Annotated in this window: 51 protein-coding genes (1 of these 51 only partly in view); 31 read left to right on the forward strand and 20 right to left on the reverse strand. The window is 64.6% G+C overall.

Annotated features, from left to right (window positions below):
- Nucleotides 1–256 precede the first annotated feature (256 nt).
- The 4 genes from guaB (at nt 257) to HMPREF3114_RS05530 (ending at nt 6,238) form a co-directional block, all read left to right on the forward strand.
- Nucleotides 257–1,714 (forward strand): IMP dehydrogenase, encoded by a 1,458-nt coding sequence (gene guaB, locus HMPREF3114_RS05520; RefSeq protein ID WP_005409308.1) that lies wholly within the window; start codon nt 257–259, stop codon nt 1,712–1,714.
- A gap of 103 nt (nt 1,715–1,817) precedes the next feature.
- Nucleotides 1,818–3,383, forward strand: coding sequence for a glutamine-hydrolyzing GMP synthase (gene guaA, locus HMPREF3114_RS05525; protein ID WP_053498427.1), 1,566 nt, complete (start codon nt 1,818–1,820; stop codon nt 3,381–3,383).
- Between the two features lie 1,168 nt (nt 3,384–4,551).
- Nucleotides 4,552–4,818, forward strand: a complete 267-nt coding sequence (locus HMPREF3114_RS20895) for a hypothetical protein (protein ID WP_141750782.1) — start codon at nt 4,552–4,554, stop codon at nt 4,816–4,818.
- Nucleotides 4,819–5,200: 382 nt separating this feature from the next.
- Nucleotides 5,201–6,238: a DUF4238 domain-containing protein gene (locus HMPREF3114_RS05530; RefSeq protein WP_080375081.1), complete on the forward strand. Its 1,038-nt coding sequence runs from the start codon at nt 5,201–5,203 to the stop codon at nt 6,236–6,238.
- Nucleotides 6,239–6,372: 134 nt separating this feature from the next.
- On the opposite strand, the gene HMPREF3114_RS05535 is transcribed toward HMPREF3114_RS05530, so the two are convergent.
- Nucleotides 6,373–6,729 (reverse strand): hypothetical protein, encoded by a 357-nt coding sequence (locus HMPREF3114_RS05535; protein WP_053498424.1) that lies wholly within the window; start codon nt 6,727–6,729, stop codon nt 6,373–6,375.
- Nucleotides 6,730–7,277: 548 nt separating this feature from the next.
- Nucleotides 7,278–8,195 (reverse strand): LysR family transcriptional regulator, encoded by a 918-nt coding sequence (locus HMPREF3114_RS05540; protein ID WP_053498421.1) that lies wholly within the window; start codon nt 8,193–8,195, stop codon nt 7,278–7,280.
- 97 nt (nt 8,196–8,292) lie between these two features.
- Between HMPREF3114_RS05540 and HMPREF3114_RS05545 the strand changes: the two genes are divergently transcribed.
- Complete coding sequence (locus tag HMPREF3114_RS05545) at nt 8,293–9,132, forward strand: type 1 glutamine amidotransferase domain-containing protein (RefSeq protein ID WP_053498419.1); 840 nt, start codon at nt 8,293–8,295, stop codon at nt 9,130–9,132.
- A gap of 93 nt (nt 9,133–9,225) precedes the next feature.
- Here the strand turns inward: HMPREF3114_RS05545 and HMPREF3114_RS05550 are convergent, their stop codons facing one another.
- Nucleotides 9,226–9,801: a 5' nucleotidase, NT5C type gene (locus tag HMPREF3114_RS05550; RefSeq protein ID WP_070489316.1), complete on the reverse strand. Its 576-nt coding sequence runs from the start codon at nt 9,799–9,801 to the stop codon at nt 9,226–9,228.
- Nucleotides 9,802–10,199: 398 nt separating this feature from the next.
- On the opposite strand from HMPREF3114_RS05550, the gene HMPREF3114_RS05555 reads away from it, so the two are divergent.
- The 8 genes from HMPREF3114_RS05555 (at nt 10,200) to HMPREF3114_RS05595 (ending at nt 18,874) form a co-directional block, all read left to right on the forward strand.
- Entirely contained in the window at nt 10,200–11,552 is a 1,353-nt protein-coding gene (locus HMPREF3114_RS05555) for a DUF1963 domain-containing protein (RefSeq protein WP_053498415.1), read from the forward strand.
- A gap of 91 nt (nt 11,553–11,643) precedes the next feature.
- Nucleotides 11,644–12,375 (forward strand): hypothetical protein, encoded by a 732-nt coding sequence (locus HMPREF3114_RS05560; protein WP_053498413.1) that lies wholly within the window; start codon nt 11,644–11,646, stop codon nt 12,373–12,375.
- A gap of 79 nt (nt 12,376–12,454) precedes the next feature.
- Nucleotides 12,455–12,934, forward strand: a complete 480-nt coding sequence (locus HMPREF3114_RS05565) for a hypothetical protein (RefSeq protein WP_229766021.1) — start codon at nt 12,455–12,457, stop codon at nt 12,932–12,934.
- 564 nt (nt 12,935–13,498) lie between these two features.
- Nucleotides 13,499–14,785, forward strand: a complete 1,287-nt coding sequence (locus tag HMPREF3114_RS05570; RefSeq protein WP_229766020.1) for an alpha/beta hydrolase — start codon at nt 13,499–13,501, stop codon at nt 14,783–14,785.
- 174 nt (nt 14,786–14,959) lie between these two features.
- Nucleotides 14,960–15,994 carry a radical SAM protein gene (locus tag HMPREF3114_RS05575; RefSeq protein ID WP_032129299.1) on the forward strand — a complete coding sequence of 345 codons (1,035 nt, stop codon included), beginning with the start codon at nt 14,960–14,962 and terminating at the stop codon, nt 15,992–15,994.
- Nucleotides 15,991–17,037, forward strand: a complete 1,047-nt coding sequence (locus HMPREF3114_RS05580) for a hypothetical protein (protein ID WP_053498411.1) — start codon at nt 15,991–15,993, stop codon at nt 17,035–17,037. Before HMPREF3114_RS05575 ends, HMPREF3114_RS05580 begins: the two co-directional genes overlap by 4 nt.
- 3 nt (nt 17,038–17,040) lie before the next feature.
- Entirely contained in the window at nt 17,041–17,586 is a 546-nt protein-coding gene (locus HMPREF3114_RS21170; RefSeq protein WP_154582241.1) for a hypothetical protein, read from the forward strand.
- Between the two features lie 505 nt (nt 17,587–18,091).
- Nucleotides 18,092–18,874, forward strand: coding sequence for a 3-hydroxybutyrate dehydrogenase (locus tag HMPREF3114_RS05595; RefSeq protein WP_053498407.1), 783 nt, complete (start codon nt 18,092–18,094; stop codon nt 18,872–18,874).
- Here HMPREF3114_RS05595 and HMPREF3114_RS05600 read toward each other — a convergent pair.
- The gene (locus tag HMPREF3114_RS05600) at nt 18,871–19,626 is read right to left on the reverse strand and encodes a COG4705 family protein (RefSeq protein WP_053498405.1); all 756 of its coding nucleotides are present in this window, start codon (nt 19,624–19,626) and stop codon (nt 18,871–18,873) included. The genes HMPREF3114_RS05595 and HMPREF3114_RS05600 overlap by 4 nt on opposite strands.
- 157 nt (nt 19,627–19,783) lie before the next feature.
- Nucleotides 19,784–21,625: a hypothetical protein gene (locus tag HMPREF3114_RS05605; RefSeq protein WP_141750784.1), complete on the reverse strand. Its 1,842-nt coding sequence runs from the start codon at nt 21,623–21,625 to the stop codon at nt 19,784–19,786.
- A gap of 166 nt (nt 21,626–21,791) precedes the next feature.
- Between HMPREF3114_RS05605 and HMPREF3114_RS05610 the strand changes: the two genes are divergently transcribed.
- Nucleotides 21,792–23,069: an alpha/beta hydrolase family protein gene (locus HMPREF3114_RS05610; protein WP_053498401.1), complete on the forward strand. Its 1,278-nt coding sequence runs from the start codon at nt 21,792–21,794 to the stop codon at nt 23,067–23,069.
- Nucleotides 23,070–23,123: 54 nt separating this feature from the next.
- Here HMPREF3114_RS05610 and HMPREF3114_RS05615 read toward each other — a convergent pair whose 3' ends face one another.
- From HMPREF3114_RS05615 to HMPREF3114_RS05625, 3 genes are read right to left on the reverse strand one after another with little or no spacing between them, the layout of a single operon-like run.
- A complete protein-coding gene (locus HMPREF3114_RS05615) occupies nt 23,124–23,582 on the reverse strand; it encodes an SRPBCC family protein (protein ID WP_053498399.1) in 459 nt (152 codons plus the stop codon).
- Between the two features lie 2 nt (nt 23,583–23,584).
- The gene (locus HMPREF3114_RS05620; RefSeq protein WP_053498398.1) at nt 23,585–23,917 is read right to left on the reverse strand and encodes an ArsR/SmtB family transcription factor; all 333 of its coding nucleotides are present in this window, start codon (nt 23,915–23,917) and stop codon (nt 23,585–23,587) included.
- A 10-nt stretch (nt 23,918–23,927) separates the two neighbouring features.
- The gene (locus HMPREF3114_RS05625) at nt 23,928–24,383 is read right to left on the reverse strand and encodes an SRPBCC family protein (protein WP_053498396.1); all 456 of its coding nucleotides are present in this window, start codon (nt 24,381–24,383) and stop codon (nt 23,928–23,930) included.
- A gap of 233 nt (nt 24,384–24,616) precedes the next feature.
- On the opposite strand from HMPREF3114_RS05625, the gene HMPREF3114_RS05630 reads away from it, so the two are divergent.
- Nucleotides 24,617–25,204, forward strand: coding sequence for a TetR/AcrR family transcriptional regulator (locus tag HMPREF3114_RS05630; protein WP_053498394.1), 588 nt, complete (start codon nt 24,617–24,619; stop codon nt 25,202–25,204).
- A gap of 93 nt (nt 25,205–25,297) precedes the next feature.
- Nucleotides 25,298–25,801 (forward strand): hypothetical protein, encoded by a 504-nt coding sequence (locus HMPREF3114_RS05635; protein ID WP_053498392.1) that lies wholly within the window; start codon nt 25,298–25,300, stop codon nt 25,799–25,801.
- An 11-nt stretch (nt 25,802–25,812) separates the two neighbouring features.
- Here the strand turns inward: HMPREF3114_RS05635 and HMPREF3114_RS05640 are convergent, their stop codons facing one another.
- The 3 genes from HMPREF3114_RS05640 to ftrA form a co-directional block, all read right to left on the reverse strand.
- Complete coding sequence (locus HMPREF3114_RS05640; RefSeq protein WP_053498391.1) at nt 25,813–26,280, reverse strand: chemotaxis protein CheW; 468 nt, start codon at nt 26,278–26,280, stop codon at nt 25,813–25,815.
- Nucleotides 26,281–26,377: 97 nt separating this feature from the next.
- Complete coding sequence (locus HMPREF3114_RS05645) at nt 26,378–26,821, reverse strand: BLUF domain-containing protein (protein WP_053498388.1); 444 nt, start codon at nt 26,819–26,821, stop codon at nt 26,378–26,380.
- Between the two features lie 94 nt (nt 26,822–26,915).
- Complete coding sequence (gene ftrA, locus HMPREF3114_RS05650; RefSeq protein ID WP_053498386.1) at nt 26,916–27,917, reverse strand: transcriptional regulator FtrA; 1,002 nt, start codon at nt 27,915–27,917, stop codon at nt 26,916–26,918.
- A 338-nt stretch (nt 27,918–28,255) separates the two neighbouring features.
- On the opposite strand from ftrA, the gene HMPREF3114_RS05655 reads away from it, so the two are divergent.
- The 9 genes from HMPREF3114_RS05655 to HMPREF3114_RS05695 all read left to right on the forward strand — a co-directional run bounded on the left by HMPREF3114_RS05655 (nt 28,256) and on the right by HMPREF3114_RS05695 (nt 38,910).
- Nucleotides 28,256–30,832 carry a TonB-dependent receptor plug domain-containing protein gene (locus tag HMPREF3114_RS05655; protein WP_070489320.1) on the forward strand — a complete coding sequence of 859 codons (2,577 nt, stop codon included), beginning with the start codon at nt 28,256–28,258 and terminating at the stop codon, nt 30,830–30,832.
- Between the two features lie 116 nt (nt 30,833–30,948).
- The gene (gene msuE / locus HMPREF3114_RS05660; RefSeq protein WP_070489321.1) at nt 30,949–31,530 is read left to right on the forward strand and encodes an FMN reductase; all 582 of its coding nucleotides are present in this window, start codon (nt 30,949–30,951) and stop codon (nt 31,528–31,530) included.
- A 156-nt stretch (nt 31,531–31,686) separates the two neighbouring features.
- Nucleotides 31,687–32,049: a DUF3088 family protein gene (locus HMPREF3114_RS05665; protein ID WP_065197036.1), complete on the forward strand. Its 363-nt coding sequence runs from the start codon at nt 31,687–31,689 to the stop codon at nt 32,047–32,049.
- A 14-nt stretch (nt 32,050–32,063) separates the two neighbouring features.
- Nucleotides 32,064–33,041 carry an MsnO8 family LLM class oxidoreductase gene (locus tag HMPREF3114_RS05670; RefSeq protein WP_005416278.1) on the forward strand — a complete coding sequence of 326 codons (978 nt, stop codon included), beginning with the start codon at nt 32,064–32,066 and terminating at the stop codon, nt 33,039–33,041.
- A gap of 19 nt (nt 33,042–33,060) precedes the next feature.
- Nucleotides 33,061–34,404: an LLM class flavin-dependent oxidoreductase gene (locus tag HMPREF3114_RS05675; RefSeq protein WP_070489322.1), complete on the forward strand. Its 1,344-nt coding sequence runs from the start codon at nt 33,061–33,063 to the stop codon at nt 34,402–34,404.
- A gap of 4 nt (nt 34,405–34,408) precedes the next feature.
- Entirely contained in the window at nt 34,409–35,629 is a 1,221-nt protein-coding gene (locus HMPREF3114_RS05680) for a M20 aminoacylase family protein (protein ID WP_083297571.1), read from the forward strand.
- A complete protein-coding gene (locus HMPREF3114_RS05685) occupies nt 35,626–36,177 on the forward strand; it encodes a GNAT family N-acetyltransferase (RefSeq protein ID WP_070489324.1) in 552 nt (183 codons plus the stop codon). The genes HMPREF3114_RS05680 and HMPREF3114_RS05685 overlap by 4 nt, the downstream gene beginning before the upstream one ends.
- Nucleotides 36,174–37,916, forward strand: a complete 1,743-nt coding sequence (locus HMPREF3114_RS21560; RefSeq protein ID WP_083297572.1) for an amino acid ABC transporter permease/ATP-binding protein — start codon at nt 36,174–36,176, stop codon at nt 37,914–37,916. Before HMPREF3114_RS05685 ends, HMPREF3114_RS21560 begins: the two co-directional genes overlap by 4 nt.
- A gap of 16 nt (nt 37,917–37,932) precedes the next feature.
- Nucleotides 37,933–38,910 carry an ABC transporter substrate-binding protein gene (locus tag HMPREF3114_RS05695; RefSeq protein WP_053498372.1) on the forward strand — a complete coding sequence of 326 codons (978 nt, stop codon included), beginning with the start codon at nt 37,933–37,935 and terminating at the stop codon, nt 38,908–38,910.
- Between the two features lie 174 nt (nt 38,911–39,084).
- Here HMPREF3114_RS05695 and HMPREF3114_RS05700 read toward each other — a convergent pair whose 3' ends face one another.
- Nucleotides 39,085–42,204, reverse strand: a complete 3,120-nt coding sequence (locus tag HMPREF3114_RS05700) for a discoidin domain-containing protein (protein WP_070489326.1) — start codon at nt 42,202–42,204, stop codon at nt 39,085–39,087.
- Between the two features lie 222 nt (nt 42,205–42,426).
- Between HMPREF3114_RS05700 and HMPREF3114_RS20900 the strand changes: the two genes are divergently transcribed.
- Nucleotides 42,427–42,726 carry a hypothetical protein gene (locus HMPREF3114_RS20900; protein WP_138953623.1) on the forward strand — a complete coding sequence of 100 codons (300 nt, stop codon included), beginning with the start codon at nt 42,427–42,429 and terminating at the stop codon, nt 42,724–42,726.
- Nucleotides 42,727–42,806: 80 nt separating this feature from the next.
- On the opposite strand, the gene HMPREF3114_RS05705 is transcribed toward HMPREF3114_RS20900, so the two are convergent.
- Nucleotides 42,807–43,883 carry an MBL fold metallo-hydrolase gene (locus tag HMPREF3114_RS05705; RefSeq protein ID WP_053500038.1) on the reverse strand — a complete coding sequence of 359 codons (1,077 nt, stop codon included), beginning with the start codon at nt 43,881–43,883 and terminating at the stop codon, nt 42,807–42,809.
- Between the two features lie 104 nt (nt 43,884–43,987).
- On the opposite strand from HMPREF3114_RS05705, the gene HMPREF3114_RS05710 reads away from it, so the two are divergent.
- Entirely contained in the window at nt 43,988–44,599 is a 612-nt protein-coding gene (locus tag HMPREF3114_RS05710; RefSeq protein WP_053500036.1) for a TetR/AcrR family transcriptional regulator, read from the forward strand.
- Here the strand turns inward: HMPREF3114_RS05710 and HMPREF3114_RS05715 are convergent.
- Nucleotides 44,596–46,542 carry an EAL domain-containing protein gene (locus HMPREF3114_RS05715; RefSeq protein ID WP_053500034.1) on the reverse strand — a complete coding sequence of 649 codons (1,947 nt, stop codon included), beginning with the start codon at nt 46,540–46,542 and terminating at the stop codon, nt 44,596–44,598. The two genes, HMPREF3114_RS05710 and HMPREF3114_RS05715, sit on opposite strands and share 4 nt — an antisense overlap.
- Before the next feature lie 96 nt (nt 46,543–46,638).
- Complete coding sequence (locus HMPREF3114_RS05720; RefSeq protein WP_070489328.1) at nt 46,639–47,355, reverse strand: SDR family NAD(P)-dependent oxidoreductase; 717 nt, start codon at nt 47,353–47,355, stop codon at nt 46,639–46,641.
- 278 nt (nt 47,356–47,633) lie between these two features.
- Here HMPREF3114_RS05720 and HMPREF3114_RS05725 point away from each other — a divergent pair, with 278 nt between their 5' ends.
- Nucleotides 47,634–48,437 carry an APH(3')-II family aminoglycoside O-phosphotransferase gene (locus HMPREF3114_RS05725; RefSeq protein WP_053500030.1) on the forward strand — a complete coding sequence of 268 codons (804 nt, stop codon included), beginning with the start codon at nt 47,634–47,636 and terminating at the stop codon, nt 48,435–48,437.
- Here the strand turns inward: HMPREF3114_RS05725 and HMPREF3114_RS05730 are convergent.
- On the reverse strand, nt 48,410–48,835 hold the full coding sequence (locus HMPREF3114_RS05730) for a DoxX family protein (protein ID WP_070489331.1): 426 nt from the start codon (nt 48,833–48,835) through the stop codon (nt 48,410–48,412). The genes HMPREF3114_RS05725 and HMPREF3114_RS05730 overlap by 28 nt on opposite strands.
- Nucleotides 48,836–48,980: 145 nt before the next feature.
- Between HMPREF3114_RS05730 and HMPREF3114_RS05735 the strand changes: the two genes are divergently transcribed.
- From HMPREF3114_RS05735 to HMPREF3114_RS05745, 3 genes are all read left to right on the forward strand, one after another.
- Nucleotides 48,981–49,571 (forward strand): TetR/AcrR family transcriptional regulator, encoded by a 591-nt coding sequence (locus HMPREF3114_RS05735; protein ID WP_053500042.1) that lies wholly within the window; start codon nt 48,981–48,983, stop codon nt 49,569–49,571.
- Nucleotides 49,568–50,602 carry a heparan-alpha-glucosaminide N-acetyltransferase domain-containing protein gene (locus tag HMPREF3114_RS05740; RefSeq protein ID WP_070489333.1) on the forward strand — a complete coding sequence of 345 codons (1,035 nt, stop codon included), beginning with the start codon at nt 49,568–49,570 and terminating at the stop codon, nt 50,600–50,602. The genes HMPREF3114_RS05735 and HMPREF3114_RS05740 overlap by 4 nt, the downstream gene beginning before the upstream one ends.
- A gap of 99 nt (nt 50,603–50,701) precedes the next feature.
- Nucleotides 50,702–51,706 (forward strand): aminoglycoside phosphotransferase family protein, encoded by a 1,005-nt coding sequence (locus HMPREF3114_RS05745; protein ID WP_005416294.1) that lies wholly within the window; start codon nt 50,702–50,704, stop codon nt 51,704–51,706.
- 118 nt (nt 51,707–51,824) lie between these two features.
- Here HMPREF3114_RS05745 and HMPREF3114_RS05750 read toward each other — a convergent pair whose 3' ends face one another.
- The 4 genes in view from HMPREF3114_RS05750 to HMPREF3114_RS05765 are tightly spaced (at most 29 nt apart) and all read right to left on the reverse strand, a layout consistent with a single transcriptional unit that may run on beyond the window.
- On the reverse strand, nt 51,825–52,712 hold the full coding sequence (locus tag HMPREF3114_RS05750; protein WP_070489335.1) for a DMT family transporter: 888 nt from the start codon (nt 52,710–52,712) through the stop codon (nt 51,825–51,827).
- A 29-nt stretch (nt 52,713–52,741) separates the two neighbouring features.
- Nucleotides 52,742–53,803 carry a UDP-N-acetylmuramate dehydrogenase gene (gene murB / locus HMPREF3114_RS05755; RefSeq protein ID WP_005416296.1) on the reverse strand — a complete coding sequence of 354 codons (1,062 nt, stop codon included), beginning with the start codon at nt 53,801–53,803 and terminating at the stop codon, nt 52,742–52,744.
- An 8-nt stretch (nt 53,804–53,811) separates the two neighbouring features.
- Complete coding sequence (locus HMPREF3114_RS05760) at nt 53,812–54,867, reverse strand: quinone-dependent dihydroorotate dehydrogenase (RefSeq protein ID WP_053500023.1); 1,056 nt, start codon at nt 54,865–54,867, stop codon at nt 53,812–53,814.
- Between the two features lie 8 nt (nt 54,868–54,875).
- Nucleotides 54,876–55,572, reverse strand: the 3' portion of a protein-coding gene (locus tag HMPREF3114_RS05765) for a class I SAM-dependent methyltransferase (protein ID WP_070489337.1). It continues 74 nt past the right edge of the window; the window shows 697 of its 771 coding nt (coding positions 75–771); the start codon falls outside the window, past its right edge; it ends in the stop codon at nt 54,876–54,878.

The following is a 55,572-nucleotide window of genomic DNA, read 5'->3' on the forward strand; positions in this document are numbered from 1 at the left end:
CGGGGTTGCATTGATGCCCCGCGATTCCCGCCGACCCGCTCCTGGTAGGTGCCACCCTTGGTTGGCACACATCCATCGGGGCCATTGGCCCATCTGGGGTCCAGGTGCCGGACGGATCGTACCAACCAAGGTTGGCACCCACCCAAGCCCTCCTGAACCGATCGCCGCCCGCGCGACACTGCGTCGCATCTACCCCCTGCCACGCGACGCGAAAACAGGGTAAAATGTCGCGCTTCCCCACATCTCGGGTATGCCGATGCTGCGCATCCAGGCTGAAGCACTCACTTACGACGACGTCTCGCTCGTCCCCGCCCACTCGACCATCCTGCCCAAGGACGTCAACCTCGAAACGCGGTTGACCCGAGACCTGAAGCTGAAGCTTCCGATCCTGTCCGCCGCGATGGATACCGTCACCGAAGCCCGACTGGCCATCGCCATGGCCCAGCTCGGCGGCATGGGCATCATCCACAAGAATCTCAGCCTGGAACAGCAGGCCGCGGAAGTGGCCAAGGTCAAGAAGTTCGAGGCCGGTGTCATCCGCGACCCGATCACCGTCGGCCCGGAAACCACCATCCGCGACGTGCTGGCCCTGACCCAGGCGCACAACATCTCCGGCGTGCCGGTGGTGGGCAGCGACGGCCTGCTGGCCGGCATCGTGACCCACCGCGACATGCGCTTCGAGACCGAGCTGGATGATCCGGTCCGCCACATCATGACCAAGAAGGATCGCCTGATCACGGTCAAGGAAGGCGCCGCCAGCGACGAAGTGCTGCAGCTGCTGCACCGCAACCGCATCGAAAAGGTGCTGGTGGTCAATGATTCGTTCGAACTGCGTGGCCTGATCACCGTCAAGGACATCCAGAAGAACACCGACTTCCCGAACGCTGCCAAGGATCTGTCGACCCGCCTGCTGGTCGGCGCTGCCGTCGGCGTGGGTGGCGATACCGATCGCCGCGTGGAAGCGCTGGTCGCCGCCGGCGTGGACGTGATCGTGGTCGATACCGCGCACGGCCACTCGCAGGGCGTGCTGGACCGCGTCAGCTGGGTGAAGAAGAACTTCCCGAACGTGCAGGTCATCGGTGGCAACATCTGCACCGGCGAAGCCGCACTGGCGCTGCTGGACAGCGGCGCGGACGCAGTGAAGGTCGGCATCGGCCCGGGCTCGATCTGCACCACCCGCGTCGTCGCCGGCGTCGGCGTGCCGCAGGTCACCGCGATCGACCTGGTGGCCGAAGCCCTGCAGGACCGCATCCCGCTGATCGCCGACGGTGGCATCCGCTACTCGGGCGACATCGGCAAGGCGCTGGCCGCCGGTGCCTCGACCATCATGGTCGGTGGCCTGCTGGCCGGTACCGAGGAATCGCCGGGCGAGACCGAGCTGTACCAGGGCCGTTCGTACAAGAGCTACCGCGGCATGGGTTCGCTGGCTGCCATGGAGAAGGGGTCGAAGGACCGCTACTTCCAGGACGCCGCCACCGCCGACAAGCTGGTGCCGGAAGGCATCGAAGGCCGCGTGCCGTACCGCGGCCCGGTGGGCGGCATCATCCACCAGCTGATGGGCGGCCTGCGCGCCACCATGGGCTACGTGGGCTGCGCCACCATCGAAGACATGCGCAGCAAGCCCAAGTTCGTGAAGATCAGCGGCGCCGGCCAGCGTGAGAGCCACGTCCACGACGTGACGATCACCAAAGAGCCGCCGAACTACCGCGCCTGACGCGGGCCGAGCAAAGAGGAACGGGGAAGCACTTCCCGTTCCTCTTTCTCCATCTGCCGCCGTAAATCTGATTTCGTTTTCCCTACTGCATTGCCGGGGCGCCATGACCAACATCCATAACGACAAGATCCTCATCCTCGATTTCGGCGCGCAGTACACGCAGCTGATCGCCCGCCGCATCCGCGAGCTGGGCGTCTACTGCGAAATCTGGGCGTGGGACCACAACCCGGCCGAGATCGCCGCGTTCGGCGCCAAGGGCATCATCCTGTCCGGTGGCCCGGAATCGACCACGCTGCCGGGTGCGCCGGCCGCGCCGCAGGAAGTGTTCGACAGCGGCCTGCCGATCTTCGGCATCTGCTACGGCATGCAGACCCTGGCTGCTCAGCTGGGCGGTGCCACCGAAGCCGCTGACCAGCGCGAATTCGGCCATGCCGAAGTGAACGTGATCAACCCCGATGCGCTGTTCAAGGGCCTGAGCGACCACGGCGGCGAGCCGAAGCTGAATGTCTGGATGAGCCACGGCGACCACGTCTCCGTTGCGCCGCCGGGCTTCACCATCACCGCCACCACCGACCGCATTCCGGTGGCCGCCATGGCCAACGAAGAAAAGCGCTGGTACGGCGTGCAGTTCCACCCGGAAGTGACCCACACCCTGCAGGGCCAGACGCTGCTGCGCCGCTTCGTGGTGGACGTGTGCGGCTGCCAGACCCTGTGGACCGCCGCCAACATCATCGACGACCAGATCGCCCGCGTGCGCGAACAGGTGGGCGATGACGAAGTGATCCTGGGCCTGTCCGGCGGCGTCGATTCGTCCGTTGTGGCTGCGCTGCTGCACAAGGCCATCGGCGAGAAGCTGACCTGCGTGTTCGTGGATACCGGCCTGCTGCGCTGGCAGGAAGGCGACCAGGTGATGGCGATGTTCGCCGAGCACATGGGCGTAAAGGTGGTGCGCGTGAATGCCGCCGACCGTTACTTCGCCGCGCTGGAAGGCGTGAGCGACCCGGAAGCCAAGCGCAAGATCATCGGCAACCTGTTCGTTGAGATCTTCGACGAAGAGTCGAACAAGCTGAAGAACGCCAAGTGGCTGGCGCAGGGCACCATCTACCCGGACGTGATCGAGTCGGCCGGCAGCAAGACCGGCAAGGCGCATGTGATCAAGAGCCACCACAACGTGGGCGGCCTGCCGGAGCACATGAAGCTGGGCCTGGTGGAGCCGCTGCGCGAGCTGTTCAAGGACGAAGTGCGCCGCCTGGGCGTTGAGCTGGGCCTGCCGCGCACCATGGTCTACCGCCATCCGTTCCCGGGCCCGGGCCTGGGCGTGCGTATCCTGGGCGAAGTGAAGCGCGAATACGCCGAGCTGCTGGCCAAGGCCGATGCCATCTTCATTGATGAGTTGCGCAAGGCCGATCTGTACGACAAGACCAGCCAGGCGTTTGCCGTGTTCCTGCCGGTGAAGTCGGTGGGCGTGGTGGGCGATGCGCGGGCTTATGAGTGGGTGATTGCGCTGAGGGCGGTGGAGACGATCGACTTCATGACCGCGCATTGGGCGCATCTGCCGTATGAGTTCCTGGGTACGGTGAGCAACCGGATCATCAATGAGTTGCGGGGGGTTTCAAGGGTTGTCTATGACATCTCGGGGAAGCCGCCGGCTACTATTGAGTGGGAGTGATTTGAAAGAATGAGGGCGCCGAAAGGCGCCCTTGTTTTTTGTGCGGTTCGCTGTTCATCAGGCGCACCAGCGGGCAATGGAGTACCTGCTCTGCCAAAAGGTTGCATTGCCCGTGACGTGGGTTTGGAATGCGACTGTCGAGAGCGCATCGCCTGTCTGCCGCTCTAGGACGTCACCCACCTCAGAGAGTACGTTCATAGCACCGCGTTCTATCAAATCCAGATTGACGGCTTTCAGGCTGAAAAAAACGAAGCCCCGCTTCGACGTACTAGGTGACTTGGCACTACCTTGAGAGCTCCGTAAGGTTCTAGGGGGGGGGCGCAAGGTGAGTGAATCCTTGGTAGTCGAGGCCTTGTAACGAACTGCCAAGACGCTGATTGTGCCAGGCATATCGGTTTGCGGTCATGCTGGTCGGCAATCACATTGCTGCTGTCGCCCGCCAATGGGATCAAGCACCTGCGTGCTTTGAATGCGCTCCGGAATCCCGGCTTGGTGGTCTCGGTATCGATACAGATATTGGTGGTAGAGCCCTTCAGGCAGGAGGCTCCAAGCCAGTCGCTGCGCCTGTAGGTCCTTCTCCGCGGTCTAGAACCGCGATAGCGCGCCGGGTAGGCACTAAGGCTGTGGCTCACAGGTACGGGCAGTGGGTCGCCCACTAGGTGGGGGGCAATCTGGCGACGTGTTTGATCAGGGTCTGGACAAATCGGCCGCATATGGCTCGCACAGCTTTCGTTGAACTGCGCTTCGCACAAGCGTTATCTGGTGCCATAAGAATCAAGTCTCTGGAAGCTCTTGATCTAGCAATTTTTACATTCCAGCGTGTTTCTCGCGCGGATCTGGCTGCGCTAACGGTACGTCAAGTGGCAACACTGAAAGGCTGAGGTGCCGTAATGACCGCTTTTGCGCGCAGCGCGTGATGGGACCCTGCGCGTAATTTGCGCTTCTGCTTACAGTAGTCGGCGTGTCCGCCGCTGGACTCGGTTACGCGATGGCTTGTTAGTTGGATCCAGTCCCTCTAAGATCGAGCTGCACCAAAGGGAAAATCCACTTGGCGGTGCTTTATAGATAGTTCGCGTAACCGGACCCAGAGGCCAGCTATTCGCTAGTTGGGCGGCAGTACAATCGGGCCCCATGGCCCATAATTTCGATTCAATAACAGGGGGAACTCGTGGCAACGAAGAAGAGCACAGGTGGCCGCAGGCCAGGTAGCAAGAACCACTCTCCTCGAGAGGATCGACTCTTGGCCCAGGTGGCGGCACTTAAGGCGGGTCTTGCTGCAGAGAAGGCAAAGGGAAAAGTGAAGGATGCAGAGAAGAAGGAACTTCGTGTTGCGCTAAGCGAGGCCAAGAAGAAGGCCGCTTCTAAGACAGCAGCCACTAAGAAGACCGCTTCCAAGACAGCAGCTACGAAGAAGACTCCACCTAAGAAGAAGTAGTTCGGTGAAACGAGGCTTCCTGCCTGAGAATTGATTCAAGCCGATGCCGCTTCGCGGCACGGCTCAATTCAGATGTTTGGCCTCATGACACATAACTCCAGGCCCATCGAACCGCCATATTATTCTCGGGATTTGGAATAGAGCCGCTTGCAGCGCTAGCTCGACGTGGAGGGCCTGCGTTGGATGGCTGGTACATTCACCACGCTGACTCGGGGTCCGATGGTTTTCGTGAAGGATGTGGGTGGATTCTGTTCCGAGAGAATTCGGCCTCGCACGAAGCAAGCCTCAAGGCTATCGCTAGCAGTGGCAATGATTACTGGCAATTCATCCAAGCCGAATCCGCTTCACGGCTCGGCTTGATTCAGGCACTAAGGCGCACCACATGAGCGGTCGCAAGCAACATTACTTACCTCAGTTCTTGCAGCGCCCCTTTAGTCATCGCGTTGTCAGAAACAACTACTACGTACATGTTCACGAGCAGCGATCGAGGTACAGCCCAAGCACTACGGGAGTTGGCGCGATTCGTGACTTTTATTCAACGATCGAAGACACCCGCGCTGACGACAACATCACAGCAAACGAGTCGATTCTTGGAGGAATTCTGGATCGGGTGTTGCGCACCAAAGAATTGCCTGAGAGTGGTGATATTTCCATGCTTTTCGGCGCGTTATCGATTCGCACGCTCAAGATGCGAAACGCGATGGAAGAGCTTGCGCCAGCCATGATTAGCACTTTAAGAAAGAAGGCCGCTGAGCAGGCTTGGGCTCTAGAGGCGCTGGATGAACAAATAAATGACGCGGCCTGGATTGACACGCAGATAGATAAGCAGTTGCAAGAGTTCGGTATGGTTGACAGAAATAGACGCGCAGCCATGAGGGCCATCATCAGGCCGCAGATAAAGAGAGAGCTTGAAAGTAGTAAGCCCCGAATTCTCGAAGATTTCAATGCACTATCACACCAACTGTTCGACTATCTGGAATCGAAGGCAGCAACGATTGCGAATGGGGCTTTGTCTCGCGTCTTTACTGATACGAGCGCATTGGACAAGAGGAGCTCGTTTTTTGATGATTTTTCATACACCTTGGTTGAGACAACCGAGGAGTCGTTTGTACTCGGTGATTGCGCGGTCGCCGCCTTAGACAGTCAGTCACGGCCCCGCGTGGCCTTGGGTAACGTTGATAAGCGTGTCCTCCTTGATCAGATCTTCTTGCCTATCAGCCCAGACCTGCTTATACACGGGGCTCGAACCCCAGAGGCGGAGTTCCCTGGTAGTGCGCAGGTCAATCGACTATCTGCGATGCTATCCAACCACTTCTTCATAAGTCTCGAAGAGTCAACGATCCACATTGAGGAGCTAAAGAAGTTAATTGGCGCTGCAGCAACCCCGATCGTTAGCTTAGAAGAACTCGCGAGCTTCTGAAGCATGTCTCGTCCTTGCACTTCATTTAGGCTGACGCCGAATCGTGGCACGGCTTAACAAGGGCGTTAAACGTCCTCTATTAAGCGGAGGCGGGCGCTAGATTCGTCAGCAGGCATCGATGTGACCAAGGATGATCACTCCGGCCTAACCTCATGGCACGCCCACTCAACCAACCCTCGGCAGGCCAGAAATAGCCCATCCACAACCCCCTCATCCAAATGCCGTTCCGGATCCGCTGCCACCCGGCAGCGGTCCGCTGCATGCAGAACCTCCAGCACCGTCAGCGCGCCCACCATCGCGCGCTCGCTCCTCGCCAGGCTCACGCGGCGGCCGGGTGACACATCGGTCTCTGGCCACGGGTGCCCATCGGCTCCCTCGCAGCCGCGCATGCGCTTGAGGATGCCGAGCAGGGAGTTCAGGTCGGGCAGGGGAGTGTCGTCGTTGATGGGCTCAACAACGGTGTACGAGGAGAAAGTGTCGGATTCGTTCATGGCGTCGGCTTCCGTGGCTGTGCTTAACAGCGCCACCGTGAAGAGGTGGCGGACGATGCGTGGCTGCAAACCGGAAGAAGCGATGTCATAAACCGGTGGGCCCGAAAGCCCCCACGCACCGCCCGCCAGAAAGGCCGACGGATTGCCCGCCGGCACCGGTTAAGGACGGTGCCGACGGGCAAGCGCAAACTACAGACATCGCTTTCTTCGGGTTTGCAGACCCGAGCCACCCGTTGTCGGTGGCGCGCCATGGTGTTTACGCCGCCGCTCCGAATGCCAATAGAAATTCGCGAAGGAATCGCTGAATCCGAGAGCGAAGAACTATTGTTGCACGCACCATTCGTGCAGCACGCGACGCCAGCAGACGCATTCGCGCAGCTGCTGTGCTGATGGCGAATCAAAGTGGCGCAATCGCCCATGCCACAAGCGAATAGCGCGACAGCCTTCTTTGCAACAGTTCTTAGTCCGCCTCGCCAAGCAGCGGCACGCGATCAGCCGCACATCCCGAAAAGCGGTTCAAACCCGACACTGTTAACAAGCTCGCAGCTTCAAACAGCGCCAGCCTCCGCCGCATTCCCCACCAGCAACTCAATCATCGCCCGCGCCGCCGCCGACTGCCGCCGATGGGGCGCATAGATCACCGAGAACGGCCTAGACCGCCCGCGCAGCTGCGGCAGCACTTCCACCAGCTGCCCACGCTGCATCCGCTCGCGCACGATGAACTCATAGCTCTGGCAGATGCCGATGCCCTGTTCGGCCAGCGACACCACGCCCAGCACATCGTCGGAGGTCTCGATGGACGAACGCGGCAGCCAGTCCACGTCGCGCCCGCCGTCGCGGAAGATCCACGGTGCCAGCCGCCCGGTGCGCGGCATCACGAACGGCAGGCACAGGTGCTGCTGCAGGTCGTCCAGCGTCTGCGGCGTACCCTGGCGCTGCAGGTAGTCCGGCGAAGCCACCAGCACCAAAGGCGCATCCTCCAGCTTCCGCCCCACCAGCCCACTGTCCGGCAGCTGGCCCAGGCGGATGGCCAGGTCGAAGCCTTCGGCCACCAGGTCCACGTTGCGGTTGGTGATGTTCAGTTCCACCTGCACCTGCGGGTACTGCTGCGCAAAGCGCGCCAGCACGGGCGGCAGCCGGTAGTGGCCATAGGTGGTGGGCACGCTCAGCCGCACGCGGCCGGCCAGCGCACCGTCCTGGGCCAGTACGTCGCGCTCGGCGTCGTCCAGCAGGCCGAAGGCGGTGCGCACCTGTTCCAGATAGAGCCGCCCGGCGTCGGTCAGGCCCACGCGGCGGGTGGTGCGCTGCAGCAGCTGCCGGCCCAGCCGCGCTTCCAGGCGGGTGACCGCGCGGCTCAGCACCGAGGGCGTGGTGGACAGCGCCACGGCGCCGGCCGTGAACGAGCCGTGCTCGACCACCGCCAGGAACACCTCCACATCGCCCAGGTAGTCGAACTTGCGGCTCATTTGGCTCTCCGGGGAACAGATGTTTTGCGATGGGGCCAATTTATCGCCGCTGGGGCGATGAATAAAGTGGCCGCCATTCCCCAATAGGAGCTACCCCATGACCCTGAAGACCCGGCTGGCCGCAGCGCTGGCCCTGTCCCTGGCCGCCAGCGGCGCGCAGGCTGCCAACGTGCTGGTGGTGCTGTCCGACGAAAACCACCTGGACCTGAAGGATGGCAAGGTGCTGTCCACCGGCTTCTATCTCAACGAGCTGATGCAGCCGGTCAAGCTGCTGCTGGACGCAGGCCACCAGGTGACCTTCGCCACGCCGCAGGGGCGGGCACCGACGGTGGATGCGTCTTCGGTGACGCCGGCGTACTTCGGCAACGATGCCGCGCAGCTGACGCTGCACAAGGAGCTGCTGGAGAAGCTGGCGCTGACCTCACCGACCGCTTCGCCGGTGGTCAGCCTGGCGCGCGTGGAGCAGCAGGGCTACGCGCGCTTCGATGCGGTCTACATCCCCGGTGGCCACGCGCCCATGCAGGACCTGCTGAAGAGCCCGGCGCTGGGCCGGTTGCTGGCCGACTTCCACCAGCGCAACAAGACTACCGCGCTGGTCTGCCACGGGCCGATCGCGCTGCTGTCCACGCTACCGGATGCTGCGGGTTTCGTGGCGACGCTGGAAGCGGGTGCGACGCCGGCCACGCCGAAGTGGATCTACAGCGGCTACCAGATGACGGTGATCAGCAACCAGGAAGAGGAGCAGGCCAAGCCGCTGCTGGGCGGCGGTGAGATGAAGTTCTACCCGCAGACCGCGCTGCAGCGGGCGGGTGCGACGTTCAGCAGCAACACCACGCCGTGGACCGGGCATGTGGTGGTGGACCGCGAGCTGATTACCGGGCAGAACCCTGCTTCGGCGCTGGAGGTGGGGCAGCGCTTGGTGGAGCGGTTGAAGTAAGGGGGCTACGAAGCAGGGTGCCGGCCTTGTGGGCCGAGGGGCCAACGCCTCGGCCTGTCTATGGAAGTGCCAACGTGGTCGGCAGAGAGGGCATCAGCCCTTCGCCAGCGCTGCCCCTGACAGATCTTCAATCTGGGAAAGCGCGTGACGCGTCGCAGTCCAATCGCCGGCGTGCCTGATCGCCACGCCTCCGGCCGCTGTCCAGGCATCACAGTTCGCTTCGAAATCGTCGATCAGAACATCGCCTGGCTGGTGCATGAAAAGAGGCTTGTGCCTGCCGCCGAGCACAGGCAACACCAGGCAGGTTGCTGACAGGTGCTCGCGGACCCACTGCCGCTTCTGCATGGCAGCGAGTGGATAGTTCGATTTCGGGCAGGCCGTGAGAATCACCGGGTTCAAGTGGTGGATGCTGTGGAAGAACTCCACTGCACCGTGCATCGGCGGAAGGTCGCGGAAGAATGACGGGTGGCTGTTGATATGCCCCCACATTTCATCGTCGGCAAGCACGCGGTGGTCCAGGCCAAACAGGGCGGGAAATGCCGCGTCGAAGTCGGCCATTACGCCATCAAGATCTACGTAGATGGTGCGTCTGGATGCACTCGATCCACCGGTGTGCTGGTTCGCGAGCGGGTCCATCATCGGTACTGACTTCACATCATCAGCGTTCATTTACGCGCTCTCCTTTCAAGAGTGGGCTTTCTTCTTCATCGGTTCCCCAGTAGCGGGGCAAAGTGTTTGGCGATTGCGACAGACGTGGCGGCAATCGCGATGCCGACTGCGCCGGCACGGCTGAAGGGGGCGGCGACCCACGGATGCCGCAATCGGCATACTGGAAATGCGGCTTATGTCGCGGCGCTTCTTCAAAGCCCTGCCGGGTGGCTGACCTGGCCCTTGGGCAAGACGCACGGCCCGCAACCGCTGGCTCATTTCGCTAACCAAGGAGCAATCTGGCGCGCTGGTGATTGGATCATCGCCGGGCGCTACAGGCAGGCCGGGTGGTGATATACCTGTGGCGCTCGATCCAGACTCAAAAGGACGTCACCGAAATGGATGCTCAGGCAGATTCAATGTACCACGCTGACCAGCGCGACCACCATGCCGAAGCCGTGCTTGAGGCCTTCTTCGCCAAGCACCGAACCCCGGCCCTGGTGCTGCAGCGTTTCTACCCGCCGGCGGCATTCCCCAGGGTTCGCAGCCGTCTAGGCGGTCTGCCGCAATTGCCCGATGGGATGGATTGGCCGGTTGGCGAGAGTTACGGCGAAGCGGCGCCGATGCACTTCCTGGCGCAGATCGATTGCGCCGAGCTGCCACGCGTGGATCCCGATATGCCCTCGCAAGGCATGCTGTTCTTCTTCGCCATGAACGACGAAGAGCAGATATGGGACACGGACGAACCACAGCAACGCGTGCGTGTGCTGTACGCGCCCGAGGTCGCGGCCGATCGGCACGTGCGTGCGCTGCCGGACGGCATGCGGCCGATTCTGGATGAAGGCCCTTCGGACCATGCGCACCGCAATCCTGCCTGGCTGCTGCCTGAGGAAGACGGGCCGTGCGTGCATGTTCAATGGCCCTTGGTGGCGCGGCACATGGATACCTGGCCGGATGAGCTGGAGCTGCCGCCGGGTGAGGAGGATCGGCCGTATTACGAGATCTACCCCTCGCGCCTGGACGAAATGCGGCTGGGTGCGGTGGTGGCGGCCACGGGCCTGTTTCCGCGCGCGGACGCCGCCACGGAATGGGAGCGCCCGCAGTCACCTGCGTGGACGTTCCCGGTGCAATGGCTGCGTTACCAGACCGATTTTCCCCAGGTAGGCATCATCATTGACCGCCTTTCGCGGGTGATCGGTAATGAACGGCGTGCAGGCAAGCGCGGGGGTATTGATTACGCCGATGTACACGCATGGGTGAAGCGCGCCGCCGCCATTGGTCTGGATGAAGCCCCGGATGATGCAACGCGGGAGGCATTCCGTGAGTGGGTTATCGGACAGATCAGCGACGACTTCGAGCGTATGACGCTGACCGACCTGGGCATGGGCCGGGCGTTCACCAAGGGACTGCTGGCGGCAGTTGCCTACGCGGCGGGCTCGCCGGCTGCGGCCGCGCGCATACCCGCACTGATGTACCGCCACCTGCAGGACGAACATCTGCCGTTTGATGAAAGCCTGGGCACGTTGCCTGATGGCCGCAAGCGCTGCGCCGAGACGCGGGTGCACCAGATGCTGGGGCACGTACCGCGCTTGCACGGCATCGTGCCCGACGTGGAAGGCGAGGGCGACGCGGTCTGCCTGCTGCAGTTGGCGTGTGACCCGGTGATTGACCTGGTCTTTGGTGATTGTGGCCAGGCCACGTTCTGGTTGAGTCGTGAGGACCTGCGCAACGGCAGGTTTGACCGCGTCGTGGGTGTGGTGGAGTCGCACTGATTGGGCATGGCAAGGCCGACATGGCACCATGACGGGCTTGCCTCGTCCCTTCGGGCGGGGCCATTTTCCCAGGGAAGCCCTCGAACACGACATGCGAACGTCCTTCTTCATTCTCTCCGCCCTGTGCCTTGGCTTGCTGTCCGGCTGTGCCAGTGGCCCGGAGGAGCACGCTTCTAGCCGCGAGATCACCAGTGCGTTCGTGGCCAACGACGGCCAGCTGTACTTGCTGCCGCGCTATGACGAGCCGATGCGCTTCAATGCCGCACCGTTCCGCGAGTACCGCGCGCTGATGGACAGTCCGCTGCGCGAGGCGGTGGCCTGCGCGCAGATGTACTTCCATGAAGACTGGCGCGACCCGGCCAACAAGGCCAAGGTGCACGGCAGCTATGCGCTGCTGCTGCGGCCGGAGCAGGTGACGGCGCAACAGGCCGCGCAGTTCAAGCTGGAGCGGATTGAGGTCACCCCGCGTGAGGCCAAGGCCGTGGAGGAGCGGGCGCGCTACTACCTGCCGATGGACCGGACCCGTTACGCGCTGGCGTTTGACCGGGCCTGCAATCTTTCAAGAAAGGGCGGCGGCTATTACAGCGCGCTGTTCGAGGGCGACGGCGAGCGGGTGAAGTTGCCGGATGCTGCGGCGCTGGCAGAGAAGGGGAAGCTGGCACAGCCGATCAATGCGCGGGCGCAGCGGATCCTGCCGGAGAGGGAGGACAAGCCGGGTGTGGGTTCGGCGGCGGGCAAGGTGCTGGGGGCCGCGTTGATCCCTGTGGCGGTTCCGGTGTTTGTGTTGAGCCTGCCGTTCCTGGGGCCGGATCACTGGAAGTGAAAAGGCGTTGAGGGAGAGTCATCCACGCATGGCGTGGATCTACTTGGGCATCGCTTGAACGTTCATCCTGGAGATCTGTGTGTCCAGCACGCTGGAAACTGTTTTGAAGACCGTGGGTTTCATTGTGCTCGCGGCGCTTCCGTTGGTGATTCTCTGGTTCACCCTTCGGCGAATGGCAGCAAGTGCTCGCTCGTCCGTGAACTCGGGGCTGCGTTTGCACGCTCCGCGCCGGATTTCCGGTAGGTCCATGACCTTGGTGATGGTGGATGGCAAAGAGGATCGCGAGCACTACTTCTTTGATGCGGCGTCCTTTTACCTGCGGCGTGGGCCAGTGCCCACGGCGGTTCCGCTCTCGCAGATCACCTCAGTCACACGAACGTCCGACAGGATCTACGGGCGCTATGTCTGGCAGGTGTGCTTCAGCAAAGCTTCGGGCAGAAAGTGCGTGACGTTCACCAACAACCTGACGCTGTTCAACCGCGATTTCCTGCTGTTCCTGGAGGCGGTGCGGAAGGCTAATCCGCTCGCGACCGTTGATCGAGCGAGCGTTCTCTTCTAGAGCGTGTTTGAAGTTCGGTATGAACAGTGTCACTGCAATGGCATCACAGCGCGCAGCCCATGTTCGACCGATGTGATCGATGAGAAATGGGCGTTTGTTGCGCAATCGACGTGCGGGGGTGGCCCGCGCGCAGGCTATGACGACAATAAACGCAAGAATGGAAGCAAGTTTCACATTGCCGTGGACACGCTCGGCCATATATTGCCCGTGCTGGCGAATGAGCAGGAGCGCGCGCAGGTTGGCACTCTGGCTCGGAAGGTCCAGCATGTGACCGGTCAGGCTGTGAAGCCGGCCTGTGTCAGCGAGGGGTATATCTGCTTCAAAGTTCGTAGCGCGCTCTAGACGAATATCCCCGCTTGCTTGCGACCCATCTCCAACCAAGAATCGCAGCCACCTCTAGCAAACGTTGACCTCCGTACCCGCATGCATCCATGATGGCGTCATTCAGGATGAACTGCGTATGCGCTGCCTCGACTCAACGAATCCGCCAGAACTGGGTTGGTGAGCGCTATCACGTCGACGCTGACTACCTCTGTTGGGCAGCGTCAAGATGGAGCTATAACATTGAAGAAGCGCATTGGGATGTTGATCTTGTCGCTAACGATGCTTGTTCATTCAGCGGTCGCAGCAGAGCCTGAGCAAGTCGTAGCCCGCTTGCTCGATCACCTGGAGGCTGGGCGCATCGCTGAAGCCGAAGCAATGTTCACTCCACAAATGGCCGAAGCGGTACCGGCGGAATCTCTCAGCACCCTGTGGAACTCATTGGGGACTTTGAAGAGTCGTGGCCTGGCAGCGATCAGCACTCATGAAGGCATGCAGCTGGTGTTGGTGCCATTGCAGTTCAGCAACGGTCGATTTGTTGCACAAGTGGTGGTCGACAAACAGGAGAAAGTCGCCGGGTTAATGTTGCGGCCCGCCGCGCCCGAACAAGCGGCGCCGGCCCCGGCCAATGCCAGCTACCATGAGATCGATTTCATCGTTCCACAGGCACGCGGTGCGCTTCCAGGCACGCTATCGCTTCCCAAAGGAGAAGGCCCATTTCCCGCCGTTGTGCTGGTGCATGGCTCAGGACCGCAGGATCGTGACGAAACCGTTGGACCCAATCGGCCCTTCTTGGACGTCGCGCGCGGTCTCGCCGCGCAGGGTATCGCAGTACTTCGATACGACAAGCGAAGCCGTGCGCGCCCCCAGGATCTTAATGGCGACTTCAGCATTGATGATGAAACAACCGACGATGCGGTTGCCGCGCTCACGGCGTTGGGCGCTGATCGAAGCATAGATGGCAAGCGTCTATTTGTGCTGGGCCATAGCCAAGGCGCGATGCTGGCGCCGCGCATCGCCCAGCGATCACCTGAAGTGAGAGGGGTAGTCCTATGGGCCGCACCCGCGCGAAGCCTGTTGCAGATTATTCCAGAGCAGACCCGCCGCCTCCTTTCGGTAGACGGGCAGCTTGGGCCAAAAGCGGAAGAGCAGCTGGCCATGCTGGATACACAAATCGCGGCTGCTTTGGGTGATCAGGAAGTTGAGGCCAGCAAGCTCCCGCTGGGTGCACCCCAATCCTTCTGGAAGAGCATCGAAGCAGTTGACGCGCGCGGCGACGCCAGGTCACTCCGGAAACCATTGCTTCTATTGCATGGTGGCCGCGATTTTCAGGTAACAGCGATTGACTGGCGCATGTGGAACGAATCGCTGGAGGGGCAGCAGGAAGTGCAACTGAGAGAGTATTCCGCACTCAACCACCTCGGCATTGCAGGTGATGGCCCGGCTTCCCCCCAGGAATACATGCAGCCCGGAAACGTGGACCCGGTAATGATCAGCGATCTCGCACGTTGGCTTAAAGCCCAGAAGTAATGAGGCTGTCGGGCCATGAGCGCCCGTAGGCGTTCTCACGTCAAATATGCAATCGAAGATCTGCGGGGTTTCAATCTTCCGAAATATCCCTTATGGTGGATTTGCTGTTTGGACCCGTCGTAGTGTCCACAGGCGGCCCGGATTGGCCCTTGCCAGTAACATGGAGAAGCAAAAATGGATTTATGCGCTACCCAGGTGCTATCGCCCAGGACGCTGACGTTTATCACAACCTATCGCTGCACTGCGGCATGCGTTCAGTGCTGTTTCGAGTCGAGCCCGACGGTCAAAGGAAGGCTCAGTCGCGATGAGATGATCACAGCGCTTCATGATGCCAAAGGCTCCTTCCCCTCGCTGTCTGTCATCGTCTTCACCGGCGGCGAGGCGACACTTCTCAAAGACGATTTGATCAGTGTGATAGCCGAAGCGACATCGCTAGGGCTCGGCACGCGGATGGTATCGAATGGCTCCTGGGCGAAGACCCGATCCACCGCGAAGCGTTGGGCTGAAAAGCTTTCAACCGCAGGATTGAAAGAGCTCAATATCAGCTCCGGCAAAGATCATCAGGAGTGGGTACCTCATTCTTCCGTGGTCAATGCTGCCGAGGCCGGCCTCACTGCGGGGCTGCACGTTCTCGTGACGGTGGAGGCAGACACGGAAGACGGTCGAACAATGGCGACCTTCGCCGAGGATTCGACAATACGGATGCTTCTGAAGAAGGGCTTGCAACTGCAGTCAAACAGCTGGATGGAGTTCAAAAGCGATCAGGTCAAGCGCGAGAATACGGTTCCACAGCACCTGCGAATAGCCCCGTGCCACCAGATTCATGACAACATCGTTGTCACGCCCTACAAGGAAGTCGCTGCCTGTTGCGGACTGACACTTGAGCACATCCCAGAGATGAAAGTTGGGCGTCTCGAGGATGGCGTCAGCAACGCCTATCTCTCTCAAACGGACGATTTCCTCAAGTTCTGGATCAGAGTGGACGGCCCTGCGGAGATCATCAGGCGCGTGATGGGCGAAGAGAAAGCCGATGAACTACTGAATGGATCGGTGCACATGTGCCACGACTGCGCAGTGCTTCACAAGAACAGTGAAGTGCGCGCAAGACTTGAATCGGATTACCAGAAGTTCATTCCAGAGGTAATGAGTCGCCACGCACTCGGTAAGGCAGTAGACACCCTTTCCCGGCAACAAGGAGCGTTCAAATGAAGCGGCGGAAGTTCATCCAGTCCACACTCGCGGCCAGTGCTGCTGCATCAATTTCCGGGGCGGCGGCTGCCGCGGGCGACAAGAGGGTGTTCGGCACACCTGCGAGCCTTACCGGCGGCACGGATGTCAACGCAACACGAATGCTTCTTCCACTCTCGCGTAGCGGCATGCCTGCAGCCGGCTGGGATCACTGGTCAAAGTTGAGTGCCGCTGCTGTCGATATGTTTTCTGACGAGAAGAAGCGTTCGCTCTTCAACACCAATCCTGGTCGATATCTTTCCACGCTTGGGTTCGACACCAGCAAAGAGACACTGAACGCACCATCTCTGGCTCTGCTGGTTGCTCTGTCGGATAGGGATGTACAAGACGCGGCCAAACGCCGTGACTATACGCAAATGTTGAACTATCTCCAGGCATCTGGTGCGTTGGCGCGTCCAAAGGAAGACGTGCTCACCATGAAGATGCAGCACGCACTCCAGAGCAATATAGACATGATCCGCGGCGTGATGGAGCTTTCTGGGGACGAGTCTCCCGATGCCGAATCGGTACTCGCTTTCATCAAAGCTACTGACAAGCCTCCTACAACGGCAGACCTCGCGGCCCTCGCCAGTGTGGCGGAGCTTCTGCGGACAGCCCCTGGTCAAGCGGTTGTTGGCGCGGCTGTGATTGTGGTTGCGGCTGTTGACGCCATTGTTGGTGTGACCGTAGCCGTGGCTGCATTCACCATGGTTGCCGTTGTGAACCAGGTAGTGGTTGCCGGAAACGAGACCCAGATACCGTCATACAATCATGTGTTCAACGGCCAGCTGAGTCGGCTGGACGGTGACATCTGCGACAGTTGCGACGTTGCACATCGTGCAGCTTCCATCCTGGGAGCCCCCGGCCTTTACGACGAACACGCAAAACTCGTAATAAAGAACGAGGTTCGCTCGTTCCTGCGCGCGATGCGAAACGTCGGCCTTGTCACCTATGAAGAAGATGCATTTGAGACGATTGTCGAAGCGACTTACGTTTACGGCATGCGGTCAATCTCTGCGGAGTAGTTCATGATGATGTGCCGATCCACGCTGGACGTCTCCCTGATTCATGCCTATGCGCTTCCTCTCGGCATATGCGTGGCAGCAGCCGTGGTTCTGATCGCAGTATGGCTGGCCCCCCGCTCTGGCGGGGTGCCAGCCAGGAATATTGCGCTCGGCTCGGCGCTGGCCGTTGTTGTCGTAGTTGCCTTTGGCCTCGTATATCAAGCGCGAACAGCGTACATCGCCGTTACAGATGGCCAGCTGATTGGGTCAGCAGCGTTTGTCCGACTGCAGCTCCCGCTTTCCAGTGTCTCGTGGCAGGACGCTTCCGATGCTTCAAGGATCACGCTGCCTCACCGGCAACTTGGGACCAGCACAGGGGGCGTTGAACTTGGCAAGTTCCGCATGCAGAACGGTCGCAACGTCTTCGTGCTGCGCACGGACCGTAGCTCTGTTCTCGTCACAACCAGAGGGGATACTGACTTGATTCTGGACCGACGTCTTCATGAACAGCTCAATGCATGCTTGGATCAGGTACGTGAGACCGGCGGCCATCGAGGAAGATTGCAATGATCAGCAGGAAGTACTGGTTTACCAGGAAAAAGTACGGATGGGGTTGGGGGATGCCGTGCGCGTGGCAGGGCTGGCTGGTGTACGCAGTCGCATTCGGCCTGCTGCTGGCGGGTCCGTTTCTGTTCTCTCCATTTCGCGAGCCCATCGCGTTTCAGCTCTACACGTGGGCCGTAGTGTTGGTCCTTGTCCTCATCTGCTGGATGAAAGGCGCCCCCCCCGGTTGGCGGTGGGGGGAGTAGAACGGCTGCAGAAGCTATTTTCGGACCTGTTCGATTTCGATCCGCCGGACAAAGCATGGATGCATTGCCCTATGTGGGAGTCGGACAGTATCGCTAGCGGGCCACGACTGCGCCCCCTCTGAGGTGTACCGTTTTGAATGAACGCTGGACACTTCCCTCCGCGGGTACCCAACGCGTTCTAACCGTTGATTGACCAAGGTAGCGTCGCTTAAAGGGGCGCGCCGGTGAAGCTACACTGGCCACCTACGCCCAATGGAAGCTCACCCATGTTCAGTGGAAAGGTTGCGGTGGTCACCGGCTCCACCAGCGGTATCGGTCTTGGCATCGCCACGGCGCTGGCGCGGCAAGGTGCCGATATCGTGCTGAATGGCTTCGGCGATGCGGCGGAGATCGAACGCATCCGTACCCGCCTGGAAGCTGAGTTCGGCGTGCGGGTGGTGCACGATGGCGCGGACCTTTCCCGGGGCGAGGCGGTGCGCGCGATGATCGACCGCGTCGTGACGACGATGGGCCGCATCGACATCCTGGTGAACAACGCGGGCATCCAGCACACCGCGTCGATCGAGGAATTCCCGGTCGACAAGTGGGATGCGATCCTGGCGCTGAACCTGTCGGCGGTGTTCCATGCAACGGCGGCGGCGCTGCCGCACATGAAGCAGCAGGGCGCCGGCCGCATCATCAACATCGCGTCGGTGCACGGGCTGGTCGGCTCGGTGAACAAGTCCGCCTATGTAGCGGCCAAGCATGGCGTGGTGGGGTTCACCAAGGTGACCGCGCTGGAGAATGCGGGCACCGGCATCACCGCAAACGCGATCTGCCCAGGCTGGGTGCGAACGGCGCTGGTCGAGCAGCAGATCACTGCGTTGGCCGAGCGCGAGAGCCTGAATCAGGAGGACGCCGCGCGTGCGCTGCTGGCCGAGAAGCAGCCGTCGTTGCAGTTTGTGACGCCCGAGCAGCTGGGCGAGATGGTGGTGTTCCTGGCCTCGGATGCCGCTGCCCAGATCACCGGCACGGCGCTGCCGGTGGATGGGGCCTGGACCGCGCGTTAGCTGGCCGGTTGGGTGCGCCGCTGCAGCGTCACCAGCGTTAACAGGATGGTGAACAGCACCAGCGACGAGCCGACCGTACCGAAGCCCAGCCCGCCCTTTTCCAGCGGCTTGGTGAGCAGGTCGCCGAAGGTGGCGCCGAACGGGCGGGTGAGCACGAAGGCGATCCAGAACAGGATGACCCGGTTGATGCCCTTGATGCGGCTGGCCAGTGCGGTGAGCGCGATGAGGCTGCCGATCAGCAGTGCGCCGCCGGTGAAGCCCAGCCCGGAATCGTCGGCGAGGAAATCCCCCAGCGCGGTGCCCAGCGTGTTGGAGAACAGCACGGCGGTCCAGTAGAAGCCTTCGGCGCGGCGCGATGCGATATTGCTGACCGAGATCGACTTCTCCGACATGCGCCAGGCCAGCAACACCAGCGCCAGGCAACCGGCCAGCAGGCTGGCGCCGGTGGCGTAGCCCAGGCCGAGCGTGCGGTCGATCAGGTCCGACAGGGTGGTGCCGGCGGTGCTGGTCGCCAGCACCACCGACCAGAACAGCACCGGGTGGAAGCGCCGCGCCGACAACTGCATGCCCAGCAGGCCGGCAAAGATCGCCAGCAGGATGGCCGAGCTGGCCACGTAGCCCAGGCTGAGCGTCATCGACAGCAGATCGCCCGCAGTCTCGCCGAGGGTGGTGGCGGCGATCTTCATCACCCAGAAGCCGAGGGTGACCGCCGCCACTTTGCTGTGCAGGGAATCTGCGTCTGAAGCACTCATCGAACGTCGCCTGGGGAGCCTGTGGGCGATGCTGTGGCGGGCGGCGTCGGAGCGCGGTCGGAACCGGGTTCACGCGTCGTTCCTGCTCATCTGGCGTATGCAGCGGTGCGCCGGCCTTGGAGGCTGCCGCCCGGGCGAACCCGGGCGGCAGGGGTACTTACAGCAGGTCGGAGAATCCTGCGACCAGTTCGGCGCGTTCGTTCATCCTGTCCACATAGCCTTCCTGCCCAGGGTTGAACATGCGGTAGCCGTCGGGCAGCACTCTGTTCGGGGTCGGGTAGTACGGCAATTCATTGCCGTAGCCAATGACGGGTACCGGCTGGCGCGGCTGCGCCTTGGGCATGCCCAGGCCGTAGGCGACCTGCTGGCGCAGCGTGGTGGTGGGGCACAGCAGCGATGTGGCAATCGAGTAGATGCCCTGAGAGGGGGCTGCGTATGCGTTGCCGCACGGCAGCCGCTTGTTGGTGTTGAGCGTGCCGCCGTAGTAGACGCCGTCGGCCCTGATCAGCTTGCGGATGGCCGTCACGTCGGGGTCGTGCGCCAGGCGGTAGGCGATATCGAATGACTCCACGCCCGGGAAGGTGAAATCGTCCGCCAACGTGTAGGCCTGGCGATAGCGGAAGGTGGCGCCCGAGTTTTCAAGGGCCTCATTGGTCAGCTTGAGGTTCTCCTCCATGAGCTTCAATGCGCCGCCCATCCCACCAACGGCTTCCACCTGCTGGTCGACAATGAACAGTAGATCGATGGTGGTTGTTTCACGCTCCCAAACGCCCTTGTCATTGACCCGGAACGCAACCTGTTCGCGTGGCCGTACCGTTTCGCGCAGCGTGCCGTGGGCGACATCGATCTGCCACAGCGCCGTGTTCTCCACAAGCACGCGCCGTTCGGTCTCCGGCTTGGGCAGGGTCAGCGTCCGGTAAGACGTATTGGGAGAGCCGACCACCACGCGGACAAACGAGGTCTTCTCCTCGAGCTTTCCATTGCGCAGCTCATGGAACTTCACCTCCTTCCCACTCCGGCGAACAAGCTGCCAATGTCCCAGTTCGGCGAGGAAGACGAACTCGAGTTCGTCACCCTTGCGCAGGATCACCTGGGGTGCACCGTAGTCAAGGCGGATGACGGAGTCGATGGAGGCGCTTGAACGATAGATCATCCTGTCGCGATCAGAACGTGTACGGGGCAGCGTGATGAGTCCCGCCCACTTGCCATCGCTGAATTCCACGATAGTGCGGGAAGAAACGCGGTGCTCCCAGGTCCGAGGGTCGTTGTTGTGGTAGTACGGTGCGTGCACCCACGTCCACACCTTCCTGGCGGGATCATACTCCGCACGCGCCAGCTGCTTGCGGTGGACGGTGATTCGCTGGTCGAGGAAGTCCGTACCCCCACCCAGTACCTCTGTCGGCGTGGTCGCTAGGTTGTCGATCACGATGGTTTGATAGGCCGTGCCCTGGTTGGGCAGTAGCAGCTCGCGAGCATGTTGCCCATCGCGCAGTACGACAAAGGAGACCAGGTGCTTGCTGGTCGGGATCTGCCAGCGTTGCTGGTTGGGCACGCTCAGCTCGAGGCTGGATTGCCATTCAAGCCATGCGCCCTCGCTACCAGTAGCGTTGGCGTGGAACTCGATGGATTCGCCGCTGGGCAGCTTCAATGGCCCGCCCGGAACGTTGTAGATCGGGCCTTGGATCTCCACCACGCTTGACGGGTAGACGGACATGTTCTTGATCCTGAGGTTCCGGAAGCGATCGGGAAGCTCGACCCGGTCCATCCAGTACCAATCCGTGATGGAAAGCTCCGTGTTCCTGCAGGTGTTGTCGCCCGGAGCGTGCGTGTTGGGTAGTTTTTCCTTGTACTTGAGGGAAGGCGGAGACCAGAACTGGTAGGGGCAGTTTGGAAGCGCGGCGAACGCAGGCGCTGCGGTGAGAGAGGCCAGAAGGCCCAGGGTGATTCGGGAGGGGATCATGCGCGTCCGGGGAGTTGCGGCATCGATGATGCGGTTCAAGGGGGCATCAGCCTCGCCGCAGGGCCGGGAGGCTTCCATCGGACGCCTACGAAATATGCAACGCGCCCGGACTGTAGGACGATGACGCCAACCACCGGACGCGCTACGCTGCATCTCGCTGCTGCTGGCGCTGGGCAGCACACTTCGACCGAGGTCCGAGGCACTGATGGGAACAAACCTGTTGCTGACGGCGGTACTTCTGTCTGCGGCGCTGCCCGCTGCAGCCACTGCATTGTGCACGGCCAGCGCCTACGGTGACGGGCAGGGCAACATCGTGGTGCTGGGCGCACCCGCTGCGGCACCGGCCACGGGCCAGCGTTATCTGATGCTGGACGGGCGACGTGGTGCCACAGGCGATGCCAACACACCGGTGAGCTGCAGCGGCGATGTGGTCAGCTTCAGGTCGTCTGCGGGAGCCGCGCAGCGCTGGCAGCGACTGCAGACCCGCGATACCGATGCGACCTTCATCAGTGCGGGAACCAGGCTGGTCGGGCAGTTGATCGAGCCGGCTGGCCCGGCCGACCCGACGCGGCCGCTGGTGGTGCTGGTGCACGGCTCGGAACGCACGATGGCGGTGGCGGCGATCTACCAACGCATGCTGGTGGCGCAGGGGATCTCGGTGTTTGCCTACCAGAAGCGTGGCACCGGCGATTCGGAAGGCGAGTACACGCAGAACTTCGAGCTGCTGGCTGACGATGCGGCAGCGGCCTTGGCGAAGGCACGTGAGCTGGCGGCGGGGCGTTTCGGTCGGGCCGGGTACTTCGGTGGTAGCCAGGGCGGTTGGATCGCGCCGCTGGCGGCGACGCGCTCGCAGGCGGATTTCGTGGCGATCGGTTTCGGGCTGGTGGTGTCACCGATCGAGGAGGACCGCGAGCAGTTGTTCGACGAGGCGCGCCGCATGCAGCTGGATGCAGCGGCGATGAAGCAGGTCGGCCAGCTGTCAGAGGCCACCGCGCAGCTGATGCGCACGCATTTCAGTGAAGGTTTCGAGGCGCTGGCGAAGGTGCGTGCGCAGGTGGGTGCCGCGCCGTGGTCAAAGACCATCAGTGGCGAATACAGCGGTGACATGCTGCGCATGAGCGACGCCGACCTGCGCCGGATCGGTCGCGCGCGCTTCGACAACCTGGAGCTGATCTGGGACTACGATGCCGAGGCTGCGCTGCGCCGTTTGAAGGTGCCGCTGCTATGGGTGCTGGCCGAGCAGGACCGCGCCGCGCCGATTGCCGCCACGCGTTCGGTCCTGTCGCGCCTGCGCGCGTCAGGACAGCCGATCGAGACCTACCTGTTCCCCGACACCGACCATGGCATGGTCGAGTTCCGCGCCGATGCCGAGGGCAACCGCGTGTCGACGCGGATCACCGACGGCTATCTGCGCCTGCTCGCTGATTGGATCAAGCAGGATGTGCATGGCAGTTATGGGCGTTCACTCAGAGTGAGTGATTGACCGGGTGGGGAGCGCTGGCGGCGGATGGCGCTCCGCCGCCGAGTGCGGCACGACTCAGTTCGGCTTCGCAAACACATCCAGCCCCTTGCCGGTCTCCAGCAGCGACTTCAGGCTCGACAGCACGATCGGCCAGCCCTGGCGGATGCCGGTATCCATGCCGCTGCCGGGTTCCAACTCGTCGTGGGTAACGGTCAGCCGCACCATGTCCTGGTAGGGCACGATCTCGAAGGTCACCCGGCTGTAGGCGCCCGGGTTGTCGGCCTGCGAGGCGGCGGCCCAGGTGATGACCAGCCGCGAGGGCGGGTTGCTTTCCACCACTTCGCCGACCAGTTCGACCGAGCGCGTTTCGTTGGCGCGCACGTGCTGCCAGCGCGAGCCGGGTTTCCAGTCCGAGACGTTTTCATGGCCCCAGTAGCGGCGGGCGATCTCGGGCCGGGTGATGGCCTCGAACACCTTCTGTGGCGTGGAGGCGATATAGATCACGTGGATGAAGCGGGTCGATTCAACGGACATCGTCATTCTCCTTCCAGCTCTCGTTTCAGGTCATGCAGCAGGCTCAGGCGCTGCTGCTCGAACTTGCGTACCCAGCGTTCGTAGACTTCATGCAGCGGCACCGGGTTGATGAAGTGCAGCTTCTCGCGGCCACGGCGCACGGTGCTGATCAGGTTGGCGTCTTCCAGCAGGCCAAGGTGCTGGGTGACCGATTGCCGGGCCATGTCCAGGTGCTCGCACAACTGGCCCAGCGTCTGGCCGTTGTCTTCGCAGAGCAGGTCCAGCAGCGTCCGGCGCGTGGGGTCGGCCAGCGCCCTGAACACCCTGTCTGCGTCGCGCACGTGGTCTACCGCCATGGGGAAGTCTTCAGTTCCAGTTGTCGATCCTGACGTCGTGGGGGTTGGGTTGGCCTTTGCCGGTTTCCAGCAGTGCTTTCAGGCTCATCAGGAACACCGCCCACTTGGTACTGCAGTGGGAGGTGAATTCGACGCGCTCTTTCCAGCCTTCATGGGTGAACAGGACGATGCAGTAGTCGCCCTCCTGCTTCAGCGCGAAGCGCACGTGGGTACCTATCCATTCAGCAGGACCGGCGAGGAACTGCCAGAGCACCAGCTCGCCGGGAATGAGCTGTTCCAGCTTCATTTCCATCGCACCGATCTCCTGGCCGTTGTTCGTGAAGCGCGCCTTGACCGTGCCGCCGACATCGCGGTCGCCGTGGGTTTCTTCAGCCCACCAGGCCGCCACGCCTTCGGGGGTGGCCAGTGCTTGATACACCTGGCTTGCGGGGGCCTTGATGCCGACCCGGTGTGCGATATCCACCATTGCAGGTTCCTCGCATGGGCCGGCAGGCGCCGCCCTTGAGTGGACTATATGCAGGTAAATACCTGCATGTCAAAACCCGCCACGAATGCCCGGGTTTGGTAGTGCCGGCCGCTGGCCGGCATCCCGGTGGAGTTGGGTGCGTGCAGTTGCCGGCCAGCGGCCGGCACTACCAGATGCTGCCCACCCGGCCGCGGCTAGTTGACAGGCAGCCAACCTACTAGTAGGTTGACGGCATGAAAGAGCCGCTCTCGCCCAAGGCCCAGGAGATCCTGGCCCACGCCCGTTCGCTGCTGGAGGCCGGTGGCTACAACGGCTTCAGCTACGCCGACGTGTCGGCGCGGGTGAACATCAGCAAGGCCAGTATCCATCACCACTTCCCTAGCAAGGCAGACCTGGTGCGCACGGTGGTTGAGCTGTACCGGGCCGAGGCGCGCGAAGGCCTGGCGCTGCTGGACCGGCAGCTGGGCGACCCGCTGCAGGAGCTCAACGCTTATGTGGACTACTGGTCGAGCTGTATCGCCGGTGGCACGTCCTCGTTCTGCATCTGCGCGATGCTGGCGGCCGAGGCACCGATGATCCCAGCGGAGATTGCCGATGAAGTACGCGGGCATTTCGAGGACTTGAGCGGCTGGTTGGCGCTCACGCTGGAAAAGGGCGCTGCCATGGGCCAACTGCAATTGCAGGGCTCGGCGGCCGATGAGGCCAGGGCGTTCATGTCATCGGTGCATGGCGCGATGCTTGCGGCGCGCGGCTTCGGTGACGCGGCGACGTTTGCTGCGCTGGCACGGCTGGCCATCGCGCGGGTGAGCGCGGCTGCCTGATGGATGTGTGGTGGGCCTGCGGCAACGTAGGCCTTCTTTTTTGAATCAATAACCTACCTACTAGTAGGTTCACTCAGTCCCTGGAGATGTTCCATGTCGCACTCTCTGTCCACGTTGGGCTTGATCCACACGGCTGTCAGCCTGGTACCGGTTATCACCGGCCTGTATGCCTTCATTTGCCATCGTGCCATCGACCCCGCCATACGCTCGGGCAAGCTGTATCTTTTGGGATTGGTGCTGTCGGTCGCTACGTCATTGACCGTCTCCAGCACGGGTGGGCTCAATCCAGGCCATGCGTTCGGCGTGATCGTGCTGCTGGTGGCGTTCGGCGGCGTGCTGGCCGCCCGGCTGCGCTGGCTGGGTCGAGCAGCGCGCTACGTGTCGACATTTGCGCTGTCTTTCAGCTTCCTGCTGTCGCTGGTGCCAGGCGTGAATGAAACGCTGACACGGTTGCCGGTGAACCATCCCATTGCGGCTGCGCCGATGGCACCGGTGGTGCTGCACACGTTGCTGGGATTGGCGGTGGTGTTTGTGATCGGCTTTGCCGCGCAGTGCTGGCGCATGCGGTTTCAAACGGTTCGCAGCAGGCGCCCTTGAGCAGAGGCGCCTCAGTCCCGCACCGCGAGCGCAGCCAGCAGCGACTGCGGTTCGATCAGCGCAGCCGAACGTGTGGCATCCAGCCGAACGTGCCGGCTGCAGAAGTTGAACGGTCGACCCTGGTCCGGCGAGGCTGCGTCTGGAGATGCGTCCGGTGTTTCGATCTCCAGCACTTCATCTACCGCCAGCGCCAGGGTTGCAGTGCCGGCGGTGATCAGCAGCATGGCTGGGCTGCTGCCATCGAATGCCGGTTGCCCGCTGAGCCTGCGCAGGTCGGCCACCGGCAATGGCTGCCCTCTTACCTCCAGGTTCCGCCTGCCATGCGGGTCTGCAGGGCCGAAGGTCTCGGGGCCGCGTATTTCCACGGCTACCTGTACGTCGATCGCGAACAGGGCCGTGCCTGCACGCAGGACGACGACCTCGAACAACTCGGCGGGCGAGGCACGTGTTTCCGTTGAAGGTTGAGCGGGTACAGGCATGCTGTGGATCTGGCAGGAACGATGGGTAACGCGGCTTGAATGATGACGTGTGCAGGGAGCACGCGGCCGCGTGGGAGTACGCGCGCAAGGCGGCGGTTCAGCTGGATCCGACGGACGCATGATGGGCACTGAGCGGGCAGATGCGTGGAAAGTGCGGACGCAGCAGGCCGACGAGCTGGTCCATGCCCGGAACGGCATGGCCAAATTCGTCCCATCGCGCATTGACCAGGCCGGACACCATGATCTGCCCGGTGTCGATGCGGGTCATGGCCCAATAGGGAACCGCACGCGCGCTGATGGCCATGTCCAGTACCGGCACGACGGCAGCATGCGAGCGACTGTCATGGATGCGGCGCTTGACCGCCTCCAGGCCGTCGGGCGGACCTTCGACGTACTGGAAAAACCGATGCCCGTCGACGAGCAGCGCTCCGGTAACGTCCACGCGACGGTTGAACGTGGCAGAGCGGGAGACGATCTGCCGGAGCATTTCATCGGAAAGCCCAGCCGACATGTGGCTGGAGTAGGCAAATGCGTGGAGCATGGAAGGGGCTTCTTGTGACGCCCGTCACTATACGTGGGGCGCCATAGCCTGCCGTGAGCCTTTCCTCACGCATCATCGGGAGTGATGCGTTGGATCAGCAGCCCACCAACCGATCCGCGCCAATTCCGCCGCGATGCTGGCTGCGGTATTGGGTAGGACTGGCGTCCACCTGGCCGCGGAAGTGCCGGCGGAACGACTCCTGCGAACCAAAGCCGGCCTGCTCGGCAATCCACTGCAGCGGCCGGTCGGTGGTTTCCAGCAGCTCGCGGGCGAATGCCACGCGCTCGCGGATCAGCCAGTCGATGGGTGACAGGCCGGTGGCTTCCAGGAACTGCCGCTGCAGCGTGCGCTGGCTGAGCGCGGCCTGCTCGGCAAGACTGCCCAGCGAGTGCGGCTCGCGCAGGTTGCGGCGCATCCATTCCATCAGTTTTGCCAGACGCGAGGGCTCGCCATTGGGAATGGCCCGGCTGACACGCTGGCTGCGTTCGGCATCACGCCATGGCGCCAGCACCAGCCGTTCGGCCACCAGATTGGCCACGCGCGCGCCGTAATCCTTGCGCACCATGTGCAGCATCATGTCCATGCCGGTGGCCGAGCCGGCCGAGGTGATGACGTTGCCGGTATCGACGTACAGCACGTCTTCGCGCACATCGATGCGCGGAAAGTCGCGTGCCAGCGCTTCGGTGAGGCGCCAGTGGGTGGTGGCCGGGCGGCCATCGAGCAGCCCGGCCCAGGCCAGCACGAAGGCGCCAGAGCAGATCGAGGCGATGCGTGCGCCACGGGCGTGGGCGCGGATGAGTGCATCGAGCAGTGCCTGCGGCGGGCGTTCGCTGGGTTCGCGCCATCCGGGAATGACGATGATGTCGGCGTCATCAACAGTGCTGAGATCGTAGGGCAGCTGCACCTGTACATTGCCGAGCATGCGCAGTGCACCGGGTTCACCCGCGCACAGCTGGGTGCGGTACCAGGCCACGCCGAGCTCGGGCCTTATCGGCGCGAACAGGCCCACCGCACAGCCGAATTCGAACAGCCCCTGGCCGTGGCAGGCGACGATGGTGACGAGCGGCGCGGTGGGATCGGCGGGTGGGCTGGGCATGGCTTGATGCTACGGGTGGAGATGCGTGGCGCTGCGTGGTGCGCGGGCATGAGGTGATGCCTGCCAGACATATGGAGCGGTCGCTCCCCTCTTGTAGAGCCGAGCCCACGCTCGGCTCAATACCGGCAGGGGGGATGCATCTGACGCCGTCGCGTAGAGCAGCCGAGCGTGGGCTCGGCTCTACAGACAGCAGTGCACCGGCAATGCCGCCTAACCTCATTACCAGCGGTCATGTGGGTGGCCGGATGTTACGGCTGGGTGACGCGATCGCGCCTGTCGCGGTGGGTGAACAGGCCCTTGAATGGAAGCGTGTTTCCGGCCCACTCCCACGAGTCCCCATGCCTGCCGCCCATGCCCCTGTGCTGAACACTCTCGCCGTCCTGATCGCCAGCGTTCTGGCTGCATCGCCTGGCCATGCGGCTGACGCCGATGCAGATCCTGCTGCCACCGCCGCGACGGCCAACGTGGCAGCGTCCACGCTGGATGCGGTGGTGGTGACCGGCTCGCGCACCAGCACGCGTACGGTGAAGAACAGCTCCACGCCGATCGATGTGATCTCGGCCGAAGACCTCACCGCCACCGGCCAGGCCAACCTGCTGGAAGCACTGCAACGCGCGCTGCCGTCGCTCAGCCAGATCGGTGGCTACCAGAGCGACCAGGAGAGCCTGATCCGTGGCTACCAGCTGCGCAATCTCTCGCCGGGCTACACGCTGGTGCTGGTGAACGGCAAGCGCCGCAATGCCAGTGCCTATGTGAGCGGGGCCAACGGCGGCGGTTTCCCCGGCCATGCCTGGGCAGACCTGGCGTTGATTCCAGTCTCGGCGATCGACCACGTGGAAGTGCTGCGTGATGGCGCGTCGGCCATCTATGGTTCGGACGCGATCACCGGCGTGGTCAACGTGATCCTGAAATCGCAGGCGCACGGTGGCGAGCTCGCCGTGGAAAGCGGGCAGAGCATTGATGGCGATGGCTCGCGCACCAGCGTGCGTGCCAACGTGGGCCTGCCGTGGGGCGCCGATGGCTTCGTCAACCTGTCCGGTGAGACCACGCGGCAGCACCACGCGATCCGTACCCGCCGTTACATCGATGGCTATCTGAGCTATCCGGCGGTGGATGCCAACGGCAATCTGGTCGCGCTGCGACCGAACAACCGGTTGCCGACCGGCGCATCGCCGAACCCGGCCGAGGCCAACCGCGATGCCGAGGCCAACACCATCCTCAGTTCGCCATCGTATGCGCTGAAGGCGTTTGCGGTGAACGTGGGCCATGGCCTGGGCGAGAGCGCCCAGTTCTACGCCAATGCCACCGCCAGTGATCGAACCGCGCAGGCGATCCAGAATTTCCGCCTGCCGGCGACCATCTTCACCACCTACAAGGCGCCGGGTGTGCTGAGCGTGTTTCCCGATGGCTTCCTGCCGGTGCTGGAAACCAAGGAGAAGCAGTACACCGGCACCGCGGGTGTCAAAGGCCAGATCGCGGGCTGGGATTACGACGCCAGCCTGACCGGCAATCGCAGCACGGTACGCACCTATACCCGCAACTCGGTGAACTACTCGCTGCCGTACCCCGGTTCGCCCACTGATTTCTATGATGGCAAGCTGGACTACCAGCAGGGCATCGCCAACCTCGACCTGCGCCGTGGCTTCGAGGTGGCGGCATTCGCTTCGCCGCTGGAAGTGAGCGCAGGTGCCGAGTACCAGCATGAACAGTACGAGCGTGGGGCGGGGCAGTGGGAGTCGTACACCGGCTTTGGTGCTGCAGCGTTCGTCGGCTATTCCACTGCGGACGCGGTGAAGGCCACCCGCAACAGCAAGGCGGTGTACGTGGGTGCGGCCGCCAACATCACCTCACGCTGGTATCTGGATGCGGCCGCGCGCTGGGAAGACCATTCCGACTTCGGCAGTGTCTCGACCGGCCGCCTGACCACCCGCTTCGATTTCACCGATGCGCTGGGTGTGCGCGCTACGGTCAGCAACGGCTTCCATGCGCCCAGCCTGGGCGCGCAGTTCTACCAGGCCACCGGCAGCTGCCCGTGCGGTACCACGCTGGTGGCGCAGGTGTCTTCGCCGGCGGCGGTCGCACTGGGTGCCACACCGCTGAAGCCGGAGAAGGCGACCAACTACAGCCTCGGCGTGACCTGGGATCCGAGCCCGGCCTTCCACCTGGCCGTGGATGCGTACCAGATCGATATCCGTGGCCAGCTCGGGCAGTCCAGCCAGATCGGCTACAACGCACAGGATCCGACGCGCATCACCGACAACAGCGGCACGGTGCTGAGCGCAGCGCAGAAGAACACCATCGATGCACTGCTGGGGTCGGCCGGCATCAGCATCCTGCCGGGTGATGCGTTCTATGCCAGCTACTTCACCAACGTGGGCAATACCCGTACCCGTGGCGTCGAGCTGACCCTGGAAGCGAACCAGGAAACCGCGTGGGGCAAGCTACGCTGGAGCTACGCGGCCAACGTCGGCCGCACCACGATCCGGAAGATCAGTGATACTCCGCCGGCGCTGCAGGGGCTGCCCAACATCAACCTGTTGACCAAGTCCAGCGAGTACGCGCTGCGCTTCCGCACGCCCAGCTACACCCAGGTGGCGGGCTTGGGCTGGCAGAACGGGCGCTGGCGCTCGAATGTCGACTTCACCTACTACGGCCCGATCAAGCGCCTGAACAACGGCGTGGAGTACAAGCAGCCGCCGGTGCTGGTGACCAATCTCTCCGGTGCGGTGGAACTGGGTGCGGGCTGGAGCGCGGCGCTGGGCATCAACAACGTGTTCGACAAGCGCACGCGCAAGGTGCCGGCGTACGCGCGCAGTGCCACCGATGTGGCGAGCATCGAGACGACGTGGGATTCGGGCGACGTGCTGAGCCGGATCGGGGCGTTCTGGTACGGGCGGATCAGTTACCGGTTCTGATGTGGAGCAGCCGAGCATGGCTCGGCTCTACAAAGGCGAATGCAGCCGAGCATGGCTCGGCTCTTCAGAACGCGAAAGGCGGCCGGACGGGGTTCGGCATCATCGAGGAGCAGTTCATGTCTTCTGCATTGAGGGTGGTTGCAGTGGTGGGGTCACCGAGCAGCTCGGCGACGTCGCGTACGTTGCTACTGGTGCGGCATCTGTTGGCGTCGTTGCAGCAGCGGGTGCACGCCAGCGTGGAGCTGGTGGAGCTGGCGCCGATCGCGCGCTCAGTGGGGCAGTCGCTGTCGCGCGATGAAGTGGAGCCGGCGGTGGAACAGGCGCTGCAGGCCATCGAGACCGCTGAACTGCTGGTGGTGGCCGCGCCGGTGCATCGCGGTTCGTATCCGGGGCTGTTCAAGCACCTGGTCGACTTCATCGGGCTGGAGGCGCTGGTGGATACACCGGTGCTACTGGCGGCGACCGGTGGCAGCGAGCGCCATGCACTGGTGATCGACCATCAGCTGCGGCCGTTGTTCAGTTTCCTGCAGGCGCACACGCTGCCGATCGGGGTGTATGCCACGCCGGCCGACTTTGATGGCGAGCACCTCAACAGTGCAGCGTTGCAGGCCCGCATCGCGCTGGCGACCGAGCGGGCGGCCGGGCATCTGGCTACGCAGGCGCTGGCGGTAGCGGCGCCGCTGCGACGCATCGCCTGATGCCATAACCGGCGGCGCTTTGCATATGGCCAAGGCGCATCTGCGTGGCCGGATCCGACCGCCGATTGTCGCCTGGCATCGCCACCGCAAGCACCGGCATCCCTAGCATCGAAATCGAAGCGGCATCGCATTGCCGGCCCTGATGAGGACACTCCCGTGGCGTTGGACGCAGCAAGCAAACCCATCCTGTTCCTGCTCGACCGCGAGTTCGAGGACGGACAGATTCCCGGCCAGCGCTTCTTCTGCCGGCACAGCCTGTTGCTGGAAGGGGCGCTGTCGAGCATCGACGGCCTCGACGCGCAGCTGGACGTACGTCGCATCGGTTTCGCGCGGCCACGCCGCGAGGTGATCGCCGAGATCGGCGAGCAGGACCAGTCGTTGCCCAAGCTGGTGCTGCCGCAGGGCGTGCGCAGCGAGCTGGCCAGTGGCGCGCATCAGGACCGCCAGTACATCTCCGGTGCCGAGCCGATCCTGGCTGCGCTGAACGGATTGCTTGGCATTCCCGTGGCCCACCCCTGAGCGAGGACACGACCTTGAGCTATCTGATCAGCGTCTTGGACAAGAGCCCGGTGGCTGAAGGCGCCTCGCCAGAGCAGGCGCTGCGCAACAGCCTGCAGTTGGCGCAGCGTGCCGAGCAGCTGGGCTATCACCGGTACTGGTTTGCCGAGCATCATGCCGCGCCGGCGCTTGCCAGCCCGGCGCCGGAAGTGCTGGCCGCCTGGGTGCTGGCACAGACCCGTCGCATCCGCATCGGCAGTGGCGGGGTGATGCTGCGCCACTATGCGCCGTACAAGGTGGCCGAGAGCTTCAACCTGCTGGCGGCGTTGGCACCGGGGCGCGTGGATCTGGGCGTGGGCAAGGCGCCCGGTGGCCTGCCAGCATCGACCGCCGCGCTGGCGGCGGGACGCCCGGCATTCGCCGATTTCGACCAGCAGCTGCGCGACCTGGAGGGCTATCTGTCCGGTGCCGCAACCGAGGCGCTGGCGCGTCCGATTCCACAGCAGGCGCCGGAGCGCTTCCTGCTCGGTGCCAGCCCGCAGAGTGCGCAGCAGGCGGCCGAGCTCGGCTGGCGCTTCGTGTATGCCGCGCACTTTGATGGCGACCCGAAACACATCGAGGCCGCGTTCGACGCCTACCGCGGTGTCTCCACGCAACCGCCGTTGCTGGCCACGGTGGCCTTCGCCGCGCCGACTGCCGAAGCAGCCGCACGCCATATCGGCGCGCTGCGCGTCTACAAGCTGCATCTTGGCCCGGGGCAGACGGTGAACCTGCCCAGCCCCGAGGCGGCTGCCGAGTATGCACGCCAGGTAGGTGTGGCGGACTTCCGCATCGAGGAAACACGGCCAAGCGTGCTGTCCGGCGATGCGCAACAGGTACGCGGCGAACTGGATGCGCTGCACCGACGCTTCGGCGTGGGTGAATTCATCCTCGACGCGCCGGTGGCCGATCTCGACGCACGCCTGACATCCCTCGAACTGCTGTCGCCCGCGCCGCGCGCGGCGGTGGCCTGACCTGCAGGAGCGTTCCCCAATGAGCACGACCCCGCGCCACATTCCGTTCGGCATCATGCTGCAGGGCCCCGGCAGCCACATGCATGCCTGGAAGCATCCGTCCAATCCGGCTGATGCCAGCGTCAACCTGCAGTTCTACATCGACATCGCGCGCACGGCCGAGGACAACGGCATCGCCTTCGGCTTCGTGGCCGACGGCCTGTACATCAACGAGAAGTCGATCCCGCACTTCCTCAACCGCTTCGAGCCGATCTCGCTGCTGTCGGCGCTGGCCACGGCAACGAAGAAGATCGGCCTGGCCGGGACGCTGTCGACCTCCTACAGCGATCCGTTCACCGTGGCCCGCCAGTTCGCCTCGCTGGATCTGCTCAGCGGCGGCCGCGCCGGCTGGAACGTGGTGACCTCGCCGTTGGAGGGTTCGGGCCGCAACTATGGCCGGCCGCATCCGGAGCACGCGCTGCGCTACCAGATCGCCGATGAGTACCTGGACGTCGTGCAGGGGCTGTGGGATTCGTGGGACGACGACGCCTTCGTGCGCGAGCGCGACAGCGGTACGTTCTTCGCGCCGGAAAAGTTCCGCCGCCTCGACCACAAGGGCCGCTTCTTCCAGGTGGAAGGGCCGCTCAACATCCAGCGTTCGCCACAGGGCCAGCCGGTGATCTTCCAGGCCGGTTCGTCCGACGACGGCATCGCGCTGGCCGGCAAGTATGCCGACGCGGTGTTCACTCATTCGCCGTCGCTGGAAGGAACCCGCGCGTTCACCCAGAAGGTGAAGAACTCGGCGATCGCGCATGGCCGCAGCGGCAATGACGTGAAGATCTTCCCGGGTATCGGCCCCATCGTCGGCCGTACTGCCGAGGAGGCTGAAGCCAAGTACCAGGCGATCGCTGCACTGGCCACGCTGGAGGATGCGCTGGCGTACCTGGGGCGCTTCTTCGATCACCATGATTTCAGCCAGTACGATCCGGACGCGCCCTTCCCGGAGTTGGGTGACATCGGCAGCAACTCGTTCCGTTCCACCACCGATCGCATCAAGCAGGATGCGCGAGAAAAGGGGCTGAGCCTGCGCCAGGTGGCACTGGAAGCAGTGAGCCCACGGCCGAACTTCATCGGCACACCGGAGCACGTGGCCGATGAGCTGATCCGCTGGTTCGATGCCGGTGCCAGCGATGGCTTCATTCTCGGCTTCGCCGCGCAGCGCGAGGGCCTGGACGATTTCGTGACCCAGGTGCTGCCGATCCTGCAGGCGCGCGGCTACCACCAGCGCGAGCTGGAAGGACAGACCCTGCGCGAGCATCTGGGTCTGCCGTACAAGGCCAGCCGCCATGCGACCGACGCCGAACCGGCGCGGAAGGTGGGGTAGGGCGATGAGCGGAGAAACTGCGGTAGCGCCGGGCCACGCCCGGCGGAATTCCCCAACCAGCGGCATAGTGCCGGAGATCGCGGCACGCGCCGAGGCGGCCATCGCGATTCGTCATGATCTGCACCGGCACCCGGAGCTGGCCTTCGAGGAGCATCGCACCAGTGCCCGCGTGGCCGAGCTGTTGCAGCAATGGGGCTATGAGGTCACCACCGGCCTCGGCGGCACCGGCGTAGTCGGCACGCTGCAGCGCGGGCAGGGAAGCCGTCGCCTGGGCCTGCGTGCCGACATCGATGCGCTGCCGATCCGCGAGGACTCCGGCCTGGCCTACGCCAGCCAGACCGAGGGCCTGATGCATGCCTGCGGCCACGACGGGCATACCGCGATCCTGCTGTCCGCTGCGCACTATCTGGCCCATCACGGCAATATCGACGGCACCCTGCAGCTGGTGTTCCAGCCTGCGGAAGAAACCGGTTCGGGTGCATCGAAGATGCTTGCCGAGGGCCTGTTCGAGCGCTTCCCGGTGGATGCGATCTATGGGCTGCACAACTGGCCCGGCGTACCCGTCGGCCACTTCGGCTTCGTCGATGGCCCGGCGATGGCGTCGGTGGACTGGGCGCGGCTGAAAGTGATCGGCAAGGGCGGCCACGGTGCCGAGCCGCAGGGCAGCGTGGATCCGATCCTGGCGGCAGCGCACATCGTCACCGCGCTGCAGAGCGTGGTGTCGCGCAATGTCGATCCGCGGCAGATGGGCGTGGTCACCGTCGGTTCGATCCACGGCGGGCAGGCCGCCAATGTGATTCCAGACGTGGTTGAGCTGAAGCTGACCGTGCGCGCATACCTGCCGGAAGTGCGCGACACCCTGCGGCGCCGGGTCACCGAGATTGCCGAACAGACCGCCGCCGCGTTCGGCGCGCGCGCCGAGATCGAATTCCCACGCGGCTTCCCGAGCGTGATCAACCACCCGCAGCAGACCGCTTACATCCGCGAGGTGGCTGTGCAGGGCTTCGGTGCCGGACAGGTCGTACCGGAATTCGCGCCGCGCACCGCAAGCGAGGATTTCGCGTTCCTGCTGCAGGCACGACCGGGCAGCTTCGTGTTCGTCGGCAACGGCGACAGCGCGCCGCTGCACAGCCCGCGCTATGTGTTCAACGACGCCGCCATTGCACCCGCTGCCAGCCTGTGGGCGCGGCTGGCCGAAGACTACCTGGTGAAGGATGCGACATGAGCAGCGACGAACGCTTCCTCTATACCTCGGTGGATGATCCGCTGGCGCGGCCCCTGTTCGACGGCCTGGAACAAGAGTACGACCGCCGCTACGCCGACGTGCGCCGACGCATCGGTGGCAGCGCTCGCGAGGAGCTGCAGCGCTACCCGGCGCAGGCCTTTGCTGCCCCGGTAGGTGCCTTCGTGCTGCTGCTGCGCGACGGTGTGGCGATCTCTGGCGGCGCCTTCATGCCGCACCGCGATCCAGACACCGCCGAATTCAAGCGCATCTGGACGCTGCCGGGGTTGCGACGCCAGGGCATCGCGCGGCGCGTGCTGCAGGAACTGGAAGAACAGGCGGCACGCCAAGGTTATCGGCGTGTGTTCCTGACCACCGGCTTCCGCCAGCCCGAAGCTGTCGGCCTGTACCTCAGCCATGGCTACACCGCGCTGTTCGATCTGGATGCAGATCCGGAAACCGTCGCGCACCTGCCCTTCGAGAAGCACCTGCGGGCGACGACGCCTGTCGTTACCCCTGCACAGGCACTGCTGAACGGAGCCCACGCATGAGCACACCGTCGACCGCGCTGGAGGGCATCGCCGCTCGTCCGGCGCCCGGACAGGCACTGAAGATCGTGCCGGCCCGGCATCCGCTGCAGGTCTTCGGCACGGTGCTGGCACTGGCGCTGATCCTGATCGGGCTGCAGTCCGTGCTGGGCAATCCGCGCTGGGGTTGGGGCACCTTCGCCGAGTGGTTCTTCGCGCGCCCGGTGCTTGAGGGCCTGGGCCGCACGCTGCTGCTGACCGCGCTCGGTACTGGCCTCGGTTTCGCGCTGGGCACCTTGCTGGCGTTGGCCCGCGTCTCCGGTTCGCCGCTGCTGTCGGCGGTGTCGTGGGGCTACGTGTGGCTGTTCCGCTCGATCCCGCTGCTGGTGCTGTTGCTGCTGCTGAACAATCTGGGCTACCTGTACAGCACCATCGAGCTGGGCGTGCCGTTCACCGGCATCAACCTGTTCTCGTACCCGACCACGCAGCTGATCGGTGTGTTCACTGCCGCGGTGCTGGGCCTGACCCTGAACCAGGCCGCGTTCTCGGCCGAAGTGATCCGGGGCGGCATCCTGTCGGTTGACCACGGCCAGTACGAGGCCGCGGCCGCGCTGGGCCTGCCACGTGGCCGCCAGGTCCGCCGCATCATCCTGCCGCAGGCGATGCGCTCGATCCTGCCGGCCGCGTTCAACGATGTGATCGGCCTGGCCAAGAGCACTTCGGTGGTCTACGTGCTGGCGCTGCCGGAGCTGTTCTACACCGTGCAGGTGATCTACCGCCGTAACCTGGAAGTGGTGCCGCTGCTGATGGTGGCCACGGTCTGGTACCTGGTGATCCTGACCGTACTTTCACTGCTGCAACGGCGCGTGGAGCAGCGCTTCGCGCGCGGCCAACTGCAGCGCGAGCGCTCGGCATCGCGCGTGTCATCGCCGCGCGTGCAGAGTGATGCCGCACCGCGCGTGGTCAACCGCCCGCGCATCGCCGCGCAGGTGGATGCCGGCGAGGGCGCGGCGGTGTCGCTGCACGGCGTGGGCAAGGTGTTTGGCGACCAGCCGGTGCTGGAGGATGTGAACCTGGACCTGCGCGCCGGCAGCGTGACGGTGCTGATCGGCCCATCGGGCGCCGGCAAGTCCACGCTGCTGCGGCTGATCAACCACCTGGAGCGTGCCGACAGCGGCTACGTGACCGTCGGCGGCCAGTTGATCGGCTACCGCCGTGACGGTGAAACCCTGTACGAACTGCCCGAGCGTGAGATCCGCCGTCGGCGTGCCGAGGTGGGCATGGTGTTCCAGGGCTTCAATCTGTTCCCGCACCTGACCGCACTGGAGAACATCATCGAGGCACCGATCGCGGTGCGTGGCGTGCCACGTGCGCAGGCCGAACAACAGGCGCGCACGCTGCTGGAGCGGGTCGGCCTGGCCGACAAGGCCGATGCCTTCCCGCGCCAGCTGTCCGGTGGCCAGCAGCAGCGCATCGCGATTGCCCGCGCGCTGGCGCTGCAACCGAAGGTGCTGCTGTTCGACGAACCCACCTCTGCGCTGGACCCTGAACTGGTGGCCGAAGTGCTCAGTGTGATCGAGGAGCTGGCCCGCTCCGGCACCACGCTGGTGATCGTCACCCACGAGCTGAGCTTCGCCCGCCGCGTGGCCGACCACGTGGTGATGATGGACCAGGGCCGGGTGATCGAGCAGGGCACGCCCGACGCCGTGTTCGAGCAGCCGCGCCAGCAACGCACGGCCGATTTCCTGGCCAAGACCCTGTAACCCCGGAAGGAGCACCATGAGTCGTGCAGCATCGCGTCGTCCCTCGCGCAGCACCCTGTTGATCGTGGCGGTGCTGGTCATCGGCATTGCCGGTATCGTCTACTCGCGCGTGCGCCAGGCACCGGATGCAGGCACCGTGGCCGCGACCAGCCTGGCCGGCGCGAACACGGCCGTCCTGAAGGGCACCTTCGACCCGAAGGCGAAGGCATTGATCCCCGCCGGTTATCAGTTCGTCACCCCGGGTGCGTTTACCGTGGCCACCCATCCGGGGCAGCTGCCGCTGGCCGACTACGGCGCCGACAGCAAGGACGTGGTCGGCATCGAGCCGGACATCGCGCGGCTGATCGCCGATGCGTTGGGCCTGAAGCTGGTGATCGTGCCGGTTGCGTGGGCGGACTGGCCGCTGGGGCTGGAATCGGGCAAGTACGATGCGGTGCTGTCGAACGTTACGGTGACCGAAGAGCGCAAGAAGAAGTTCGACTTCTCCAGCTACCGCTACGATCTTCTGGGCATCTACACGCGCAGCGACGGGCCCATCCAGAAGATCGAAAAGCCCGCTGATGTGGCCGGGCTGAAGGTGGTGGTGGGTGCCAGCACCAACCAGGACCAGATCCTGCGGCAGTGGGACCGGCAGAACATTGCGGCCGGGCTGAAGCCGGTGCAGTACCAGTACTTCGACGACGCCGTGGTCGGCCGCTTGGCGGTGATCACTGGCCGCGCCGATGTCTCGTTCGAGCCCAATGCCACCGGCGCCTACTCGGCACGCGATGGCAAGGTGCGGCGCGTGGGCCTGTTCCCCGGTGGCTGGCCGAACGCTGCGGCGATCTCGGTGACCACGCGCAAGGGCAGCGGCCTGGCCGATGCGGTGACGCAGGCGTTGAACACCCAGATCGGCAGCGGCACCTATGCGCAGGCATTGGCGCGCTGGAACGTGGCCGAGGAGGCGGTGCCGCAATCGCAGACCAATCCGCCGGGGTTGCCGACGCTGCAATGACACCGGGCGTGGCCCGGCGCTACCGCTGCTTCTGTAGAGCCGAGCCATGCTCGGCTGCAGTTCGCGCGGTGCGCGATGAGTCGAGCATGGCTCGACTCTGCAGGAGCATCCACCCATGGCGTGGATCTACTGGTGGAGTCTGCTTTCCGTAGAGCCGAGCCATGCTCGGCTGCTCTACCAACGCGCCTCCAGCGTTCTGAATGGTCTTGCCAGGCGCACGCCCTCCGCATCGAACGCGGTAACGTTGCGCCCATCCACACGCACGGTCTTCGGCATCGTCCGCGCCGGCCACCAGACCTTCACCGCCGTCCCACTGCGCAGGCCCTTGCCCAGCGTGATCGATAGCGTGCCGTCGCGTTGCCGTGCCTGCATCTGCAACGTGCCGTACGCGGTGGGCAGGCGTTCCACCGCCAATCCATCGCCCGCCACCCACGAGGGGGGCGTGCCCGGCAGCAGCGAGAGCGCATCATCGTCTTCGCGCATCAGCATGCCGAACAGCGTGCGGCCGTATTCGGCACCGATCCAGGTGTGCGGCATGTCGCCCAGGTAGCGAGGAAAGCGCAGGCGTGAGTGCACGACCTCGGCCAGCACCTGCCACTGAAGCGGGCGCCGGTCATGCAGCAGCCCCTGCAGCAGCTCATCGGCGACGTGCGGCTGGCCCAGGTGTACGTAACTCAGCACGTTGCGGATCTCGTACGGTGTGTACGCATACAGCGCACCGGGGTGGCTGCGTTTGCGCACGTCCTCCAGATAGCGGGCGAAGGTGGTCCGCAACGCATCTGCAGGCAACACGCTCTGCGCACCGGTCGGGTCCAGTGCGATCGAAACGCCGGTGGGATCGCCATCGCCCAGGTCGGCCGAGGAGGGAATGAAGTCGATGCCCTTCCACGCCATCGTCGCCCGGATCGAGGCATGCAGTGCGTCGTAGAGCAGCTTGTATTGTTCGCGCGCCCAGGCTGCGGTCTCGTGGTCGCCCAGCGATTCGGCCAGCCAGGCACCGTCGTGCCAGCCCTTCAGGCCCCAATAGTCATCCCAATAGCTGTGGGTGGGCGACGGGTAGCCCTCATGGCTGATCGACGGCGCAAGAATGCCCGCGAACCGTTCCGGCGAAGGCTGGTCAGCCTTGTAACCGGGCACCAGCGTGCGTTCGCGCAGTTCCTGCAGGAAGCGCAGCGCCGCTTTCACCTTCGGCAGATAGCCACGCACAGACTCGGGGCCGCCGTCCAGGCGCGCGACATCGGCCACCAGCGCGACGTACTGGCCCTGACTGTCGTACTCGATGTCTGATCCAAAGCCGGTGTTGACGCTGCCATCGTCGTTGAGGATCGGTGAGACCAGGCCGTTGGGATGCACGCCGTGCTCGCTGTACCAGGCCAAGTAGTCGCGCGCCACGCGGGCTTCCCCCATGCGCAGCAGCACCGCCGAGGTGGCCATGCCGTCGCGGATGAAGGAACGGTTGTAGTTGCGCGGGCCGGGCTGCATGGCTGGACCGGTCTGGTTGATCAGCATGTAGGCGGCCTGCGCGCGCAGCATGTCCACCAGCGACGGATCGGGCAGGCGCAGGCCGACCTGGCCCAGCCGTGCCTGCCAGTCTGCAGACGCCTGCGTGGCCAGTGAATCAAACGCCGCATTGGCATCGTGGGGCAGCGTGGTCAGATCCAGCGCAGGCGCTTCGGGCAGCACGCCATTGGCATCGGCGGCGGCGGTGCCCAACGGGAACGCGACCACGACGGCATCACTGGTTCCCGGCGCCAACGAGACGCGGTAGTTCAATGCAGCCGAGGCAAGCCCCTGATCATCACGCACCTGTTGCGTGGAAGGCAGCTGGCCGGCAGCGAGGGTCGCGGTGATCTCCGTTGCGCCTTCCTTGCCGAATGGCGCCGCACCCGACGCAGCCACCGGCGTGAGCGACTGCAGCAGCGTGCGGCCATTGACGCGCACGGATTGCCTATCGATGGCCACCTCGCGGATCGGGGACAGCCCGCCGTTCTGCCACGGCGGATTCATCTGCATCGGGCGCACCACCAGGCTGAGCGTGCCATCGATCCGGGTGCTGCCGGTGTTGTGCAGGCGATGCCGCAGGAAGGTCACCGGCTGGCCATCGCGCTCGATGGCGAATACTTCACTGTGCAGCTGCAGGCCGGGTTGCGGTGACCAGGTGGCGGAGGGCATCGGCTTCCAGCCGTCGCGCAGGGCATGCTGCATGGCCTGCCCGGCGGCGCCGGCGGTTTGGCCATCGGCATTGCGCCAGATGGGCTGTACCAGCGGCGCACCCTTGAACGCTTCCAGATTGCCGTACTCGTCGAAGATCGATTTCTGTCGTCCTGCATGCACACCCACGGCCGTCCAGTAGGTCTGCTGCATCTGCAGCGAGGCCGGGAACAACGCGCGCTGGGCGCCGCTGGCGACGATCTGATACTGCTTCATCGGCGTCATCACGGCTTTCGGGCCGAGCAGGCGCAGGCGTGCGATCCGTGGCGCAGCGCCGTCCACGCTCAGGCGGAAAGCACGCAATGGTTGTGCTGCAGTGGCGGCCAGCCAGCTTTGCCGGTGACTGGCCGCCTGTGCATCGTGTGCGAGGTCCTGCCAACGGCCCTGTGCATCCTGCGCCTGTAGTCGGGCGGCGCCTCGTGCGCCATCGCCCCAGTCGACCACCAGGCCAGCCGTTGATTGGGCCTGCGGCAGCGTGATCTCGAACGTATGCGATCCATTTGCCCCGGCCGGCATCGCGACGGCGCCGCCGCCTTGCCAGAGCGCCGCTGCCTGCGTTGCATCGATACCGCTGATGCGTGCGCTGAGCGTGCTGTCCAGCGGCTCCATCTCGAAGATCGACACGCCCCAATCGGAAGTGCGCTGCGGGCTGGCCAGCCGCAGGTAGCGCGCCTGGCGCGGCGCGAAGTACAGCGTTTCCACATCGCCCAGCGAATCGGCCATCGTGTACGCGGTCTGCCACTGCCTGCCATCCATTGAGGTCTGCAGTGAATAGCCTTCCGGGTTGGAGACATCCCAGGTGAGGCGTGCGCCGGCCAGCAGGGTGGGCGCGCCCAGGTCGATCTGGAACCAGTGGCCGGGGCTGAAGGCGCCGCCGGTAACGGTCTTCGGGTTGCCGTCGATCAGGTGGCTGATCGCCATCGCCGGCACCTGCTGCGAGGAACTGCTGGCCTGCCATTGGCTGCGCGGTGGAAGGGTCTGTGCCTGTGCGCTGGAGGCCAGGGCGGCCAACAGCAGGGCCGCGGCAGGGCGCAATGGGAAGAACGGTGTGGAAACCTTGGAGCGTGCGGCGCGCAACGTCATTACGGACAGCCTCGCAGGTTCGGCCGGAATCGGGCGAGCGCTACGCTAGCAAGGGATGTAAACGGTTACATGACGCACTGCAATAGGTTGCGGATGATGGCCGGTCGCCTCGATCGCCGGTTTGAGTCACGATCATCATCAATGGGGTTGACGGATGTGGCTCTGGACGGCTGTCGGCCAGGCCATACGCTATTGGAAGCCACCTCGGATCTGGAATGGTTGATGATGGAATTCAGTTTCACGTTGATGTACCGAGTGCCCGATACCGGAGAAGATCCCAGTGCATTTGAGCGATGTCTTGCAGAGTCGGGATGTGATGATGCGCTGCTGGGCAGTGGTTTACCGGGCATCTTGGCATTGCGATTCCAACGAGAGGGAAAGGTCGCAAACGATGTCGTGCGTGACACATGCATGCAGGTCCAAAATTCGCTCCCGGCAGCCGAGTTGATAACCGTGCATTTCAATGTCAGCAATGTTGCCAGTAATTCTACTTGCGGTGCCTCCAGAGCTGGGCTTGTTTGACTTCCACGGAACACTTTTGAGAAGCAGCCGAGCATGGCTCGGCTCTACATAATTTCTGGCAGGTCAAGTGCCCCCACCTGTTACAGCTCCACCGTCTCCCACCAGCGCGTACCTGCCTGCGGCGCCTGCATGTCCAGTGCTTCGCCCATCATCGGCGTAGCCACTGCAACATTGTTTGCAGCGGCCAGCGCGGTGATGCGTTCGAATGGCTGCTGCCATGCGTGCAGGGCCAGGTCGAAGGTGCCGTTGTGGATCGGCAGCAGCCACTTGCCGCGCAGGTCCAGGTGCGCCTGCAGCGTCTGTTCCGGCTGCATGTGCACAAATGCCCAGCGTGGATCATAGGCGCCGGTCTCGATCATGGTCAGGTCGAACGGACCGTATTTCTCGCCGATGGCCTTGAAGCCGTCGAAGTAGCCGGTGTCGCCGCTGAAGAAAATGCGGAAGTCACCGTCCTGGATCACCCATGAAGCCCACAGGCTGCGGTCGCTGTCACCCAGCCCGCGGCCGGAGAAGTGCTGGCCCGGGGTCGCGGTCAGGCGCAGGCCGTTGGCTTCGGTGGATTGCCACCAGTCCAGCTGCTCGACCTTGCGCGCATCCACCCCCCACGCGATCAGCTGGTCGCCGACGCCGAGCGGTGCAATGAAGCGCGCGGTCTTGCCGGCCAGCTGCATGACCGCGGCATGGTCCAGGTGGTCATAGTGGTTGTGCGAGAGGATCACACCGGCGATCGGCGGCAGCGCGTCGATGCTGATCGGCGGTGCATGGAAGCGTGCGGGCCCCATCCACTGCACCGGCGAGGCGCGCTCGGAGAACACCGGATCGGTCAGCCAGTACTGGCCACGCAGCTTCAGCAGGATCGTGGAGTGCCCCAGCCGGAACAGGCTGCGATCCGGTGCGGCGTCCAGCGTGGCGCGGTCCAGCGGCTTCACCGGAATCGGGTGCGCGGGCACGGTGCCCTTGGGCTTGTTGAACAGGAACGTCCACCAGATCTCCGCGCCGTCGCGCAGGCCCATCGCCGGACGGGGCAGGGCATTGCGGAACTTGCCATCACGGTACTGCGGCGAATCGGGGAAGTCGGGAAGGGACCAGGATTTGCAGAAGGTGTAGGCGGTCACGGCGAGGATTCCGAGCAGGAGGACAAGGAGCAGGCGCTTCATGGGTGACGTCCGCTGGGTACACTGCACAGTGTAGTTTCGTGTTTTTCAAAAGTACACTGTCGAGTGTAAAATGGAGGCATCCGTTCAGTTATCCGGTTCCCGCCATGTCCCGCCCCCCGCAACGCCTGACCGACCGCAAACGTGACGCCATCGTGCGCGCGGCGGTGGAGGAGTTCCGTGCATCGGGCTACGAGGCGACCAGCATGGACCGCATCGCCGAGGCGGCGGGGGTCTCCAAGCGCACCGTCTACAACCATTTCCCGAGCAAGGAAGCGCTGTTCTCGATGATCCTGGAGGAGCTGTGGGAACGCAGCGTGGCCAGCGACGCACTGCCATACCGCGCCGACCAGCCGCTGCAGACGCAATTGCTGCAGTTGCTGGGCCAGAAGCTGGACCTGCTCAGCGATGGGAATTTCATCGATCTGGCGCGGGTCGCGATGGCCGAGATCATCCATTCACCGGAGCGCGCGCAGGCCATCGTCTGCCGCATGGGCGAGAAGGAAAGTGGCGAGAGTGCCTGGATCCGCGCAGCAATTGCCGATGGCCGTCTGCGCGAGGTGGATCCGGACTTTGCCGGCCACCAGTTGCATGGGCTGGTGAAGAGCTTCGCGTTCTGGCCGCAGGTCACGATGGGGCAGCCACCGTTGACCGCGCAGGAACGTGCGCGCGTGTCCGAATCGGCGGTGGCGATGTTCCTGGGGTTCTACGCGGTCTAGCTGGCTGCGAAGCGACGGAACTCGTCGGCCGGCAGTGCCGCCGAGTACAGGTAGCCCTGGCCGACATCCACCCCGAGTGCGCGCAGCTTCTGTTCCTGGGCGAGGGTCTCGGTACCCTCGGCCACCACGATCGCGCCGCAGCGGTGCGCGACCTCGACGATGAAGCGAACGATCGACTGTGACTTGGCGTCGGACAGCGTGGCGATCAGTGCCTGCTCGATCTTGACCTCGGCGATGGCCAGCTGCGAAAGCAGGATCAGGGTTGAATAGCCGGCGCCGAAATCATCCAGCGACAGGGTGACCCCGGCTGCCAGAAGCTGTGCGATGTTGGCATCGACCACGTCGCGCTCGACGATTTCGGTCCATTCGACGATCTCCAGGCGCAGCATCGCACCGGGGATGTCATGCAGCTGCAGCAGCTCCTGCAGGCGCAGGCCGAAGTCGGGCAGTCGCAGCGATTCGGCTGAAACATTGACTGCAATGGTCAGCGCCGCGCCGTCCCGCCGGCAGTGCTGCAGGAAGTGCACCGCCGACCGCAGCGTGGCCCATTCCAGGTCTGCCAGCCGCCCCTGCCGGCGCAGCAGCGAGATCACCCGCATCGGGGCAATCGGCCGGCCTTCCCCGTCGCGCATGCGCAGCAGTGCTTCGGCGCCGACCAGTTGGCGGTCCTGCAGACGATGCTTGGGCTGGTAGCACAGCGGCGCATTGCCCTGCTGCAGCCAGTGCTCAAGCGCAGCCTCGATCAGGGCGTCGATCTCGCTGTCGCGCTGGATCGGGTCATCGAAGAACACCACGCCCGACTCGATCGCGCTCAGTGCCACGGTGATGGCGCGGAACGGAAGATGTCCTTCGTCGGCATCAGCAGGGGGCTTCAATTCAACCACTGCACAGCGGAACAGCGGCCGGAAGCCCGGCCAATCGCGGCCGACCCGATCGGCCAGGTTGCTGGCCAGCTCGGTGATCTGCGGTTGCGTGCGCAGTGTGGACAAGGTCAGGCCGCGCACCAGGATCGCCAGCGCGGCATCACCGAACTGGTAGATCTCCAGCTGCGCAGCCGACAGCGAGGGCAGCAACCGATGCACCTCCTCGGTGCTGTCGCGCTGCCACAGGCCGTTGTCCTGCAACGGCCCGTAGCGCAGGCGCAGATCGCGTAGGTTGCCCATCTCGGCCACGATCAAGCAGGCCTTGCCGGTGCCGTCGTTATCCCGCCAGTACTGTTGCAGGCGTTCACCGAGCGCACGCATGTTGGGCAGCCCGCTGATCGGATCGATGCGGAGCCAGGCCTGTTCGCGCTGGCGTTGCGCATCGATCTGGGCATCGTTGTAGACCAGCGCGAACACAGCGCCGAGCACGAGCAGCGAGACCGGCAGTGCCAGCACGCGCTGGATCGCCAGCTCGGCCACCGGCAGTTGATCGGTGCCAATGATCGCCACACCCAGCGCCAAACCCAGAGCGGTTACCCCGATACGCACGCCCCAGGCCTGCAGGATCATGCGCGGCGAGAGCTCGTTGAGCATGCGCGGGTACAGGTGCCTGCGCAGCCAGACGCCGGCCACCATCTGCAACACGGCCTCAAGGCTGGCAGGCAGGAAGAACGGGATACCGGCGAACTGGTAGCGGGCCAGCAGGGCGGCGGTCAGGCAGGCCAAGCCCCCGCGCCATCCGCCCAGCAGGCCACTGACCAGCAGGATGTCGAAGCCGAGGTGCAGCTTGACCACACCCTGGGAATAACGGGCCACGAACCAGGAATTGAACAGGTAGATCAGGCCCAGCGCTACGCCGACATACAGGCGACGGCCTTCAATGGCGTGCCCGGCGCGACGGGTGGCGATCAGCAGCACGCCGATCATGCCGATCACTGCCGTGGCCTGCAGCAGATACAGCGGCAGGCTGGGCAGGGCGCTGTCCAGGACCTGGGTCGAGACCCGTGAAAGCGCATCCATAGCAGGTTCCCGCCTGTGACCGACGGCCAGTGACGAGCAGGGTAAACCACGACCGCGCGCGCGGCCACTGAGCGTGCTCTGCGGCGGCCGGCAAGGTCAGTAGCGCGGGTCGGCGATGGCGGGCAGCACCAGTTCGCGCACGAAGCCGGAGGATGACAGCTGCAACAGGGCGCTTACCATGGCCACGACATCGTGGACCGGCACCTGCTCACCGTCGCCGCGCGCTGCGGCCTCGGCCACCGGCACCGACAAGGCGTCGTCGGTGTTGAGGTAGCCCAACTGCAGGCTGGTCACCGCCAGCCGGCGATCGCGGAAGCCTTCGCGCAGCGCATCGGCGATGCCGTTGAGGGCGAACTTCGAGGCGCCGAACGCCACTTCCGGGCGGCCACTGCGAGGCAGGGCCGAGGTCGAACCGGTCAGCACCAGCTGCGGGCGCGCTGCGCCCAGTACGCGGGGCAGCAGGCGTTGCAGCAGTAAAAGGGTCGCGGTGATGTTGACGTCGACCAGCTTCGTGAGTGCAGCATCGCTTTCATCGAGGAAGGCGTACTCGTCGCTGAAGGCCTTGTCTTCCCAGATACCCAGGTTGTGGATCAGCACATCGATATCGGCCGGTGCCTGCGCTGCGATGTGGTCGGCAGCCACGGTCGGCCGGGACAGGTCTGCTTCGATCCATTGCAGGGTGACGCCGTCAGCGCAGGCGATGCCGCACGGGCGGTTGCGCGAGACACCAATCACAGTGTCACCCGCGGCACAGAGGCCTTCCACGAACGCGCGTCCCAGGCCCTTGCTGGCGCCGATGACCATCAATTTCATGTTGCTTCCTCGTTGTACTGCGGCAGCCACGATCGGCTGCCAGAACGGTGCTCCACTTGGCGAACGCGCGCAGGCCGCCGCGTTCGGCGGTAAGGGTCGAGGCCGTGTCGTCGAACTGGCACCGGTACCGTGGCAGCAGCCGTCGCTGCTGCAGGCGCTGGGACGCAGTGGCCGCCGACGGCCCGGTCAGCTCGCTCAGGCTGCCTCCCGCACGGGGGGCGATGTGCGCCAGGATGAGCGAGAATGCGTAGGGTCACCGGCAACAGGAATCTCCTGGCATGGACGAGCACAACGCCACCACGGATGGCATGCCGCTGCCGTTGGCGTGGCAGAAAGCGTTGGCCGGCGCGCGCATCGAGCGGCAGTCGATGGGTGTTTCGCGGGCCGACGTTGCCCGCGTGCTGCGGCCAGGTAGACCCGACGCCTTCCTCAAGTCGGAACTGATCGATGCCTTCAGTGAGCTGGGCGATGAGATCGCACGCCTGCGCTGGCTCCAGGCACAGGGACAACCGGCGCCAACGGTGATTGCCACGGCCGAAGAAGCGGGCCGGCACTGGTTGCTGATGAGCGCGCTGCCTGGCCGCGATCTGGCTTCGTCGCCGGAACTCGCGCCGCAGCAACGGGTGGAGATACTGGCCGACGCGCTGCGCGGGCTGCATGCGTTGCCGGTAGCAGCCTGTCCGTTCGATCAGCGGCTGGCCTCGCGCCTGCCGGCCGCGCAGGCACGGGTCGAGGCGGGGCGCGTGGACGCCGATGACTTCGATGACGAACGCCTGGGACAGAGTCCACAGCAGGTCTTCGCCCAACTGTGCAGCACCCGTCCCGATCATGAAGATCTGGTCGTCAGTCATGGCGATGCCTGCCTTCCGAATCTGATGGTGGCCGAGGGGCGTTTCAGCGGTTTCATCGACTGTGGGCGGCTGGGCGTGGCCGACCGTTACCAGGACCTGGCGCTGGCCGCGCGCAGCCTGGTCCACAACTTCGGTGATACGCGTTGGGTCACGCCGTTGTTCCAACGCTACGGCGCTGTAGCCGACGAGCGCCGGTTGGCGTTCTACCGGCTGCTCGACGAGTTCTTCTGAGCCCGCGCGCGGCTGGCGATGGCCGCGCAGATCAGCCCACCGATCACGCTCAGGTGTTCCAGTGCGAAGAACAGGGCCAGCTGCTGTTCCGCGCCGTGCTTGGTCCAGAAGGCATGCACGATGGCGATGGTCAGCAGCATGAACACCGCCAGCGCGCCGCTGCCCAGCCAGAGCAGGCGATCAAGTAGCAGGCACAGTGAGCCACCCAGCAGCACCACGGCGCTGGCGAGGTTGAACAGCACAGGCGGTTGCAGCCCGGCCGCCTGCATTTCGGCCACGCTGTTGTCCCACGCCAGCAGCTTGGCCAGACCCGATGACAGGAACACCACGGCCAGCAGCAGTCGGGCCAGGAACCACAGCACGCGGCTGTCGAGCAGGGCGGTGATCATCTGCGGCATGAAGTCTCTCCGGGTTGGGCTTGGAACGGGCCGCGCAGCATCGGGCCTCAACCGCAGTTGAGGTCAAGGGCCGGCTGAACGGAACTCGCTGGTTGGCCGGGTTGCCATCTTCCATGTGGACGAACGTTCGTTCATTATTGGCGCCATGAACCGAGCCGACCGCAACGCGCAACGCAACGCGCAGATCCTGCAGGCCGCCCTGCAGTGCTTCCTCGCCAAGGGATTCCACCAGACCAGCATGCGTGACATCGCGCAGGCGGCCGACGTCAGCCTGGGCAATCTCTACAACCACTTCCCTGGCAAGGAAGCGATCATCCTTGCAGTGGCCGTGGCCGAGAGCGAGGAATTGGCGCCGTTGCTGCAGCGGCTGGCCGTGGCCGACGGTGATCGCACGCAGGTGCTGGCGTTCCTGCAGGACTTCCACACGCTGTGCAGCCATCCGGAATGGGCGACGCTTGCCGTCGAAGTGCTGGCCGAGAGCGCACGCAATCGGGCCGTGGCCGAGGCATTTGCGGCCAATCGCAGGCAGTTGCAGGCTGTGCTGGCCGAAGCGCTGCATCAGGTGGCACAGCGTGAACGTCGGCGTCCCGTGCTGGCCCCGGCACTGCAGGCGCAGGTGCTGCTGGATGCCATCGAAAGCGATGCGCTGCGTCGCGGGCTGGGCGAAGCCGGTGGCACCGATGAGGCTCCGCTGGACCCTGGCCTGCTCGCGCTGCTGCTCGGTGCACGCGCATGAGCGCGGTTGAGCGGCGATTGCACGGCCTCGATCTGGCACGGTATCTGGCGCTGGCAGGCATGGTGCTGGTCAATTTCCGCCTGGCGATGGCCGTGTCGGCAGAGGGTCAGGGTTGGCTGGCCGGCTTCTTCCATCTGCTGGAAGGCAAGGCCTCTGCGACCTTCGTCACCCTGGCCGGACTTGGCCTGGTACTGGCCACACAGCGCCTTGGCTGGATGCCGGCCGGCGCGCAGACCTGGCGGCGCGCGCTGTTCCTGCTGGTGCTGGGCCTGCTCAACCTGACCCTGTTCCCGGCCGACATCCTGCACTACTACGCGGTGTATTTCGCGCTGGCGGTGCTGTGGCTGCGTGCGTCGTCACGGGTGCTGCTGGCCAGCATCGCCGGCCTGGCGGCCGGGTCGTTCTGGGCACTGCTGCACTGGAATTACAGCCAGGGCTGGAACTGGCAGACGCTGGAGTATGCCGGTCTCTGGCAGTGGCCGGGTGCCGCGCGCAACCTGCTGTTCAACGGCTTCCATCCCTTGCTGCCCTGGATGTGCTTCTTCCTGCTGGGCATGCTGCTGGCGCGCCTGCCGTTGTCACAACCGCGGGTGCAGCGTTCCTTGCTGCTGGTGGGCCTGCTGCTGATCGGCGCAGGCCAGGCCGTGCAGCACCTTGCACAGGGAACGCCCTGGCAGCCGTGGCTGGGAACGCAGCCGATGCCGCCGGGACCGGCCTACGTGTTGACCGGTGCGGGCGCAGCCTGCAGTGCGATTGCCGCGTGCCTCTGGATCAGCCGCCGTTATCCGGGGGATTGGCTGGAACCGCTGACTGCAGCAGGGCGAATGACCCTGACCCTCTACGTCGGCCACATCCTGCTGGGCATGGGTACGCTGGAATGGTTGGGGCTGCTCGATGGCAGCGCGTCGCTACCGACCGTGCTGCTGTGGGCGCTGTTGTTCCTGATGCTGGCCACGGGCGCAGCGTGGCTGTGGTCGTGGCGGTTCACGCGGGGGCCATTGGAAGCGGTGATGCGTCGCGTCGCCGGCTAGCACGTTGGTCGCGCAGGCACGATGTTGTGACGGACATGTCTGTGTCGTGGCGGGCACATCTGCGATAGTTGTCGCAGATAACACTTTCCGCTTGCATCCATGTCATCCGCTTCGGCGCAGCATCTCGGCGAAGTCCTCCAGCAATCCTATGGCATCACCGCGACCGCCGTGGTGCCACGCCCGGTTGGCGCCGATGCCAACGCCAGCGTGTATCGCATCGATGCACGGCGCGGGCAGTGGTGGTTGAAATGCCGCAGTTACCAGGTGGCCCCTGCCGTCTGGGACACCCTGCATTGGCTGCGCGGCACGCTGGGTATCGAGGAGATCGTTGCGCCCTGGCCGGCGTTGACCGGCGGGGCATCGGTGCAGCGCTGGGGCCTGCAGTTCACCCTGTTCCCGTATGTGGAAGGCCAGTCCGGTTTCGAGGCGGCATTGAGCCGCACGCAATGGCAACGGTTGGGCGAGGTGCTGCGGCGCCTGCACGAGGCGTGCCCGCCACCGGCGCTGCAGGAAGCGCTGCCAAGCATCCGGATGGAAACCGCGGCGCTTGATACCGTCGGGCAGTGGCTGGCCGGCGAAGGCCTGGCGGCTGCCAAGGATGGGCTGGGCCGTGCCTTCGTTTCCGTCTGGGACCAGCAGCACGCGCGCATCGCGGCGCTGCACGCGCAGGCACTGCAGCTGCACGCGGCGTTGCAGGATGTGCCGGTGCGGCTGCACCTGTGCCACACCGACCTTCATGCCGGCAATCTGCTGATGGGCAATGACGGTGGCCTGCATCTGATCGACTGGGATGGCCTGTCGCTGGCACCGCGCGAGCGCGACCTGATGTTCATCGGTGGCGCTGTCGGCGGGCGCTGGGGCCGCGAGAACCCGTTGGGATTCGAGGAGGGCTATGGCAGCGACCGCGGCGACCCTCGCTGGATTGCCTGGTACCGTCACTGGCGCATCCTGCAGGACCTGATCGAGTTCCAGCAGGTCCTGCTGGGCAGCGATGGGGAGGACCGGTCGCCGCAGCTGCGCCGGCAGTCGCTGCATTTCCTCAGCGAACAGTTCGCACCGGGCAATGTGTTCGACGCGGCGGAGCGGGTGTATCGCGCGCTGTAGATCCACGCCATGCGTGGATGAACCCTGCGCGCTCAGTCAACGGTGGAGGCGCGAAGAGCAGCCGAGCGTAGGCTCGGCTCTACAGAGGAGTGCAGCGTCATCCACGCGTGGCGCGGATCTACTCGGCGGGCTTCGCCGCTGCAGAGGCGGCTGCGCTGGCGGCGCGGCGCGACAGCACGGCCTCGCGGTGGGCAATGTAGGCGTTGGCGGCGAGGATGATGCCGGCGCCGATGATCGTCCAGCGGTCCACGCTTTCGTTGAACAGCAGCCAGCCGAACAGCGTCACCAGCGGCAGCTGCAGGAAGCTGATCGGGGTCAGCGCCGAGACTTCACCCAGGCGCAGCGCCCGCGTCCACAACAGCTGGCCGATGGTGCCGAGCACGCCGGTGGCCAGCAGCCACAGCCAGGCCATGCCGCTGGGCCAGACCCAGACGAACAGCGCCGGAACCAGCGACAGCGGCACCCAGAACACGTAGGTGTAGAGCACCACGGTATCGGCGCTGTCGACGCGGGTGAGCTGCTTGATCTGGATCGCCACCAGCGAACTGAGCACCGCGGCGGCCACGGCGACCAGGCTGCCCGCGGTGAAGCCGGCGGTACCGGGTCGCACGATCACCAGCACACCGATGAAGCCGACCACGACCGCGGCCCAGCGGCGCACGCGCACGGTTTCACCCAGCCACAGCACGGCGGCAATCGTGACGAACAGTGGCGTGGAGTACGACAGCGACACCGCCTGCGCCAACGGCAGGTGGCCCAGCGCCCAGAACGCGCACAGCATCGAGCCCAGGCCGATCGCACTGCGCACGAAATAGCGCGGCAGCTGCTGCGTCTTCAGCGGAGCACGGCCCGGCCGCAGCAGCATCGGCAGCAACGCCAGCAGGCCGAAGGCATTGCGGAAGAACGCCACTTCCTGGGTTGGCACGTACCGGGTGGCGTAGCGGATCGCGATCGCCATCAGGCCGAATGCCATCGTGCTGCCAAGCATCAGCAGCGCCGCCCGCATCGGGGCGCTTGGGGAAAGGGCGGGGGTGTTCACCACTGTGCGCCGAGCAGGCGGGGCTCCGGTTCGATCGGCACACCGAACTTCTCCAGCACCGAGGCCGAAATGCGGCGCGCCAGCGCCAGCAGTTCAGCGCCGCTGGCATTGCCGTGGTTGACCAGCACCAGCGCGTGGCTTGGCGCCACGCCGGCATCACCTTCGCGGAAGCCCTTCCAGCCGCAGGACTCGATCATCCATGCCGCCGAGACCTTGCGCTTGTCATCCTGCTCGGCCGGGAACACCGGCAGGTCGGGGAAGTGCTGCAGCAGCACGTCGACCTGTTCCAGCGGCAGCACCGGGTTCTTGAAGAAGCTGCCGGCGTTGCCCAGTACATCCGGGTCGGGCAGCTTGCGGCGGCGGATCGCGATCACGGCATTGGCCACGTCCACTGCGCTCGGCAGCTCCACGCCCTGTGCCTGCAGCTCCTCGCGGATGCCGGCGTAGTCCATGCGCAGATCGTGCAGCAGTGGCAGCTTCAGTTCGATGGCGGTGATCAGGTAGCGATCGGGTTGCTGCTTGAACACGCTGTCGCGGTAGGCGAAGCCACACTGTTCGTTGTCCAGCCGCACCCAGGCCTGCTCCTGGCAGTCCCACGCTTCGACCGCCTGGATGAACTCGCCAACCTGCGCGCCATAGGCACCGATGTTCTGGATCGGCGCGGCACCGGCCGTGCCGGGAATCAGGGCCAGGTTTTCGAGGCCAGACAGGCCTTCCTGCAGCGACCACATCACCAGGCCATGCCATGGCACGCCGGCACCGGCACGGATCACCGCATGGTCGGCGCGGTGTTCAAGGAAACTGATGTCACGGTTGCCGAACACCAGCACGGTGCCGGGCAGGTCCTCGGCGATCAGAACGTTGCTGCCGCTGCCCAGCACCAGCAGCGGGCCGCTGGCCACCTCAGGCAATGCCAGCACGTCCGGCAGCAGCGCGGCATCGTGCAGTTCCAGCAGCTGCGCGGCGCTGGCCTGCACATGGAAGGTATTCAGCGCCTGCAGCGGCGCATTGCGGGTGAGCGTCCAGCGCAGCGGGGCGTTGCCGTCGATGGTATCCATGGGCGCGCTCACAGCGGGGCCACCGCGCCGCGGCTTGGCGCTTCACGGCGGCGACGGATCGCCTCCACGCATTCGGAAACCAGCGCCGGTCCACGGAAGATCAGGCCGCTGTAACACTGCACCAGTGCCGCGCCTGCGGCCATCTTGGCCACGGCATCGGCGCCGGACAGGATGCCGCCGACGCCGATCAGCGGCACCGATTCGGGCAGGCGCGAACGCAGGCGGCGCAGCACCAGCGTGGACTGCTCCAGCACCGGTGCACCGGACAGGCCGCCAGCCTCATTGGCCAGCGGATCGCCGGCCACCCTGCTGTGGTCGATGGTGGTGTTGGTGGCGATCACGCCGTCCACCTGCAGTTCGCCCAGCACGCGGGCGGCGGCGTCGATATCGCGTTCGCTGAGGTCCGGCGCCACCTTCACCAGCATCGGCACGCGTCGGCCGTGGCGGGCAGCAAGGTCTTCCTGGCGGTCGCGCAGCTGGCTGACCAGCTGGCGCAGCGCGGTCTCTTCCTGCAGCTCACGCAGGCCTGCGGTGTTGGGCGAGGAGATGTTGACGGTGATGTAATCGGCCAGCGGGTACACCTTGTCCAGGCAGGCAATGTAATCGTCCACGGCCTGTTCGTTGGGGGTGTCCTTGTTCTTGCCGATGTTGATGCCGAGCAGGCCGCGGCGGTTGCGCGCGCGCTCGACGTTGCGCACCAGCGCATCCACGCCCGCATTGTTGAAGCCCATGCGGTTGATGATGGCGTTGTGTTCCGGCAGGCGGAACAGGCGCGGTTGCGGATTGCCGGCCTGCGGGCGCGGGGTGATGGTGCCGATTTCGACGAAGCCGAAGCCGAGCGCGAAAAGTGCATCGATGTGCTCGCCGTTCTTGTCCAGGCCGGCGGCCAGGCCGACCGGATTGGGGAAGGTCAGCCCGAACACCGTGCTGGGCATCGGCGCGATGCGTGCGGCCAGCAGCGGCGTTGTGCCGGTGCGATAGGCCAGGTCCAGTGCGGACAGGCCGAGGCCGTGGGCGCGCTCGGCGTCGAGCGAGAACAGGAAGGGGCGGGCAAGCGAATACATGCGTCGGTTCAGTCCAGCGTGCCGAGGAAGGCTCGGGTTCGATATTCAAAAGCGACCTGGCCGTCCACCGCATGGGCGGCGAACAGGTCATGCAGAGCGTCGATCATCGCCGCGTGGCTGGGATGACCGGATTGGGGTGCATAGGAGGAGGACAGCAGGCGCCCGCGCAAGGCGTCGAAGTCCAGATGCTGCACGTTTGGCAGCTCTACCCTGCCGCGCAGGCCGGGGCCGAACCAGGCCTGCATGGTGGCATCGTCCTGGTAGCGCTCGGCCACAGCGGTGTAGTCGGTGCCGTAGTCCAGCAGCAACTGTTCGTAGCCGATCAGGAACGGGCTGGCATCGAGCAGGCGCGAATTCCAGTAGATCAGTGCCTGGCCACCGGGGCGCAGGATGCGCTGCCACTCGGCGCGCACCGCCACGGTGTCGAACCAGTGAAAGGCCTGCGCGACGCTGACCAGATCGATGCTGGCGTCCCCCAGGCCGGTGGCCTCGGCGCGGCCATCGACAGCGGAAAAGTCCGGATACTGCGGTGCCAGCCACTGTTCGGCGGCGGCGCGCATCGCAGCGTTGGGCTCGACCGCCACCAGCGGATGACCGCTGGCGAGAAACGGGCGGCTGGAGATGCCGGTGCCGGCGCCGATGTCGGCGACACGGGCCTGGTGGCTGACGCCCATCGGGCCGTGCAGCCAGTCCAGCAGTGCGGGC

The organism is Stenotrophomonas sp. HMSC10F07, assembly GCF_001807895.1.
Lineage (GTDB): Bacteria > Pseudomonadota > Gammaproteobacteria > Xanthomonadales > Xanthomonadaceae > Stenotrophomonas > Stenotrophomonas sepilia.

Excerpts from the sequence above, each read along its gene's own strand:
- HMPREF3114_RS05615 (WP_053498399.1), bottom strand. The coding sequence starts at position 23,582 with ATGTCCGTTGAATCGACCCGCTTCATCCACGTGATCTATATCGCCTCC.
- HMPREF3114_RS05710 (WP_053500036.1), top strand. The coding sequence starts at position 43,988 with ATGTCCCGCCCCCCGCAACGCCTGACCGACCGCAAACGTGACGCCATC.
- HMPREF3114_RS05630 (WP_053498394.1), top strand. The coding sequence starts at position 24,617 with ATGAAAGAGCCGCTCTCGCCCAAGGCCCAGGAGATCCTGGCCCACGCC.
- HMPREF3114_RS05685 (WP_070489324.1), top strand. The coding sequence starts at position 35,626 with ATGAGCAGCGACGAACGCTTCCTCTATACCTCGGTGGATGATCCGCTG.
- HMPREF3114_RS05675 (WP_070489322.1), top strand. The coding sequence starts at position 33,061 with ATGAGCACGACCCCGCGCCACATTCCGTTCGGCATCATGCTGCAGGGC.
- HMPREF3114_RS05540 (WP_053498421.1), bottom strand. The coding sequence starts at position 8,195 with ATGAGCCGCAAGTTCGACTACCTGGGCGATGTGGAGGTGTTCCTGGCG.
- HMPREF3114_RS05655 (WP_070489320.1), top strand. The coding sequence starts at position 28,256 with ATGCCTGCCGCCCATGCCCCTGTGCTGAACACTCTCGCCGTCCTGATC.
- HMPREF3114_RS05560 (WP_053498413.1), top strand. The coding sequence starts at position 11,644 with ATGCGAACGTCCTTCTTCATTCTCTCCGCCCTGTGCCTTGGCTTGCTG.
- msuE (WP_070489321.1), top strand. The coding sequence starts at position 30,949 with ATGTCTTCTGCATTGAGGGTGGTTGCAGTGGTGGGGTCACCGAGCAGC.
- HMPREF3114_RS05740 (WP_070489333.1), top strand. The coding sequence starts at position 49,568 with ATGAGCGCGGTTGAGCGGCGATTGCACGGCCTCGATCTGGCACGGTAT.
- HMPREF3114_RS05575 (WP_032129299.1), top strand. The coding sequence starts at position 14,960 with ATGGATTTATGCGCTACCCAGGTGCTATCGCCCAGGACGCTGACGTTT.
- HMPREF3114_RS05720 (WP_070489328.1), bottom strand. The coding sequence starts at position 47,355 with ATGAAATTGATGGTCATCGGCGCCAGCAAGGGCCTGGGACGCGCGTTC.
- ftrA (WP_053498386.1), bottom strand. The coding sequence starts at position 27,917 with ATGCCCAGCCCACCCGCCGATCCCACCGCGCCGCTCGTCACCATCGTC.
- HMPREF3114_RS05600 (WP_053498405.1), bottom strand. The coding sequence starts at position 19,626 with ATGAGTGCTTCAGACGCAGATTCCCTGCACAGCAAAGTGGCGGCGGTC.
- HMPREF3114_RS05700 (WP_070489326.1), bottom strand. The coding sequence starts at position 42,204 with ATGACGTTGCGCGCCGCACGCTCCAAGGTTTCCACACCGTTCTTCCCA.
- HMPREF3114_RS05745 (WP_005416294.1), top strand. The coding sequence starts at position 50,702 with ATGTCATCCGCTTCGGCGCAGCATCTCGGCGAAGTCCTCCAGCAATCC.
- HMPREF3114_RS05595 (WP_053498407.1), top strand. The coding sequence starts at position 18,092 with ATGTTCAGTGGAAAGGTTGCGGTGGTCACCGGCTCCACCAGCGGTATC.
- HMPREF3114_RS05545 (WP_053498419.1), top strand. The coding sequence starts at position 8,293 with ATGACCCTGAAGACCCGGCTGGCCGCAGCGCTGGCCCTGTCCCTGGCC.
- HMPREF3114_RS05640 (WP_053498391.1), bottom strand. The coding sequence starts at position 26,280 with ATGCCTGTACCCGCTCAACCTTCAACGGAAACACGTGCCTCGCCCGCC.
- HMPREF3114_RS05555 (WP_053498415.1), top strand. The coding sequence starts at position 10,200 with ATGTACCACGCTGACCAGCGCGACCACCATGCCGAAGCCGTGCTTGAG.
- HMPREF3114_RS05580 (WP_053498411.1), top strand. The coding sequence starts at position 15,991 with ATGAAGCGGCGGAAGTTCATCCAGTCCACACTCGCGGCCAGTGCTGCT.
- HMPREF3114_RS05550 (WP_070489316.1), bottom strand. The coding sequence starts at position 9,801 with ATGAACGCTGATGATGTGAAGTCAGTACCGATGATGGACCCGCTCGCG.
- HMPREF3114_RS05625 (WP_053498396.1), bottom strand. The coding sequence starts at position 24,383 with ATGGTGGATATCGCACACCGGGTCGGCATCAAGGCCCCCGCAAGCCAG.
- HMPREF3114_RS05620 (WP_053498398.1), bottom strand. The coding sequence starts at position 23,917 with ATGGCGGTAGACCACGTGCGCGACGCAGACAGGGTGTTCAGGGCGCTG.
- HMPREF3114_RS05750 (WP_070489335.1), bottom strand. The coding sequence starts at position 52,712 with ATGCGGGCGGCGCTGCTGATGCTTGGCAGCACGATGGCATTCGGCCTG.
- HMPREF3114_RS05715 (WP_053500034.1), bottom strand. The coding sequence starts at position 46,542 with ATGGATGCGCTTTCACGGGTCTCGACCCAGGTCCTGGACAGCGCCCTG.
- HMPREF3114_RS05645 (WP_053498388.1), bottom strand. The coding sequence starts at position 26,821 with ATGCTCCACGCATTTGCCTACTCCAGCCACATGTCGGCTGGGCTTTCC.
- HMPREF3114_RS05705 (WP_053500038.1), bottom strand. The coding sequence starts at position 43,883 with ATGAAGCGCCTGCTCCTTGTCCTCCTGCTCGGAATCCTCGCCGTGACC.
- HMPREF3114_RS20900 (WP_138953623.1), top strand. The coding sequence starts at position 42,427 with ATGATGGAATTCAGTTTCACGTTGATGTACCGAGTGCCCGATACCGGA.
- guaA (WP_053498427.1), top strand. The coding sequence starts at position 1,818 with ATGACCAACATCCATAACGACAAGATCCTCATCCTCGATTTCGGCGCG.
- HMPREF3114_RS21170 (WP_154582241.1), top strand. The coding sequence starts at position 17,041 with ATGATGATGTGCCGATCCACGCTGGACGTCTCCCTGATTCATGCCTAT.
- HMPREF3114_RS05725 (WP_053500030.1), top strand. The coding sequence starts at position 47,634 with ATGGACGAGCACAACGCCACCACGGATGGCATGCCGCTGCCGTTGGCG.
- HMPREF3114_RS21560 (WP_083297572.1), top strand. The coding sequence starts at position 36,174 with ATGAGCACACCGTCGACCGCGCTGGAGGGCATCGCCGCTCGTCCGGCG.
- murB (WP_005416296.1), bottom strand. The coding sequence starts at position 53,803 with ATGGATACCATCGACGGCAACGCCCCGCTGCGCTGGACGCTCACCCGC.
- guaB (WP_005409308.1), top strand. The coding sequence starts at position 257 with ATGCTGCGCATCCAGGCTGAAGCACTCACTTACGACGACGTCTCGCTC.
- HMPREF3114_RS05735 (WP_053500042.1), top strand. The coding sequence starts at position 48,981 with ATGAACCGAGCCGACCGCAACGCGCAACGCAACGCGCAGATCCTGCAG.
- HMPREF3114_RS05530 (WP_080375081.1), top strand. The coding sequence starts at position 5,201 with ATGAGCGGTCGCAAGCAACATTACTTACCTCAGTTCTTGCAGCGCCCC.
- HMPREF3114_RS05695 (WP_053498372.1), top strand. The coding sequence starts at position 37,933 with ATGAGTCGTGCAGCATCGCGTCGTCCCTCGCGCAGCACCCTGTTGATC.
- HMPREF3114_RS05730 (WP_070489331.1), bottom strand. The coding sequence starts at position 48,835 with ATGCCGCAGATGATCACCGCCCTGCTCGACAGCCGCGTGCTGTGGTTC.
- HMPREF3114_RS05760 (WP_053500023.1), bottom strand. The coding sequence starts at position 54,867 with ATGTATTCGCTTGCCCGCCCCTTCCTGTTCTCGCTCGACGCCGAGCGC.
- HMPREF3114_RS05535 (WP_053498424.1), bottom strand. The coding sequence starts at position 6,729 with ATGAACGAATCCGACACTTTCTCCTCGTACACCGTTGTTGAGCCCATC.
- HMPREF3114_RS05635 (WP_053498392.1), top strand. The coding sequence starts at position 25,298 with ATGTCGCACTCTCTGTCCACGTTGGGCTTGATCCACACGGCTGTCAGC.
- HMPREF3114_RS05680 (WP_083297571.1), top strand. The coding sequence starts at position 34,409 with ATGAGCGGAGAAACTGCGGTAGCGCCGGGCCACGCCCGGCGGAATTCC.
- HMPREF3114_RS05610 (WP_053498401.1), top strand. The coding sequence starts at position 21,792 with ATGGGAACAAACCTGTTGCTGACGGCGGTACTTCTGTCTGCGGCGCTG.